This is a genomic window from Haemophilus parainfluenzae, assembly GCF_014931395.1.
GTDB lineage: Bacteria > Pseudomonadota > Gammaproteobacteria > Enterobacterales > Pasteurellaceae > Haemophilus_D.
This window is the reverse complement of sequence record NZ_CP063120.1, coordinates 172812-230482: the sequence shown is the minus strand read 5'-3', so window position 1 is coordinate 230482 and position 57671 is coordinate 172812. Positions and strand designations below refer to the sequence as shown.

At 38.8% G+C, this 57671-nt stretch carries 63 protein-coding genes (2 of these 63 cut by a window edge); 28 read left to right on the top strand and 35 right to left on the bottom strand.

The window, feature by feature from the left end; genetic code table 11:
- The 3 genes from fabG (INP94_RS01135) to INP94_RS01125 form a co-directional block, all read left to right on the top strand.
- Positions 1 to 77: the 3' portion of a 3-oxoacyl-ACP reductase FabG gene (fabG, locus tag INP94_RS01135; protein ID WP_005695317.1), read on the top strand. 652 nt of this gene lie to the left of the window's left edge; the window shows 77 of its 729 coding nt (coding positions 653-729); the start codon falls outside the window, past its left edge; it ends in the stop codon at positions 75 to 77.
- Positions 78 to 295: 218 nt separating this feature from the next.
- Entirely contained in the window at positions 296 to 526 is a 231-nt protein-coding gene (gene acpP, locus INP94_RS01130) for an acyl carrier protein (protein WP_005544465.1), read from the top strand.
- Positions 527 to 807: 281 nt separating this feature from the next.
- On the top strand, positions 808 to 2475 hold the full coding sequence (locus INP94_RS01125) for an anaerobic C4-dicarboxylate transporter (RefSeq protein ID WP_197543763.1): 1668 nt from the start codon (positions 808 to 810) through the stop codon (positions 2473 to 2475).
- Positions 2476 to 2521: 46 nt separating this feature from the next.
- Here INP94_RS01125 and INP94_RS01120 read toward each other — a convergent pair whose 3' ends face one another.
- Genes INP94_RS01120 through INP94_RS01035 form a run of 18 tightly spaced genes read right to left on the bottom strand, consistent with a single transcriptional unit; the run spans position 2522 to position 17709 of the window.
- Positions 2522 to 3766 carry a beta-ketoacyl-ACP synthase gene (locus INP94_RS01120; protein WP_197543762.1) on the bottom strand — a complete coding sequence of 415 codons (1245 nt, stop codon included), beginning with the start codon at positions 3764 to 3766 and terminating at the stop codon, positions 2522 to 2524.
- Between the two features lie 59 nt (positions 3767 to 3825).
- Positions 3826 to 4554, bottom strand: a complete 729-nt coding sequence (gene fabG / locus INP94_RS01115; protein WP_197543761.1) for a 3-oxoacyl-ACP reductase FabG — start codon at positions 4552 to 4554, stop codon at positions 3826 to 3828.
- 3 nt (positions 4555 to 4557) lie between these two features.
- Positions 4558 to 5010 (bottom strand): hotdog family protein, encoded by a 453-nt coding sequence (locus tag INP94_RS01110; protein ID WP_197543760.1) that lies wholly within the window; start codon positions 5008 to 5010, stop codon positions 4558 to 4560.
- Positions 5003 to 6223 (bottom strand): beta-ketoacyl-ACP synthase, encoded by a 1221-nt coding sequence (locus tag INP94_RS01105; RefSeq protein WP_197543759.1) that lies wholly within the window; start codon positions 6221 to 6223, stop codon positions 5003 to 5005. Before INP94_RS01105 ends, INP94_RS01110 begins: the two co-directional genes overlap by 8 nt.
- An 8-nt stretch (positions 6224 to 6231) precedes the next feature.
- A complete protein-coding gene (locus tag INP94_RS01100) occupies positions 6232 to 6732 on the bottom strand; it encodes a hypothetical protein (protein WP_197543758.1) in 501 nt (166 codons plus the stop codon).
- Positions 6733 to 6758: 26 nt separating this feature from the next.
- Entirely contained in the window at positions 6759 to 9035 is a 2277-nt protein-coding gene (locus INP94_RS01095; protein ID WP_197543757.1) for an MMPL family transporter, read from the bottom strand.
- Positions 9036 to 9048: 13 nt separating this feature from the next.
- The gene (locus INP94_RS01090; RefSeq protein WP_197543756.1) at positions 9049 to 9633 is read right to left on the bottom strand and encodes an outer membrane lipoprotein carrier protein LolA; all 585 of its coding nucleotides are present in this window, start codon (positions 9631 to 9633) and stop codon (positions 9049 to 9051) included.
- A gap of 2 nt (positions 9634 to 9635) precedes the next feature.
- A complete protein-coding gene (locus INP94_RS01085; protein ID WP_005695327.1) occupies positions 9636 to 10079 on the bottom strand; it encodes an acyl-CoA thioesterase in 444 nt (147 codons plus the stop codon).
- A complete protein-coding gene (locus tag INP94_RS01080; RefSeq protein ID WP_197543755.1) occupies positions 10076 to 11014 on the bottom strand; it encodes a lysophospholipid acyltransferase family protein in 939 nt (312 codons plus the stop codon). Before INP94_RS01080 ends, INP94_RS01085 begins: the two co-directional genes overlap by 4 nt.
- Complete coding sequence (locus tag INP94_RS01075) at positions 11011 to 11739, bottom strand: glycosyltransferase family 2 protein (RefSeq protein ID WP_005695329.1); 729 nt, start codon at positions 11737 to 11739, stop codon at positions 11011 to 11013. Before INP94_RS01075 ends, INP94_RS01080 begins: the two co-directional genes overlap by 4 nt.
- Before the next feature lie 6 nt (positions 11740 to 11745).
- Positions 11746 to 13053 carry an AMP-binding protein gene (locus INP94_RS01070; protein WP_005695330.1) on the bottom strand — a complete coding sequence of 436 codons (1308 nt, stop codon included), beginning with the start codon at positions 13051 to 13053 and terminating at the stop codon, positions 11746 to 11748.
- On the bottom strand, positions 13046 to 13603 hold the full coding sequence (locus INP94_RS01065; protein ID WP_080970228.1) for a COG4648 family protein: 558 nt from the start codon (positions 13601 to 13603) through the stop codon (positions 13046 to 13048). Before INP94_RS01065 ends, INP94_RS01070 begins: the two co-directional genes overlap by 8 nt.
- The gene (locus tag INP94_RS01060; protein WP_420026411.1) at positions 13578 to 15263 is read right to left on the bottom strand and encodes an ApeI family dehydratase; all 1686 of its coding nucleotides are present in this window, start codon (positions 15261 to 15263) and stop codon (positions 13578 to 13580) included. Before INP94_RS01060 ends, INP94_RS01065 begins: the two co-directional genes overlap by 26 nt.
- Complete coding sequence (locus INP94_RS01055) at positions 15260 to 15511, bottom strand: acyl carrier protein (RefSeq protein ID WP_005695334.1); 252 nt, start codon at positions 15509 to 15511, stop codon at positions 15260 to 15262. The genes INP94_RS01060 and INP94_RS01055 overlap by 4 nt, the downstream gene beginning before the upstream one ends.
- A 3-nt stretch (positions 15512 to 15514) precedes the next feature.
- Complete coding sequence (locus INP94_RS01050; protein WP_005695335.1) at positions 15515 to 15778, bottom strand: ApeE family acyl carrier protein; 264 nt, start codon at positions 15776 to 15778, stop codon at positions 15515 to 15517.
- Positions 15778 to 16551 carry a lysophospholipid acyltransferase family protein gene (locus INP94_RS01045; RefSeq protein ID WP_197543753.1) on the bottom strand — a complete coding sequence of 258 codons (774 nt, stop codon included), beginning with the start codon at positions 16549 to 16551 and terminating at the stop codon, positions 15778 to 15780. The genes INP94_RS01050 and INP94_RS01045 overlap by 1 nt, the downstream gene beginning before the upstream one ends.
- Positions 16536 to 17273 carry a beta-ketoacyl synthase chain length factor gene (locus INP94_RS01040; protein ID WP_197543752.1) on the bottom strand — a complete coding sequence of 246 codons (738 nt, stop codon included), beginning with the start codon at positions 17271 to 17273 and terminating at the stop codon, positions 16536 to 16538. The genes INP94_RS01045 and INP94_RS01040 overlap by 16 nt, the downstream gene beginning before the upstream one ends.
- A 16-nt stretch (positions 17274 to 17289) precedes the next feature.
- A complete protein-coding gene (locus tag INP94_RS01035; protein WP_005695338.1) occupies positions 17290 to 17709 on the bottom strand; it encodes a hypothetical protein in 420 nt (139 codons plus the stop codon).
- A 164-nt stretch (positions 17710 to 17873) separates the two neighbouring features.
- Between INP94_RS01035 and INP94_RS01030 the strand changes: the two genes are divergently transcribed.
- The gene (locus tag INP94_RS01030) at positions 17874 to 18299 is read left to right on the top strand and encodes a hypothetical protein (RefSeq protein ID WP_005695339.1); all 426 of its coding nucleotides are present in this window, start codon (positions 17874 to 17876) and stop codon (positions 18297 to 18299) included.
- 133 nt (positions 18300 to 18432) lie between these two features.
- On the opposite strand, the gene INP94_RS01025 is transcribed toward INP94_RS01030, so the two are convergent.
- From INP94_RS01025 to INP94_RS00985, 9 genes are read right to left on the bottom strand one after another with little or no spacing between them, the layout of a single operon-like run.
- Complete coding sequence (locus INP94_RS01025; RefSeq protein WP_232087406.1) at positions 18433 to 18930, bottom strand: hypothetical protein; 498 nt, start codon at positions 18928 to 18930, stop codon at positions 18433 to 18435.
- Complete coding sequence (locus INP94_RS01020; protein WP_197543751.1) at positions 18927 to 19913, bottom strand: beta-ketoacyl synthase N-terminal-like domain-containing protein; 987 nt, start codon at positions 19911 to 19913, stop codon at positions 18927 to 18929. The genes INP94_RS01025 and INP94_RS01020 overlap by 4 nt, the downstream gene beginning before the upstream one ends.
- Positions 19913 to 20203: an ApeE family acyl carrier protein gene (locus INP94_RS01015; protein WP_178198225.1), complete on the bottom strand. Its 291-nt coding sequence runs from the start codon at positions 20201 to 20203 to the stop codon at positions 19913 to 19915. Before INP94_RS01015 ends, INP94_RS01020 begins: the two co-directional genes overlap by 1 nt.
- Complete coding sequence (locus INP94_RS01010) at positions 20203 to 21444, bottom strand: ABC transporter permease (protein WP_197543750.1); 1242 nt, start codon at positions 21442 to 21444, stop codon at positions 20203 to 20205. The genes INP94_RS01015 and INP94_RS01010 overlap by 1 nt, the downstream gene beginning before the upstream one ends.
- Entirely contained in the window at positions 21438 to 22160 is a 723-nt protein-coding gene (locus INP94_RS01005; RefSeq protein WP_197543749.1) for an ABC transporter ATP-binding protein, read from the bottom strand. The genes INP94_RS01010 and INP94_RS01005 overlap by 7 nt, the downstream gene beginning before the upstream one ends.
- Positions 22157 to 23146 (bottom strand): BtrH-related acyltransferase DarH, encoded by a 990-nt coding sequence (gene darH / locus INP94_RS01000; RefSeq protein WP_197543748.1) that lies wholly within the window; start codon positions 23144 to 23146, stop codon positions 22157 to 22159. The genes INP94_RS01005 and darH overlap by 4 nt, the downstream gene beginning before the upstream one ends.
- Positions 23147 to 23172: 26 nt before the next feature.
- Positions 23173 to 23562, bottom strand: coding sequence for a DarG family dialkylresorcinol biosynthesis protein (locus INP94_RS00995; RefSeq protein WP_197543747.1), 390 nt, complete (start codon positions 23560 to 23562; stop codon positions 23173 to 23175).
- Positions 23552 to 24712, bottom strand: coding sequence for a beta-ketoacyl-ACP synthase III (locus INP94_RS00990; RefSeq protein ID WP_197543746.1), 1161 nt, complete (start codon positions 24710 to 24712; stop codon positions 23552 to 23554). Before INP94_RS00990 ends, INP94_RS00995 begins: the two co-directional genes overlap by 11 nt.
- A 2-nt stretch (positions 24713 to 24714) precedes the next feature.
- Positions 24715 to 25635 carry a dialkylrecorsinol condensing enzyme gene (locus tag INP94_RS00985; protein ID WP_178163653.1) on the bottom strand — a complete coding sequence of 307 codons (921 nt, stop codon included), beginning with the start codon at positions 25633 to 25635 and terminating at the stop codon, positions 24715 to 24717.
- Positions 25636 to 25999: 364 nt separating this feature from the next.
- Between INP94_RS00985 and aroK the strand changes: the two genes are divergently transcribed.
- The 3 genes from aroK to INP94_RS00970 are packed head-to-tail and all read left to right on the top strand — an operon-like array spanning position 26000 to position 28509.
- The gene (aroK, locus tag INP94_RS00980; protein ID WP_197543745.1) at positions 26000 to 26542 is read left to right on the top strand and encodes a shikimate kinase AroK; all 543 of its coding nucleotides are present in this window, start codon (positions 26000 to 26002) and stop codon (positions 26540 to 26542) included.
- A gap of 9 nt (positions 26543 to 26551) precedes the next feature.
- Positions 26552 to 27640, top strand: coding sequence for a 3-dehydroquinate synthase (gene aroB, locus INP94_RS00975; RefSeq protein WP_197543744.1), 1089 nt, complete (start codon positions 26552 to 26554; stop codon positions 27638 to 27640).
- Positions 27641 to 27654: 14 nt separating this feature from the next.
- The gene (locus INP94_RS00970) at positions 27655 to 28509 is read left to right on the top strand and encodes a Dam family site-specific DNA-(adenine-N6)-methyltransferase (RefSeq protein WP_070776158.1); all 855 of its coding nucleotides are present in this window, start codon (positions 27655 to 27657) and stop codon (positions 28507 to 28509) included.
- 2 nt (positions 28510 to 28511) lie between these two features.
- Here INP94_RS00970 and INP94_RS00965 read toward each other — a convergent pair whose 3' ends face one another.
- On the bottom strand, positions 28512 to 28832 hold the full coding sequence (locus INP94_RS00965; RefSeq protein ID WP_111304511.1) for a DciA family protein: 321 nt from the start codon (positions 28830 to 28832) through the stop codon (positions 28512 to 28514).
- Between the two features lie 72 nt (positions 28833 to 28904).
- Here INP94_RS00965 and secM point away from each other — a divergent pair, with 72 nt between their 5' ends.
- The 4 genes from secM to INP94_RS00945 all read left to right on the top strand — a co-directional run bounded on the left by secM (position 28905) and on the right by INP94_RS00945 (position 34170).
- Positions 28905 to 29222, top strand: a complete 318-nt coding sequence (secM, locus tag INP94_RS00960) for a secA translation cis-regulator SecM (protein ID WP_197543743.1) — start codon at positions 28905 to 28907, stop codon at positions 29220 to 29222.
- Between the two features lie 73 nt (positions 29223 to 29295).
- Positions 29296 to 31992: a preprotein translocase subunit SecA gene (secA, locus tag INP94_RS00955; protein WP_049383903.1), complete on the top strand. Its 2697-nt coding sequence runs from the start codon at positions 29296 to 29298 to the stop codon at positions 31990 to 31992.
- An 86-nt stretch (positions 31993 to 32078) separates the two neighbouring features.
- Positions 32079 to 32483 (top strand): 8-oxo-dGTP diphosphatase MutT, encoded by a 405-nt coding sequence (gene mutT / locus INP94_RS00950; RefSeq protein WP_005699596.1) that lies wholly within the window; start codon positions 32079 to 32081, stop codon positions 32481 to 32483.
- A 22-nt stretch (positions 32484 to 32505) separates the two neighbouring features.
- Positions 32506 to 34170, top strand: a complete 1665-nt coding sequence (locus INP94_RS00945) for a sulfatase-like hydrolase/transferase (RefSeq protein WP_197543742.1) — start codon at positions 32506 to 32508, stop codon at positions 34168 to 34170.
- A gap of 30 nt (positions 34171 to 34200) precedes the next feature.
- On the opposite strand, the gene holA is transcribed toward INP94_RS00945, so the two are convergent.
- From holA to INP94_RS00910, 7 genes are all read right to left on the bottom strand, one after another.
- Complete coding sequence (gene holA, locus INP94_RS00940) at positions 34201 to 35238, bottom strand: DNA polymerase III subunit delta (RefSeq protein ID WP_197543741.1); 1038 nt, start codon at positions 35236 to 35238, stop codon at positions 34201 to 34203.
- Positions 35238 to 35741: an LPS-assembly lipoprotein LptE gene (locus tag INP94_RS00935; RefSeq protein ID WP_049358012.1), complete on the bottom strand. Its 504-nt coding sequence runs from the start codon at positions 35739 to 35741 to the stop codon at positions 35238 to 35240. The genes holA and INP94_RS00935 overlap by 1 nt, the downstream gene beginning before the upstream one ends.
- Positions 35742 to 35828: 87 nt before the next feature.
- A complete protein-coding gene (gene leuS / locus INP94_RS00930; RefSeq protein ID WP_197543740.1) occupies positions 35829 to 38417 on the bottom strand; it encodes a leucine--tRNA ligase in 2589 nt (862 codons plus the stop codon).
- Positions 38418 to 38535: 118 nt separating this feature from the next.
- Entirely contained in the window at positions 38536 to 38823 is a 288-nt protein-coding gene (gene yggU, locus INP94_RS00925) for a DUF167 family protein YggU (protein WP_005695366.1), read from the bottom strand.
- Positions 38824 to 38901: 78 nt separating this feature from the next.
- Complete coding sequence (locus INP94_RS00920; protein WP_115912139.1) at positions 38902 to 39447, bottom strand: YggT family protein; 546 nt, start codon at positions 39445 to 39447, stop codon at positions 38902 to 38904.
- Positions 39447 to 40394: a magnesium/cobalt transporter CorA gene (corA, locus tag INP94_RS00915; protein ID WP_197543739.1), complete on the bottom strand. Its 948-nt coding sequence runs from the start codon at positions 40392 to 40394 to the stop codon at positions 39447 to 39449. Before corA ends, INP94_RS00920 begins: the two co-directional genes overlap by 1 nt.
- Before the next feature lie 313 nt (positions 40395 to 40707).
- Positions 40708 to 41307 carry a YajG family lipoprotein gene (locus INP94_RS00910; protein ID WP_070590260.1) on the bottom strand — a complete coding sequence of 200 codons (600 nt, stop codon included), beginning with the start codon at positions 41305 to 41307 and terminating at the stop codon, positions 40708 to 40710.
- A gap of 84 nt (positions 41308 to 41391) precedes the next feature.
- On the opposite strand from INP94_RS00910, the gene INP94_RS00905 reads away from it, so the two are divergent.
- The 17 genes from INP94_RS00905 to tatB form a co-directional block, all read left to right on the top strand.
- The gene (locus INP94_RS00905) at positions 41392 to 41703 is read left to right on the top strand and encodes a BolA family protein (protein ID WP_197543738.1); all 312 of its coding nucleotides are present in this window, start codon (positions 41392 to 41394) and stop codon (positions 41701 to 41703) included.
- Positions 41704 to 42106: 403 nt separating this feature from the next.
- On the top strand, positions 42107 to 43450 hold the full coding sequence (locus INP94_RS00900) for a Na(+)-translocating NADH-quinone reductase subunit A (RefSeq protein ID WP_005695371.1): 1344 nt from the start codon (positions 42107 to 42109) through the stop codon (positions 43448 to 43450).
- 2 nt (positions 43451 to 43452) lie between these two features.
- Complete coding sequence (locus tag INP94_RS00895; protein ID WP_197543737.1) at positions 43453 to 44688, top strand: NADH:ubiquinone reductase (Na(+)-transporting) subunit B; 1236 nt, start codon at positions 43453 to 43455, stop codon at positions 44686 to 44688.
- On the top strand, positions 44681 to 45472 hold the full coding sequence (locus INP94_RS00890; RefSeq protein ID WP_005695373.1) for a Na(+)-translocating NADH-quinone reductase subunit C: 792 nt from the start codon (positions 44681 to 44683) through the stop codon (positions 45470 to 45472). The genes INP94_RS00895 and INP94_RS00890 overlap by 8 nt, the downstream gene beginning before the upstream one ends.
- Positions 45472 to 46101 carry an NADH:ubiquinone reductase (Na(+)-transporting) subunit D gene (locus tag INP94_RS00885; protein ID WP_049379887.1) on the top strand — a complete coding sequence of 210 codons (630 nt, stop codon included), beginning with the start codon at positions 45472 to 45474 and terminating at the stop codon, positions 46099 to 46101. Before INP94_RS00890 ends, INP94_RS00885 begins: the two co-directional genes overlap by 1 nt.
- A 3-nt stretch (positions 46102 to 46104) precedes the next feature.
- A complete protein-coding gene (gene nqrE / locus INP94_RS00880; protein ID WP_049362633.1) occupies positions 46105 to 46701 on the top strand; it encodes an NADH:ubiquinone reductase (Na(+)-transporting) subunit E in 597 nt (198 codons plus the stop codon).
- Between the two features lie 10 nt (positions 46702 to 46711).
- Positions 46712 to 47947 (top strand): NADH:ubiquinone reductase (Na(+)-transporting) subunit F, encoded by a 1236-nt coding sequence (gene nqrF, locus INP94_RS00875; protein ID WP_049362635.1) that lies wholly within the window; start codon positions 46712 to 46714, stop codon positions 47945 to 47947.
- Positions 47948 to 48017: 70 nt separating this feature from the next.
- Positions 48018 to 48506, top strand: a complete 489-nt coding sequence (locus tag INP94_RS00870; protein WP_197543736.1) for a CC0125/CC1285 family lipoprotein — start codon at positions 48018 to 48020, stop codon at positions 48504 to 48506.
- A gap of 66 nt (positions 48507 to 48572) precedes the next feature.
- Positions 48573 to 49607 carry an FAD:protein FMN transferase gene (locus INP94_RS00865; protein ID WP_197543735.1) on the top strand — a complete coding sequence of 345 codons (1035 nt, stop codon included), beginning with the start codon at positions 48573 to 48575 and terminating at the stop codon, positions 49605 to 49607.
- Between the two features lie 2 nt (positions 49608 to 49609).
- Complete coding sequence (gene nqrM, locus INP94_RS00860) at positions 49610 to 49870, top strand: (Na+)-NQR maturation NqrM (protein ID WP_049379890.1); 261 nt, start codon at positions 49610 to 49612, stop codon at positions 49868 to 49870.
- A 4-nt stretch (positions 49871 to 49874) separates the two neighbouring features.
- Entirely contained in the window at positions 49875 to 50420 is a 546-nt protein-coding gene (locus INP94_RS00855; RefSeq protein WP_197543734.1) for a hypothetical protein, read from the top strand.
- 60 nt (positions 50421 to 50480) lie between these two features.
- A complete protein-coding gene (gene mnmA / locus INP94_RS00850; RefSeq protein WP_197543733.1) occupies positions 50481 to 51632 on the top strand; it encodes a tRNA 2-thiouridine(34) synthase MnmA in 1152 nt (383 codons plus the stop codon).
- Positions 51633 to 51701: 69 nt separating this feature from the next.
- Positions 51702 to 52535, top strand: a complete 834-nt coding sequence (locus tag INP94_RS00845) for a hypothetical protein (RefSeq protein ID WP_232087405.1) — start codon at positions 51702 to 51704, stop codon at positions 52533 to 52535.
- Between the two features lie 273 nt (positions 52536 to 52808).
- On the top strand, positions 52809 to 54836 hold the full coding sequence (locus tag INP94_RS00840) for a BCCT family transporter (protein WP_197543732.1): 2028 nt from the start codon (positions 52809 to 52811) through the stop codon (positions 54834 to 54836).
- A gap of 64 nt (positions 54837 to 54900) precedes the next feature.
- Positions 54901 to 56820 (top strand): BCCT family transporter, encoded by a 1920-nt coding sequence (locus INP94_RS00835; protein WP_197543731.1) that lies wholly within the window; start codon positions 54901 to 54903, stop codon positions 56818 to 56820.
- A gap of 165 nt (positions 56821 to 56985) precedes the next feature.
- Positions 56986 to 57216 carry a twin-arginine translocase TatA/TatE family subunit gene (gene tatA, locus INP94_RS00830; RefSeq protein WP_005695386.1) on the top strand — a complete coding sequence of 77 codons (231 nt, stop codon included), beginning with the start codon at positions 56986 to 56988 and terminating at the stop codon, positions 57214 to 57216.
- Positions 57217 to 57218: 2 nt separating this feature from the next.
- Positions 57219 to 57671, top strand: the 5' portion of a protein-coding gene (tatB, locus tag INP94_RS00825) for a Sec-independent protein translocase protein TatB (RefSeq protein WP_197543730.1). 153 nt of this gene lie beyond the right edge of the window; the window shows 453 of its 606 coding nt (coding positions 1-453); the start codon lies at positions 57219 to 57221; its stop codon lies beyond the right edge, outside the window.

The window sequence follows — 57671 nt, the reverse complement described above, 5'->3', positions numbered from 1 at the left end:
CGTTTTTAGCTTCTGATGATGCAGCTTATATTACCGGTACCACATTACATGTGAATGGCGGCTTATATATGAGCTAACCCTTTAGGGCATATATATCTGGGATTTTGTCTATAAAATATAGCAAAGCAGTTTAGTTAATGATAAAATCCCAATCGCAATGTAACTTTTTCTCTGTATGTGTTTTTACATTGCCTGTTTTTTTGTGGTGCGACCACCTAAGAAATAGTTGCAACTTTATCAAAAATGCATACACTAACCGCTCTTAAATGAGTTAAAACAACAATAGGAAAAACAAATGAGTATTGAAGAACGCGTGAAAAAAATCATCGTTGAACAATTAGGTGTTAAAGAAGAAGACGTAAAACCAGAAGCTTCTTTCGTTGAAGATTTAGGTGCGGACTCTTTAGATACAGTTGAATTAGTAATGGCTTTAGAAGAAGAATTCGATATCGAAATTCCTGATGAAGAAGCTGAAAAAATCACAACTGTTCAATCTGCGATTGACTACGTTCAAAACAATCAGTAATTTTTAAGTTGGGCGATCTTTTAGGTCGCCTAATTTTTTTCTTTAAATTTCTTTTCTAAATTCTTTATCTTTAAATAAAACAAAATATATCTAAATCTCTTAAATTTCTGACCGCACTTTCCTTTTTTAATCTTTCTCAGATTTGCTTTTATTATTTAGTCCCTTTATTTTTTGATTTAAAACAAGATTTACCTTAAAAGTACTTATTATGAGTTAATTTTGATGCTAGTATTCGATCAAAATTTTTTTCTAATTAACCATAAAATGATTCGGAGTATCTTATGGATTTTCTAATGAACCTAGGTGAAGGTAGCCAGTTTGCTATTCAGCTTGTTATTGTTCTTATCTGTTTGTTTTACGGGGCAAAAAAAGGTGGTATCGCACTGGGTATGCTCGGTGGGGTAGGCTTAATTGTTCTTGTTTTCGGCTTCGGTATTGAACCAGGTAAGCCAGCTATCGATGTAATGTTAACCATCCTTGCGGTGGTGGTCACATCGGCAACATTACAAGCCAGTGGTGGTTTAGATGTAATGTTACAAATTGCGGAGAAAATGCTTCGTCGTAATCCGAAATATGTCAGTATTTTGGCACCATTCGTCACTTGTTTCTTAACTATTTTATGTGGTACAGGTCACGTGGTTTATACCATGTTACCAATCATTTATGATATCGCGATCAAAAATGATATTCGCCCTGAACGTCCAATGGCGGCAAGTTCAATTGCTTCTCAAATGGGTATTATTGCGTCACCTGTTTCTGTGGCAGTAGTGACTTTAACCACATTCTTAGTGAATGCTAAAACACCATTAGCAGGTTTTGATGGTTATTTAGATTTATTAAAAATTACCGTTCCTTCAACCCTTTGTGGTGTATTAGCTATCGGTATTTTCAGCTGGTTCCGCGGTAAAGATTTAGATAAAGACCCAGAATTCCAAGAGAAATTAAAAGATCCAGAATTCAAAAAATATGTTTATGGTGATAGCACATCATTATTAGATAAAAAATTGCCACAATCTAGCTGGAATGCGATGTGGATCTTCTTTGGTGCAATTTTAGTAGTAGCGGTATTAGGTTACTTTAAAGATTTACGTCCAGCTTTCGAAAAATCAGCACCAGCTCAAGTGGTTGAAATTGTTTCTGCCGATAAAGCAGTGAAATCTTTCAATGTTAAAGACGGTAAAATTGTTGCATTAGCAAAAGATGGTACATTAGTACTTGATGTTAAAGACAGCAAGGCAAAAGCTCAAACAGCCTATAATAACGTTGCAATTTACAACGATAAAGGTGAAGTGGCTCAAACAATTACTGCTCAAGATAACGGTGTTGTAATTACAGCGGGAGATAAAATTGAAACGATTGATAACGCTGCAATCGTATTAAAAGACACTGCGAAGAAAAAAGTGAATTTAAGTATGGTTCACGTTATTCAAATCTTCATGTTATTAGCGGGCGCATTAATTGTTATCTTTACTAAAACTGATGCGGGTAAAATCAGTAAAAATGAAATTTTCCGTTCAGGTATGATTGCGTTAGTGGCGGTATTCGGTATTTCTTGGATGGCGGAAACCATGTTTACCGTTCACACACCAATGATGAAAGCGGCACTAGGTGATGTGGTAAAAGCGCATCCTTGGACTTACGCTGTGATGTTGTTATTAATCTCTAAATTCGTAAACTCACAAGCGGCAGCATTAGTTGCATTCGTTCCACTTGCTTTAGGTATCGGTGTTGATCCAGCTGTTATCTTGGCCTTTGCTTCGGCTTGTTACGGTTACTACATTTTACCTACTTACCCAAGTGACCTTGCGGCAATCCAATTCGACCGTTCAGGTACAACACATATCGGTAAGTTTGTAATTAACCACAGCTTTATCTTACCGGGCTTAATCGGTGTAATCACTTCATGTATCTTTGGTTACATTTTCACAAGTTTGTTTGGTTATCTATAAACTAACAGATAAAAGAAAAGGCTATTCGTTTGAATAGCCTTTTTTATTACGCTTCCCAGCGTTTAAAAATAAGCGAGGTATTAACGCCCCCAAAAGCAAAGTTATTATTCATAACATAGTTTGTTTGAATTTGTCGGCCATCACCTTGAATGTAATCTAATTTACCACAACGTTCATCAATATTGTCTAGGTTAATGGTTGGGGCAAACCAGCCATCACGCATCATTTCAATTGAGAACCATGACTCTAATGCACCACAAGCACCTAGGGTATGTCCTAAATAGCTTTTTTGTGAGCTAAGTGGTATTTTCCCAAATACGGCTTCCGTTGCGAGCGTTTCTGCGATATCGCCTTGCTCAGTAGCCGTGCCATGGCCATTTACATAACCTACTTGATCTGGAGATAACTGTGCATCTTTTAATGCTAACTCCATGCAGCGTTGCATAGTATCTTTTTGTGGACGAGTTACATGAGCACCATCACTATTGGCACCATAGCCAACAATTTCTGCAATGATATTGGCACCACGAGAAAGCGCATGTTCCAGCTCTTCTAATACAAAAATGCCCGCACCTTCACCAATCACTAATCCATCACGATCTTTATCATAAGGACGAGGTGTTTGTTTAGGGTGAGCATTGTTTCTACTTGCCGCATAAAGAGAGTCAAATACATAAACTTCAGATGGGCAAAATTCTTCAGCACCGCCAGCAAGCATCATTGGGATTAAACCATGTTTAATTGATTCATAAGCATAGCCAATACCTTGGCTACCAGAAGAACAAGCACTAGAAGTCGGAATGATGCGGCCAGTTAGGCCAAAGAAAATGCCAATATTTGCCGCAGTGGTATGAGGCATCATTCGTACATAGGTGTTAGCATTAAATCCATCTGATTTTCCCGTCATGAGAAGTTCTGCTGCATCTCTGACATCGTTTGTTGAGCCAGTGGAAGAACCACAGGCAACACCCATTATTCCTTCTTTTAAATAAGGTAAAATGACTCCATTTTCATCTAATAGATTGGCGTTTGCTAGAGCGAGTTCAGCGGCTTCAACAGCAAATTGAGAGACACGGCCTAAACTGCGAAGTTGTTTTCTATTCCAATGGGCAGGAGGGGTGTAATCATGGATTTCAGCACCGAGATTTGCACCTAACTCTGGATAACGTTCAGCCCATTCAGTTTTCGCTTGAACTGCATTTTGTTTGCGTTGAAAGGCAGCTTTTACGTCTTCCCATGTTTTTCCAAAGGCAGTGACCGCACCAATACCTGTAATGACAACTCGTTTCATTTTTTTATCTCAATTATTCATTATTAGACTAGTACAAACAATTTTGTACTGTAAATGTTTTAGCAAAGCCCGCCGTTTACAGCGATAACTTGGCGAGTAATATAAGCTGCTTTTTCGTCCATCAGAAAATCTACGGCATGCGCAACTTCTTCCGGGCTTCCCATTCTTGCCGCTGGAATCATTTTTAAAATTTCATCAATTGGAAGATTTTCATCTAAGATATCCGTATCAATAAGGCCTGGAGCCACACAGTTTACCGTGATCTTGCGTTTGGCGAGTTCGACGGCGAGTGCTTTTGCTGCACCAATAATACCGGCTTTAGAGGCACTATAGTTGACTTGACCCCTATTGCCAATTAACCCTGATACAGATGTGATACAGACGATTCGCCCCGCTTTACGGCGTCGGATCATTGGCATCATAATGGGATAGAGAACATTATAAAATCCATCTAAATTCGTGCGTAAAACAACATCCCAATCTTCATCAGTTAGAGCAGGGAATGCGTTATCTCGTGTTAATCCGGCATTGAGCACAACGCCATAATAAGCACCATGAGATTCAACATCCGCAAGTAGTTTTTCAGCTGTTTCGTTTCGATGACTAACATCAAATTGTAATACGCGAGCTTGACGACCTAATTCTCGAATTGATTGTGCGACCTCTTCAGCTTCTTCGATGCGACTGCGGCAATGAACCACAATATCAAAACCTGATTGTGCTAGGCGTAAGGCGATGGCTTTACCGATACCTCGGCTTGAGCCTGTAACTAAAATGGTTTCACTCATTTTTTATTCCTGTGATACTTGTGGTCTGAAAACGTTTAATGCACCTTCCACTAAAGGTTGCTGATTAGAAAGATCGATTAACGTACAGTCAAAAACACCAAATCCTGTTGCGTCTTCAATAGAACGTTTAATTTGAATTTGTAATAAACTTCCTACTGAAATATCTTGACGATGTAATGTCAGTTTTCTTGAGCCGATCCAATAGCCTAATCCAATAGGTTGACCCGCTTTTACACATTTACATCCCGCCCATGCAGCTACGCCTTGAGCTAAGATTTCAGCGCCCATATAAGTAGCCAATTTACCGTCTTTTAAGAGCAGACAGTCTGGTTTTACGACCATCTCCGCGATCAAATAATCTTCGCCAAATTCAGTGATTTTATCTAGCATGACCATTTCCCCACTATGAGGAATTAATGGTGAGATATCAGTAATAGGACAGGTTAAATCAATCATTCACTTCCCCTAAAATAAGTACTGAATTATTCCCACCAAAAGCGAAAGAGCTACTTGCACCAATGCGTCTCTCAGATGTCCAATGACTCATGTGATCGGTAATGGCAATTGGTGGCATTTTTTCATCGGCTTGTTTATCCCATAATTGTGCAGGGAGTTTACCTGTTGGATTAAAAGTGCGGTCAATCATCCCCCATAAAATAGCAGCTTCAATAGCGCCTGCAGCACCTAGTGTGTGTCCTGTATAAGGTTTTGTTGTTGTACAAGGAGTATCGTGACCAAAAATATGGTGAATAGCTAAGGCTTCCATCTGATCATTATGAATGGTGCCTGTACCATGTAAATTAACCCAATTGATGGCTTCTGGAGCAAGTTTTGCCAAGTTTAATGCGTCTTGGAAGGCTTTAATCGCACCTTCGCCTTCGGGATGTGGTGAGGACATATGATAGGCATCACTACTAGCACCATAGCCTAATAGCGCAACATTATGATCATCTAATTTTTCTTTACTCATCACGAATACAGCGGAACCTTCACCTAGATTGATACCTTGGCGATTGGCAGAAAAAGGATTAGTTTGTTCAGCAGATAAAACGGAGAGAGAGTTAAAACCAACTAAGGTTAATAGCGATAAAGTATCGACGCCGCCGCAAATTACCGCATCGCATAAATTCGCATTCAATAAGCGAGCAGCACTAATTAATGCTTTCGCACCTGATGTACAAGCAGTTGAAATGCCATAGATAAGATTGGTTAAGCCATATTGATGGGCAATAAAATCAGCCGGAGCAGAAAAATATTGTTGTTGTTGATTAAATTCAGCACCGGACCAATCTTCATGTTCTGCGGCATATTTAAATACAGGTAAATTTTCATCTACACCCGTGGTAGATGTGCCGATAACTACTGCAATACGGTGACGACCAAAACGTGAGATAGCTTGCTGAATCGTTGGTTCAATTTGTTCTAAGCTGTGCCAGAGTAATTGATTGTTTCGGCTGTGATGTTTTTTGGGTAAATCAGCCGGAAATGCACGCAAGGATCTGTTGACTTCACCCAGAGTATTATATTTACCCTGTAAGCCATTTTCTTGGAAATGCTTGTTAGAAAAAGTCAGTGGCGAGTCACTACCTTCTAATAAAGTTTGAACATGTTGAGATAGACTATCGCCAATGCTACTCAAAATGCCTGGTTGAGAAAGAAATAATTGCACAGAGATTCCTAATTGTTAAGTTCTTCAATTTGCCAACGACTGCCATCTGCTAGCTGAATAAAATATTGATTTGATTGTTTGCGAACGTTCCATAAAAAACGACCATTTTGCTGGTAAATCGCCGTGTTTTGTTGATGCGATACATCCACATTCATTAATATTAAGTGTTTTGCATCGGGTTGTTGTTCTGTAAATGCAGTTGCCAGTGCTAAGAACAAACCTTGTGCTTGTTTATTTGGCATCACAAAGCCGTCATTTTTCCAGCCTTGTTTCGTTAATAATAATCGAGCAATGGGTGAACCTAGCGGATCGGTTTGAACCCATCGCCATTGTTCAGGCTGGAACTGAACAGTCAGCAAGCTTGTTTGTTTAACTTGTTGTTCTGAAAGTTGCTCTACTTTAAAGGTTCGGCTATCTGTTTTTACTTCCGGTAATGCTTCAATATTAGGTAAAGTTGAGCAAGCTGTAAGTAATGTTAATGCCCATAATAAAAGGTATTTTTTTATCATAAAGTGCGGTCATTTTTATGCGTTTTTTAGCGCATGAGTTTTAATGTGGTTAAAAGACTTATTATAACACCAATACTGACACTTATACCAAATGTCGCCACTGCTGGTGTGGAGCTAATGGCGAGCAGCAAAAATGAGATTAATGTGGTACAAGCGGCCAATGTCAGTGTAATGCGTTTATGAGATGGCTCTTCATGTACGGTTTTCATATAAACGGCATAGTCAATACCAATAGCCGAAACCAGTAATAATCCAAACATTGAAAATAAACCAATAGGCAGGCCTATCCAACCAAAAATAGCGATCGTTCCTAAGATTGAGATACAAGGAATGAATAAGATTCGAATACTTGTTTTGGTTTCAAATACTTTCCATAAAAGCAATCCAGCAATAACAAAAGAAATAATTTTTAGCCAGGCAGCTTGCTCTTTTGCTTCTTTAAAAGCTTGATTTAAATAAGCGCGCTTATCTTGCCAGAAAATATCTCGATTATTTGCCAATGCTTGCATTGTTGCACTATCCGCTTGAGATATTTTTATGATACTTGCCACCTGGTTAGAGGCTAGTTCACCTAAATAAAGCATCTTCCACGCTTGTCCAAGTTGCGTATTAAGCGCTTCAGATAACGTCAAGGGTTTACCTTGAGAAAGTGCGGTCAAATTTTGCTGAATTTTTTCATTTGGCATGCCAATATCATTTAATACCGCATAATCATCAGCAGAAATATGTTGAAGGTATTCTGCTAATTGCTTTTGTTCTGCGAGAGGCGAAATCCACTGGCTTAATGATTTAAATGTGATGTTACGTTGAGCTAATTGCTTGCTTAACTTCGCATCCTTTTCAAGTAGTAATGCCTCATTTTCAGCCGTTAATAAAAAATATTGGCTTCCTAAATCAACCCCAGTGAGTTCACCGATAGTTTTCGCTTCATTTAACATGGATTGAGGCATGGAGACCCATTGTCGGATATCGTCATGCCATGAGGATTTAATCCCGCCTCCTAAAACTAAAAGAGAGATAATAAGGAGTGTACCTTTATTAAAGCGTTTGTTTGCAAAGGTATTTAATCCTTTTTGTATTAGATTAAATGTTTTTCTTTCGGGTAATAATGTTGTTGGCTGATACCGATAAAATAAATAGGGTAAGAATAACTGTGTCGCAAGTAATGCGGTAATCAAGGATACAGCCGAAAAAAGAGCAGTTTGCTGCAAGATAGGCAGATGGGTAAAGGCAAGTAGTCCATACCCAAGTAAGGTAACTAACAAGCTGATGAAAAACGTAAAACGCAATTTTTGCATCGCAAGAAGTGGTACCCATTTTCGGTCAAAAAGGGAGCCTGCAAGCCAGTGAAGAGGAAAGTCAATTAATACACCGACGAGACTGGTCCCAATAACAAGGGTGAGAATATGAATTTGACCAAATCCCCACACCGTTGCTACAACACCTGAAAGCATCCCAATTAGAATAGGCAAAAATAGCCATAAAATACGAGGAGTGCGAAAGACAATCAGTAATAATAATAACGTTAAGCTCACGCCGAGTACACTCATTAATGTACTTTCTTTTTCGGCTTTTTGTTTTGCATCAGCGGCAAACAATGCACTACCCGTAATTTTAAATTGGGCACCAGATTGAGTGAGATATTGGCGATTTTCTGTCAGAAGTGCGGTTAAATTTTCTGATGGATTGATGAAATCATTTTGTTGCAGTTCAGCACGTAATAAAACCCAAGTCATATTATCTTGGTTGACCGTGAGCATGCCATTTTCGGCGTGCCATTGCACATTACCTTGTTGTGTTTGCTGTGCAAAACGTCCAAAACCAAGCCAATCTTGTTCTAGTGAAAGTAAATTATTTCGCTTAAATGGGTTAACGATGTCCTCCGCATATTGCTGAAAATAGCCTTTAGGATCGTTAATCAACTGTTCACGAACAGTTTGTGGCAAAGTAGCAAATGCGACAAGCTGAATATCTTGTTGTAGCTCAGTAAGATTAGGCTGAATGCGATCGGTAATATGAGAGAAAAGTTTGCTACTACGCCACGTTTGCGCAATATGGTCGGTCAGCTGAAAAGCCTGTTTTTCATCAGGATGTCCGATAAGTGCAATAATTTGGCTGTTTAGCTGTTTTTCTTGCTGTTGATCAGCGAGAACTTGAACATCCGCCCATTCTTGTTGAGAGGGAAGTAATGTGTGTAAATCTGTTTGTAGCCAATTTCCTTGTTTGACAAAATAGCCAAACAAGAGGGAAACAAACAAGATAAACACAGCATATAACAAGGAAAGTGCGGTTGTTTTTTTCATCTTTTACAATCGTTTATTCCAGTGCTGAACGGGCAAACTGACTTAATGGCTGATTAAGCTGGATTTGCTTAAATTCAATTTGTGTGCGATCGCCTTGTTTTTCATTTAAGGTTAATTTTTTCACAGTTTGATCGCCTGAAATTTCAATGGTTGTGAAGATTTGCTGCATTAATAATGAATTAGGTGTTAAGGTCAGTTGCCATTGGTTAGCGTTACCGGATAATGCAAAATCAAACTGAGATTTAAGCCCATCAATATTGCCGGATAACAACCCTAAAAAGAGACCAATTTGCTCGTTTTGCCCAACATTACCGCTATTCACCCACAGAGTACCATTCCATTGTTGAATCCCGTTAGGCGTGACTCTTAAGCTGTTATTAAACGGTTTTTCAAGCTGCCATAATAGCCCTTTTTGAGCTAACAAGGCAAATTGACCTTGCATTTCAATTGGCTTGTTTAATGCCTTTAAATAGCGATGTTGGATAAAGTTTCCTTGAACACTTTGCGGTTGCTGGAGTTGTTTAACTAAATCAGCTTCAGAAAAAGCGAAGCTTACGCTGCTTAGGAACAAACCTAAGATGAAGATCATCAATCGCATTATTATTCCCCTTCAGATACAAAAGTAGGATGAGTTTTGACCGCACTTTGCCAACATGGTGGTGTTTGTAATTGCATTTCGCGTGTTTGCATACTAACGGCTACTTGGGTGGTACTTGCCGTGGTTAATTTTTGATTGGTTTTAGCATCAAAAATAACATAATCAATGCGCAAACAAGTTTCATATTCGACTACTTTTAATTCAATTCGGATTTTTTGACGAAATAATGCTGGGTTAACATATTTAATATTAAGTTGAACGATTGGCCAACCAAACCCTTGTTTTTTCATAACATCATAGGTATAGCCAATTTCCTCTAGGAATTGACAGCGTGCCATCTCAAGGTATTTGACGTAATGCCCATGCCACATAATATCCATCGAGTCGACATCAAAGAATTGCACTTCGAATTCAGAATTATGACGGCAAAAAACGTGTTTTTTCATTTTTTATCATTCCAAAAGTTATAAAAATTAAACCAAAGTAGAGGATTTTCTGCACATTCTTTGGCAAGTAAGTCCGCATATTGTTGCATGACCTGTTTAATATTTTCTTCTCGTGCTTTGCCACGCCCGCTAATTGGGGGAGAAAAACGGCGCAATTTCATTCGATATTGTCCTTTTTCTTTAAGACAGAAAATTGTATTTAAAGGCGCTTTTAAAATACTTGCAAGCAACCACGCTCCTTGAGGGAATTCAGCATAATGGCCAAGGAAGTTGACTGATTGTGTTTTATCGCCACGGATAGGTACGCGATCAGCCGCAATTGCAATCCATTCACCTCGCTCTAAGCGTTGAGAAAGCTCTAACATTTTTTGCGCATCTAAATCTTCAACTTGAATAAGGGGTAAGGCATCTGCACCGGCTTCAACTAATGCTTTATTAAAAGCTTCAGCATTTTTGCTATGTACTAATACATTCAAATGAAAGTTTTTGTGTTGTCCGCTATCGACTAATGCTCGACAAATCTCGATGTTACCAAAATGCGAGCAAACAAGAATCTGACCTCGTCCACCTTGATCTACATCGCCATATAAATTATCAGCATCATCGACAATTAAATCCGTGTAATGGATTTTCCGCTGCCAAACCGCAAAGTTGTCACAAATGATTTCACCAAAAAAGAGAAATTGACGAAATACAGGGAATGAAGGGAGATGACAATGCGGAAATTGTTGTTTAAGACGATATTGGTAAGCTTTAATGTTGTTTCGCGCTTTTCTGGCAGTCAGATAAAAATAACAAACCACCACAAATGTTGCGATTTTAATTAACCACAATGGGCAATATTTTACGATTAATCGTGTGAGATTTAAGAAAAAAGCATTTCCTCGCTCAGATTGTTTCGCCCAATGTTGGCTATTCTCAGTTGATTGATTCATAGCGGCTTTCCGGTTAATAAGCGTTTTAACATCCCAAAAAATAAATACATGTGCATTTTACTGATTAACACATTGTCTTTCCAAGCATTGAAATGTGAGACACCATTTTTATCGTAGGAAACGGGGGAGTCAACCCAAATTAATGGTATTTGGTACCAGTGAGCCTTGATGAGAATTTCGATATCAAAATCCATGCGGTTTCCGACATGTTCATTATCGAGAATTTCAATGGTGCGATTTAATGGATACAAGCGAAAGCCACACATGCCATCTTTAATATCGAGAGAAAGCGTGTGAATGGCATTCCAAAAATCTGTAATTTTTCTCCCATAAAGTCGGGATTTAGGCGCATCATCACCATAGATGGGTTTACCACAAATAAGTGCAGTCGGATTTTCAAGCATTTTTTGTTGCATTGAAAGGGCATCAATCAGATTGTGTTGGCCATCTGCATCCACTTGCAAGGCATGTGTAAATCCTTGCTCAAATGCTAATCTAAAACCTACTTTCATCGCGCCACCTTTACCTTGATTTTGTGGGCAATAATGAATATGTAGATTGTCTTTTTCTGAAAGAGAAGCTAATGATTTTTTATGCTGTTCAGATGATCCATCATCAACCACTAATACAGGTAAATTTAGCTTGTGTAATTGGTTAATTACATTGCCAATTTTGTCAGAATGATTGTAGTGCGGGATAATCGCAATAAGTTTCGGTTCCATCATAGCAAGTTAAAATTGTTCTTCTTTTTCATGTAAAAATATAGCATCAAAATCTGCTCGACTAATCTTGAATTGGCTATTACGTGGCAATTTGTTAGTAAATCGCCAAAAGCGTGGTAAGCCTGAATGTTCCTGGGTTTTACTTAAATGGAGCCGGAGTTGTTTTAATAATTCAGCCCGTCCTTTTTGTAGATAAAAGGAAATGCCTTCTTCCTTCAATTCAACCCAAGCAGCAGGGCGTAAATGATTAGGGTGTTGTGCAACATAGCAATCTCGAATATAAGGGTGTTTCAGTAGGTCTTGTTCAATTCGAACTAAAGAAATACGCTTATCGCCAAATTTAACGATGCGATCAATGCGTCCTAATAAGTTAAATTGATTACCGATGATTTCAACACCATCTGCTGTTTGCTCACGCTGTTCAAGCCAAGGTGATTCAACCCATAACGCATTTTCTTCATTGACCCCGATTTTAGTTACGGGTGTAGGGGTCCAAAGCCCGGCTTGTTCACGAAACGCAATGACGCCGGTTTCTGTACTACCATAGCCTTCAATGGTTTTAGTTTTAAGCTTGGCGCGCATGGCTGTTGCGGTTTCTTCTGGCAGCATCCCACCTGAAGATAGAATGCCTAAAATACGACATTGATGAAGTTGAGGTTCATCTAAATTTAAATGGGTCAGTAATGCAGGGCTACTAACCCAAATAGACTGTTTCGCAATAAGGCTTTCTGCAATCATATATTCTGGATAAGGGAGCTGTTTGCGGCCAATTGACCAGCCCATTGTCAGCGGTAACATGACTCGATAGGATAAACCATAGTGGTGCTGTGCAGAAACGCTTGAGACAATATGGATGCCATTTCCTTCCGGGAAAGGAAGTGACTGACTGATTGCTTCAGATTCTTGCCACATTTTTTCAGCTGTTTTCACCATGATTTTAGGTTGTCCACTACTTCCTGATGTTTTTAGCCAAATTTCAGTTTGACAATGTTTATCAATGAAGAAATCTTTTTTATCAACAACTTGTGAAATGCCGTAAGTGTTGAATTTATTGTCATCAAATAACATATCAGCATTATCACGAATCCATTCTTGATTTTCATCGAGAAGATTAGGTGGAAGCAAAATTCGGGTTTTAGCATCAAAACAGGCAAGCATTGCACAGGCATAGTTTGCGGCATCCTCAAACCAAAATGCTGCACTTTGAATATTATCTTGTTGGAGTTGTTGGCTGATTTGTTGACAACGATAAGTAAAATCTTGCCAGCGCCATTCTGGATTTAATGCAATAAGTGAGTTAGGTTGATGTTTATTCATAGTGATTCCGTTTTACGCGTTGACGAATGAGCCATTCAATACTCATAACTAGGCCCATAATAATGTAAGAAATAACCCCAGTATAAATTGCCCAATATTCTAATAAGTTAAATGCAATAAAGAGCGTTGAAAGCAAAATATTTAAACAAAATACACCGCACCAGACTTGGGTTACTCGGCGAGTATATTGAATAGCTTGAGTATTGAGATTAGGCGTTTGTAAACGAGCTAATCTTTCAACCAATGATTGAGATTGGAATAGACTTCCGCCAAATAACACCAACATAATGCCATTCATTAAAATAGGGTACCAATACATCATATCGAGTGAGCGTTGCCACCCCACAAGGAATAATAGGATAGCCATGCTTAATGCAAAAATTCTTTGCCCCTTATGCGGGTGTATTAGGCTTTTAATCAACCATAATAAACTCATCACATAAGGTAACGTATGCAAGAGTTGGTCTGCTTGAAAGAAAAGCCAAATAATCGGATAAGCGATGGCTGTTAGCGCAAGCAATATATTAACAATCAGTAGGATGATCTTCATGCTCTATGATGGCTAATCCAGTACAGCAAGTTTCATTATTGGCAAGTAATTGAAATGCCATTCTATTTTTTGATGAATCCCATTTTAATTGAATATCAAAGCGATCATTCGGCCGTAAGAATGTTTGATACTTCAGCTTATCGAATGAATGAATAATGACTTCTTTACCAAAAAATGCCTTTATTTTTTCCGAAATCCATTGTAATTCAATGACGCCAGGGACTAATGGAAATTCAGCAAAGTGATCTTTTAGATACACTAAATCAAGCGGCACAATACCGGTTGAGATTTGTGAATTTTCATTTTTGCTTTGTTCAAGCCAAATTGCATCCTTACAGGTTTCTAAACAAGTGCGGTTAAATTCCAGCTTATTTATTTTTGACTGACTATTACGTGGTAATTGATAAGTGAATCGCCAGAAACGAGGGATGGCTGCTTTTTCTTGAGAATGCCCTAAGAAAAGTTTTAGCTTATGAATAAGCGCTCTTCGACCTTTCTCTCTGAAAAATTGAATGCCTTGCTCAGTTAAACCAATCCAGGCGGCAAGACGAGATTTCTCAGGATGTTGAGCAATATAACAATCCTCAATAAATTCGTGTTTATTCAATGCCGTTTCTACGCCTAATAAGGAAATTCGTTTATCCCCTATTTTGACAATGCGATCTGCTCGTCCTAATAAACGGAAACCGTTTTCTTCAAACTCAACCACATCTGCGGTTTGTTCTCGTTTGGCAAGCCAAACTCCTTCAATCCATAACTCGCCTTGCTCATTGCTGCCAAGTTGGCTATTAGGTAATCGTCGCCAAAGGGAAATATCATCCCGAATAGCAATTGGGCCCGTCTCCGTGCTGCCATAAATTTCGATAACAGGATGGTGGATTTTTGCTCTAATTTGCTCAGATAGTTCTTCAGCTAGTGCACCACCAGAAGAAATAATCCCCATAATATTTTCAGAAATTTTCATTTGCTGCCAATCTATGCCTGAAAGCATCGCTGGACTGCTCACAATAACTGCTGATTGTGATTTATTGGCTTCTTGCATGATGCATTCAGGGTAGAAAAGTTGTTTTCGACCAATTTGCCAGCCGTTAACCAGTGACATCATAATATGTACGGTTAAGCCGTAAATATGCTGAATACTCACCGTGCTAATTGCCGTAATGTTATTTCCGGCAGGGAATGGTAAACCTTTGGCTAATACTTCTCCGCCTAACCACATTTGTTCTGCTGTTTTAATGATGGTTTTGGCTTCACCTGTGCTACCTGAAGTTTTCAACCAGATTTCACTTTGGTTACTAAAGTCAAAGAGCGGTCGATTTTTAGCAACATTTTCCCAATCTTGTGTGATGCCAAATTGAGAGATTTGCTCGCATTTTTCGAGTTCAATATCTCGATCAGTAAGCCAAAGTTCAGAATGCTCATTTGCCCACTGAATACTTTCTTCAGTGAAATTAGGTGGGAAAAGAACACGAACATTAGCATGCCAAGCACCTAGCAGTAGGCATGCCAATGTTGCACCATCTTCTAGCCATACCGTAACGGATCGAAGTTGACGCTGTTGCAATTCAGCTGAAATTTGAAACGCTCGGCACTCAAAATCAGCATAGAGCCAACTTGGGTGCTGAGCAATAAGATAAGTCGGTAAGTAAGGTGTCATTATTGTGCGTTTTGACTAAGTTTTAGAACCGCCTGAACCACGTCATCTACAGTACGCACATTGCGGAAATCTTCCGCTTGAAGTTTATGCCCTGTTTTACGTTTAATATGATCGATTAAGTCAATAGCATCAATACTATCGATCTCTAGATCTTCATAAAGATTTGTTTCCGGCTTAATTCTTTCTGGTTCAATCTCAAATAAAGATTCCAGAGCTTCCGTTAATAAATCTCTGATTTCCTGTTCAGTCATGAATTATGCCTCACCTTTTTGTGTGCGAATGAAGTGAGCAAGTGTTGCTACGCTTTCAAAGTGATCTCTTAATTGAGTTTGTTCACCGTCTAATTGTAGACCAAATGTTTTTTGAACAGCTAAGCCTAATTCTAAGGCATCAACTGAATCTAAACCTAGCCCTTCAGATGAAAAAAGAGGCATATCAGTTTCAATATCGTCGATACTGATGTCTTCTAATGCCAGGCTGTCAATGATAAGTTGTTTTAATTGTTGTTCAAGTTGCATTATTGCGATCCTTTTTGTGAGGTTTGAGAATTAAAATAATCTTCTAAATATTTTGTTAAACGACGAGATGCCATCGGGATAGATTGATTTTCTATCCATTCTTGTGGATTAATATCATCGCCAACGAATAATTCATAATGAATTTGTTTGTCTGGTATTTTATACCATGGATGACCTTTTTTTAGGCTTAATGGATTCATCCTGATCGTGACAGGGGTAATGACTTTTGCACTACGTAAACCAATTGAAACAGCACCGCGATTTAATTTTACGATGCCATCCCAGCCAGTTCTTGTTCCTTCTGGAAACAATAAGAGACTCTCTTGTTGCAATACACGCTCACAATGTTCCAAGAGTTCTAGAGACTCGGTATTGGGGATAAAACCACAAGCGAGAATTTGATTCCTCATCGTGGGATTGTGTAAAAGATCTTTTTTCACAATACAGTTAAGTGAAGGCGCTTTACTGAGAATCAGTACTACATCAAGTAGAGATGGGTGATTGACCACAACTAATTGACCTGGACGTCCCAATTTTTCAAACCCTTGATAAGTCACTTTTAAAGCACCCGCACAAGACAGGTAACGAATAAAATAATACCAAATTCCGCCAACAAAACGACGAACTTTTAACTGGGTAGATAAATTAGCGTGCTTTCCTTTTTGGGCAAAAGGAAGTAAAACGAATTGTAATAGTGTGCCTGCCACAGCCCAAAATAAAAAGGCAATGGCGGTAGCCAGCCAACGTTTAAGAAAATCTAATTTTTCTGCCATAGCCAAGTTCCATTTGAACTACTCGGTGTGTGCCAAGTGCGACTTTCAAGATATTGGTGAGAAACCCAAGTTAGTGCATTATCGGTAACATCATGATTAAAAGGGGAATCTGTAAGCGTTAATTGATATTGCTCTCCTTGAGTGACGACTAAAGCCAAAGCATAACCTAAAGGTGTACGAATGACTGGTTGAGCATTATATTTTGCTTCAAGCGGCGATTCAGCAATAACAACAAGCACTTTTTCATGCCCTTCATTAAGCAATAATGTCGCTTCTAATAGTGCGGTTTCAAGGTTGTCCACTCGAGCCATAATCGAAGTGGTTTCTGATTTAACTTGACGTAATTCAGACCATTGTCCAATTAATGCATTATGAACTGAGAGACTAAAAGAGGTGGGAGAAACCTCCCCCTCTTTTAATAAGGAATGCCACAACGCAAAATTACGATTCATTTCACTGTTTGATGAGGCATAAACCACAGGCATATCTGCATTTTCTCCTACCAAATCCCACGCAGCCTCAAAAAAAAGACGGGCTGAGTCACTTAAACGACGGCGTTTTAGCGGGGGTAAAAAGGCTAATTTAGGTGCAAAGTCTTCAAATGTTTCACATTGATTTCGCAAATAAGCATAGCCTTGTTTCCAATCATCTGCGGTTAGCGATTTATTGCAAACAATATTCCACCCTTGAAGTGAGAAAGAGAAATTACAGATTTCAGTCATGTTATATGGTTAAAAATTAATTGTTTTTGAATAATTCATTAATCATTAAATCTGTTTGGCCTTGTAAACCAACTTGTTTTACACGATCGGCTTCGTCACCGCGATGTTTATAAGAAACAGATCCAAGAGAAAGTTTATTTGAATCTCTTAAATCTAATCTTGCTCTTGCAATAATTTTAGAGTTACCTTTTACGCTGAAGTGTAAAATATGGCTACAGCCCTCATCTTTTTTAACAAGTCTTGCTGTGATACGTTTTTGTTTTAAGCTTTTTGTTAAAGCCTCAACAATTTCATCTGGTGCTTTGCGAATAGAACCTTTTAAACATACTTCTTTAATATTTTTGCTTTCCACAGGTTTTACATCGTTGACACCTGAAGAACATGCGGAAAGAACAAATGAGCTAAATAAAAGTGAGGAAAGTAATAATTTCTTCATAAAATTGAAACCTTATTAATATTATAAATTATAATTTAAAGGTGGGATTTTACACTACTTCTATTCACAATAAAATAGTCACAGGACTGTTAAAATCTGGTATATTGTTTACCTCTATGTAATAAGAGAAATTATTTATTTCATTCAAATCACAAGGAGTCAAAATGAAATTAGTATCTAAATTGAGTATTGTTGCTGCGGCTATGCTTATGGCTGCTTGTGCGCCAAGAGATACAACGCATTACTATTCTATCCAGGATGCGTTAAATTCCCCTGAAGCAAAAGAAATCGTTGATCCATCGGTTAAGCTTTACTTTGGTAAATCTGCACCTGGTAAAGTAGTGAAAGCTGGTGTGGTAAGCAATAAGAAAACAAATGCGGCAAATAAAACAGATGAAAAATCTTGCCAGTGGGCGTTCCTTTCTACAGTGAAACAATTCCAAGATAGAGCAAAATCACAAGGTGCGAGCAAAGTGGGTAATATCGTCAGCTATTACAAAAAGAACACTTTCCAAAGTACAACGCAATATGAATGCCATGCGGGTAACTTAATGAGTGGTGTGGCATTAAAAGGCGATATTGTTAAGTAATTTTCTACCAAATAACACCTTAATTTATATAAATTAAGGTGTTATTTTTTTGATTTGCGGGAGAAAGTCTAAGTTTTTAGACATTGAATTCTCAAGAGATAAGAGATTAAACTCTATTTCTGCATCTTCCTTATTATTTAGAAATAAGCCAAAATACGGCCCCTTCAGTTTGCTCAGAATGTTCACTTTTTTCTAGCGTCCAACCGATTAAGGCGGATGATATTTCATCATTTTCAAGATCCAATAAGGCGAGTTTTAGTGGTTGCCAAATGGTTTGGTGGTTAATCGCTAAAAATACGGAGTTGGCAGAGGTTTGCAAGGTTTGAGTGAGTTGAAATGTCGCCGCGTTATTAATATTCGCCATAAAATCTAAAGGACTAGGCAAATTTTGTTCCATCAGTTGATGAAACATTTTATCGAACTTGCTCGGCGAATTAAAAAACGATCCTAAGTAAATTCCTGTATTTTCATTAATATAGGGTTTTAATGGTATCGCACCAAGTAAAGCGAGTTGAGTGAAACGGCTTAAACGACGAGCATCGAGACCTTGTTCTTTGAGTCTCAGACGTAACGTTTTATCATCTACGCCATTGGCGATGAACTGATTAGTTTGTTTTATATAAAATGTCATTCACCCACCTTTAAAATCCATGCAATATTGCTACCGCCAAAACCTAGAAAATAATTTAAAAAGTGACCGCACTTCACATCAGTTTTTTGTAAGTATTCGATTAAAAATGCGGTTTCTAATGCACCACTAGCACCAAGTGTATGTCCCATATAGGGTTTAACTAAAATGGTTTCGGTATTCGGGAAGCGTTCCTGTAAAACAGATTGTTCCATCTCATCGCTATTTCCCCCCACGCCATGCACTTTAATGCCTTGAATGTTTTCTATTTTTAGATTTGTTTTAGCTAGACAGGTGGTGAGTAATTGACGTAATGCCGTTTCGCTACTGTTTGTCAGATTTTCATTATCTGTGACCGTTGTTATCCCAAATATTTCACATGGGAATGACTCGTTTTTTTCTGTTGATAATGCAACACACCCAACGCCTTCGCCTAATACAATGCCTGTAGAGTTGATGAAAGGCTGATATTCATTGGCTTGTGATAATAGGTTCATGGATTGGAAATGTTCAAAAGTAAGACGATTAAACATCTCAAAACCAATGACTAAAGCCTTTTTATACATGCCAGCTTTCAGCATTTTGTATGCATAACCAATGGCTTGTGCTGAAGAGGTACAAGAAGTGGCAAAACTAAATACTTCTGTCTGATAGCGATTTCCTAAATCCTCGGCGATAGCAGTAAGGTTATATTCTTTCGGTAATGCTTGATGATGAGCAATGCGAATTTCACAGTCACTGATCATATAAGCGGTAGAACCAAGTAGAATAGGAATGTTTTTTAGCTCAGATTTATCCCAACCCGCACGTTGTAAAGTGCGGTCGATTTCAAGATCAATATAGTGATAGAGTTGCTCTAATGACAACAGCGGTTCCTTAAATGCGTTGAAATAAGGAAAACTAAGCGGTTGGCCTAGCATATTAGAGGTTCTTAATCCGAGCTTTTCTGCAAATCGAGCAGAAACAGCGTTGATATAAACGTTCATTAGATTTTACTATGCTGTTCGCGGATAAATGCTGCAAGATCACGTACGTTCATCATATGTTTACGCACCATGCGATCACCCTGTAAACGTACACCAAAATGAGCCTGTAGTGCTACCACAACTTGCAACGCATCTAATGAATCTAATTGAATACGGCTTTGTTCACCAAATAGCCATTCATCATCACTAATTTCGGCAGGATCAAATTCATCTTTTTCTGTTTCTTGCACGATGAGTTTTTTGAGTTCCAGCTCAAGTGCCGGTGCTTCCAGTGTAAAAGTATAAGCCATTAGAATCTCGCTTGTTTAGTTAATTGTCGTTGATAAATGAAAGTCGCTAAAAGTAATGTGATGGTCCCAAATCCACTTAATAAATAGAGCGGTTGTTGTATTTGGTTAAGGTGATAGTGATTTAATAATAAATTTTGGAAACCACTTAATGCCCAGCCCATAGGCGAAAATTGTGAAATAGTTTGCATGATTTCTGGCATTACATAAACAGGCACCATAATACCGCCAATGGCTGCCATGATAATGATGCCGCCTCCGCCTAACACGACCGCATGTTCAGTGGTTCTCGCTACCACGCTAATTAACAAACCATATCCTAGTGCTGCAAGGCTTACTGCACTGGATAATACGATGTAAGGTAACCAACTTTCTGAAAGCGTAAATGCGGGCATATCAAGTGCAGGGAGGACAAAATAACCCAGCGCGACCATGCCGACAAATTGTAATTGGTTAATCAAAAAATAAGGAATTAATTTGGCAATAATCAAACTCAATGCAGAAGCCCGCGCCATGCGTAAACGAGTTAGCGTATTGGTCTGACGTTCCATTGCCATCACGTTAGATAGAGGAATCATAATAAAGAACATGCCAAAAATCAGCCAAGCCGGTACACTATGTTGTACGGAGCTTGGTTTGCTCACTTCCTTACCATGACGATTGACATAAATTTCTTGCCACAAATCTTTCGCGAGATAATCATTAATTTGAGCAAATTTGCTATCTAACTCTTTATTGACTTTATTCTGAATGTCTTTGATTGGTTTGCGTTTATTATTTTCTAACGTGATGTGATTATCAGCTAAATAGTCATTTAAACGCAGTTGAGAGTAATGTTTTTGCAATACACCTTTCACACCTAGTAGCCAACTGCGATCTACGCTAGGATTCAACCAAAGTTGTAAAGCCTGTTCTTCTGAAAGTGTGGTCTGTTTTTGATTAGGATTTAAAATTAGCAAGTCAAATTTACCCGCTTGTAAATCCGCTTGATATTGAGCTAATTCAGACAACGGAGCTTGTTTAACCGCAAGATTTTCCTTCTTGAGTTGAGTGAGAAAATCATCATTTAGCTGATTTTTTTCACTTAATAGCACAATCTCTGAACGATTGCTTAATGCATTGTCGTTACTCAATGCTGCCGACATAATCAACATAAACAGAATTGGCATAATGAATAATACAGCGACACCATGTAGATCGCGGCTTAATAGGCGCATTTCTTTAAAAATCGATGCAATTAACATGTTTTTCCCGACTGATTTAAAAAATCTAAATAAAAACGTTCCAAACTTTGTCCTTCTTCTAAAATGCCTTGCACAGTGCCTTGATAAATGAGATTACCTTCATTTAACAGCACTAATTTGTCACATAATTGCTCAATTTCTTGCAAATAATGAGAGGTATAAATCACTGTCACACCTTGCTGTTTCAACGCCGCTACGCTATCTAAAATAAATTGACGGGACTGAGGGTCAATACCCACCGTTATCTCATCTAGAAAAATCACTTTCGGACGGTTAATTAAGCCAATAGCAAAATTAAGACGTCGTTTTAATCCGCCTGATAAATGTTTCGCGAGCTTATTTTTATGAGAGGTTAAATCAACTTTAGCGAGTAGTTCTAATAAATAACCTTTATCTCGAACATCATACAATGACGCAAAAAATTTCAGATTCTCCCAAACCGTGAGCAAGGGATAAAATGCAAAATCTTGTGGTACTAACGAAATCTGATGGCGCTGTTTTTTACTTAATTTTGCAAAAGGTACACCGTCAAAATAAATTTCGCCTTGTTGCACAGATTGTAAGCCAGCAAGTAGAGACATTAAGGTCGTTTTACCTGCACCATTCGGACCTAAAAGTCCAATCGTGGAGGCTGATTCAATATCAAAATTGACCGCACTTAATGCATTTTTTTCTGCGTTAGGGTAGAGATGGCTAAGATTATTTATTTGAATCATAAATTACGTAATGTCTGCCAAATTTGTTGTTCTTTATTTGCAATGTCACGCAAATATTCCGCTACGGTATGATAACCTTCGATTGTAGGCTTCTTACATTGTTTCACGCATAATCCTGCAAATTGACGCCACATATCGCCAATTTCCGTCATGTGTTCTGAGGCAAGTTTGTATTTGGGTTCTTGGCAGATATCAGCGGCTTGTTCAAGGAAATAGGCGTATAAATAGCGGAAACCTGCACCGCCAGTGCCGATTTCTTCTTGCATACGCACGATGTGACCCAGATATAAGCGTTTGTATTTGTCTGAAGGGTGATTCGCTAACTTTTCAATTCGTTTTGCAACAGTACGAATGCCTTTTACACCGACGAAAAAGAGCGGTGCCAACATCTGCTTGGCATTTTTTCGAATCGCTTTACGGGTAATACTTGGTAAATCAATCTTCGTTAAGTCAGGTTGGCTTTCAAAGTAATACATCAACCCTTTTGGCGCCAGTACGCCTTTCACAAAACGCGCGCGTTGTAAATCTTCAGTAGCACAACGCTGTACCGTTTCAAAGACAGGATCGCTAATTAAGTAGTCATTTTGCTCTTTGCCGTACACAATTAAATTGTGAGCATTAAAATGGAAACGCATTTCTGGTGGGAAATAAGGCAACCAGAAGACAGAAGTTTGTAAACCAACTAATTTATTTTCGGCTAATGCGAGATCGAGTGCTTCTTGTCCAGCTTGTGGTGCACGAAACTTTTGTATTTTTAACCGCACTTTTAAACGTTTTGCCACATTTTTAATGATAGATTTTGGGGGCATGCGGTAGGATATAAGTGGCATTCCATTGACTTTGACTAATGGAATATAAACAAAGGTCAATGCTGAGGCTAATCCAAAAACCATCGCTTCGTTAAAATCGACACCTTGTGCTTTCAACATAGTGGACATGACACCACTTTCGCAGTGAGCCGTGTGCTGGTGCTGGAAATTGTTCATAAGAATTAATATATAATAGTAATTTTTTAGATCGTTTTTAATGTTGAAGTTGATACGCCAAATGCTTCGGCATATTTAGCTAATACATTATCCGAGAGTTTATCAAAGATGCTTGGTTTAAAATGTCGCTTAATTTGCCACTGCCAAAACCCTGTGGTTTGAGCGAGCGTTTGAAGATCAAAACGATAACGATACATATAATAAAAGAGCGGTGATTTTTCACCGCGTTTTACCGCATCTAAGGCTTCATTGGTCAGTTGATTAAATTCTTCAACCGCTTGTTCGGTGACAAATGCTTCCGTATCCCAACCTGTCGTGGTGCCAGGTTTATAATGACCATTTTGAGTGGCATAAATGACTTTCTTTTGCCCACGAAAAATTTTACTGTCATCTTGTGGGATTTCGTTAATGTCCATTCACGACCTCTAGTAGCATAAAACAAGAGGAGAAACGACCGCTCTCTGGAATATAGCACAATACTTTTTGCCCATTTTGGAGCGGAAATTTCTCTAGAAACTCTTGCAAAATGATGTAAATCGATGCTGAGCCTGTATTACCTTTGCTTTCAAGATTAGTGAACCATTTTTCTTGTGGAATCTCGAAATTAATATTTTTCAGACCATCTAATAATTTATCTCGGAAAAAGCCTGAAGAATAATGAGGTAAGAAATAATCAATTTTATCCGCTTTTAAATCATATTTATCAATTAAGCGTAATAGCGCATTTTCAACCGTGCAACGCACAATATTTTCATTGAGTAATTTGACATCTTGTTTAACAGCCATCATGCTGCGCGCTTCACGCTCTTCTTTAGTGACGTTTTTCCAACTCACAAATTGTTCATTGCGAATTTCTGCGCCCGCATACATACAAACAGGCATTTCGTTGGCGTAAGAAATGAGATCAATCCATTGGATCTTTAAGCTGAGACCATGTTGGTTGGGGTGGTTACTTAATTGTACAGCGCCAGCACCGTCAGAAAGCATCCAGCGTAGGAAATCTTTTTCAAAACCAATTTCCGGTTTAGCTTCATCTAACAGTCTTTGTTCAATTTCGGCTTGAAAATGTTCACCACGCATGATGGCAGATGCCGCTTCAGATGCCACGGCAATTGAACTTTGATGTTCACCAGTTCGAACGGCATTATAAGCATGCTTCATTGCAGCCATACCGGCTACACAAACTCCCGCAGTTGTCAGCACTTCATAAGGTGGGGCATTAGGAATCAAACCATGTACCATGACACCTTGCCCAGGCATAATTTGATCGGGATAAGAGGTACCGCATGCCAAGCAACTCACCTCATTGACATTCATCCCTTGGCGAATTAAATCATTAATGGCTTCTACTGCAAGCTCAGTGCTAGTATGTGTCGTTTCTCGGGTTTCCGGATTAATTGCATAATGACGCGTTTTTATCGCATTCGAACGTAAGATCATTTTACGTACACGGGATGGTGTATTACCAATCATACCGAGTACTTGTTCCATTTGATCATTTGTTACAGGTTCATTTGGTAAAAATGCAGCAACTCGATTAATATAAACATCATGTAGTGAAGTCAAAATTATTCCCCTGACGGTTCAGCAAAATAGCGCTTTTGGCGCGCCAGTTTTTCTTTTAATAATGGTTTTAATAAGCGTTTTACCACGGCTGAAAGTGGTACAACAGTGAGAATTAGTATAATCAAAAATACGATGTAAAAATAGAGCACGGCTTGACGAAAAACAGGCGAAATTTGACCGCACTTTAACAGCAATTTTCCCCAGATATAAAAACTGCGGTGACCGACCTTTTCGCTCATCATTAATTTTTCATCAATTTTGACAGCCCCCATGTTTTGGAAAAGTGATTTATCTAAAGGTCGATTTTCGTTCAGAACTTCAACTAAACGACATCCAAAACGTTGCATATCTTGCATATCTGCATCACTAATTCCTGCGCTCGGTAGCCATGAAAAATAACGTTTTTTTCCACTGAACATCCATGCTGGAGTCGTAATAAAGCTTGCCCAAGCATTGGATTGATCCGTTTTAACCACATTGCCAATTAAATTAGCATCAAGTGCGGTCAGCATTTTTTTCATTTTTTCTTGTGCCATCAACCACATATTACGGCAGCCAATCAGGGTAATGACAGGCGTGTTTTTTAAGATTTTAGCTTGTTCAGATTGCAAAAATGCAGTGATAGGTTGTGAAGGTGATAGAAACCACACGCTGTAAGTGATGACGATTAAATCATATTTTTCACGTTGTAATAATGGTGTTTCAATTGGTGCAGGTTTGAGATGAACCGATTCTGGAAACTGATTAAAAAAGGGAATAAATTTCCAAGGAAAAGAATAGGGCTGAATTGGTTTAATTTGACATTCTTCAATGACAATATTTTCTTGTTGCTTTAACGGTTTAAGAAAATGTTGCGTCAGTTCATTTAACTGACCTGTTTGTGAATAAGAAATAACTAAAATGTGCTTTTTCGATTGAGACATAATTAAACGTAGAATGTAATTTAACGTGGCATTATATATTATTTAATGTTTGATTTATAGCCTATTCAAAGGCTCGATCTAAGCGATATTTTAGCTGAAAAACGAGGCATTAAACTCACTCTTTAAGTGTGGTCTTTCTATCATTTTAGAAAATGAGATTTAGTCTGAACATAAAAATCCCCCAAAACTGACCGCACTTTTGCGTTTCTTAAAATAAATTCCTGCTAAAGGTTGAAACGTAGGGGGATTTATTGCGATAATTCCCATTATTTTTTGGGTGATCTTTCGGGCTACCATTTTTTCAGGTGGCCAGTTTTTATTAGGAAAGATTAATTTGGACATTATTTAAGTTAGAAGAATAACAATGGCTGAAAAACGTAATATTTTTTTAGTAGGACCGATGGGCGCAGGTAAAAGCACCATTGGCCGTCAGCTTGCGCAACAATTGAATATGGATTTTGTCGATTCGGATACAGTAATTGAGGAACGTGCGGGCGCAGACATTAGCTGGATTTTTGATTTAGAAGGCGAAGAAGGTTTTCGTAAGCGTGAAGAACGTATTATCAATGAATTAACCCAATTACAAGGCGTTGTGCTTTCCACGGGTGGTGGAGCAGTGATGTCAAAAGAAAATCGTAATTATCTTTCTGCTCGTGGTATTGTGATTTATTTAGAAACCTCAGTAGATAAACAATATCAACGTACGCAACGTGATAAAAAACGTCCTTTATTACAAGGAACAGATAACCCACGCCAAGTGTTGGAAGATTTAGCTAAAGTGCGTAATCCGTTATACGAAGAAATTGCTGATATTACCTTACCAACAGACGAGCAAAATGCCAAAGTAATGGTTAATCAAATTGTTGATTTAATTGATAATCTAAACGGCTTAAACAGTTCACTCTAAGGATTTAAAATGTTGTGCGTAAATGTTGAATTAAAAGAACGTCGTTATCCTATTTATATTGGCGAACGGTTGCTTAAAGATGAAAGCTGCTATCCGCTGAAGAAAGGGGATAAAGTGATGATTGTGACTAATCCAACTGTTGCACAATATTATCTTGAGCCCGTTACAGAAACGTTAGAAAAAATAGGTTGTCAGGTTGAGTCAGTATTATTGCCTGATGGTGAAAAATACAAAACGCTCGATTCTTTAAACCTCATTTTTACCGCACTTTTAAAGCATAATCATGGGCGAGATACCACCATTATTGCATTAGGTGGTGGCGTGATTGGTGATGTGGCAGGTTTTGCCGCAGCAAGCTATCAGCGTGGCGTGCGTTTTATTCAAATTCCTACCACATTATTAGCTCAAGTGGATTCTTCTGTTGGTGGTAAAACCGCTGTTAATCATGAGTTAGGCAAAAATATGATTGGGGCGTTTTATCAACCTTCTACGGTGATCATTGATACCCTTACACTCAATACCTTGCCAAAACGTGAAGTGAATGCGGGACTGGCGGAAGTCATTAAATATGGGGCGATTTTAGATTATGCCTTTTTTGAGTGGCTTGAAGCTCATATTGATGAATTAGTCGCATTAAATCAACAGTCACTTCAACATTGCATTGCTCGTTGTTGCCAAATCAAAGCTGATGTTGTTGCACGTGATGAGACTGAAAAAGGCGATCGTGCATTGTTAAATCTCGGTCATACTTTTGGTCATGCGATCGAAACACATTTAGGCTACGGAAACTGGCTACATGGTGAGGCTGTTGCAGCTGGAACCATGATGGCAGCCGTGTTATCTGAACAATTAGGCGATCTTTCTTTTGAAGATGTTGCACGTTTAGAAAAACTTTTAGCGCGCGCTAATTTACCAACCGTTTCGCCTGATACCATGCAACCAGACGATTATTTACCGCATATGATGCGTGATAAAAAAGTGCTGGCAGGTAAATTGCGTCTTGTATTACTAAAAGCACTAGGTCAAGCCTATGTGGCGACTGATACTGACAAATCTCTTGTGCTAAACGCCATTGAGCGTTGCACACAACATGACTAACTGTCATTGCTCTCATGTTGCGTCCGAAAAATAATAAAACGAAACCCCGAATTAAACACCGCCCGTTTTTAAAATGGGCGGGTGGTAAATTTCGTTTAACGGACGATCTCAATCGCGTCTTTCCTAAAAGAAAACAGTGTTTGATCGAACCTTTTGTGGGAGCGGGGGCTGTTTTTCTTAATTCTCATTTTGAGCGTTATATTTTGGCAGATATTAATCCGGATTTGATTAACTTGTTTAATATCGTCAAAGAAAATGTGGATGCCTATATTGAGGCTTGTAAGCCAATTTTCTTCGCCGAAAATGCCAATACAGCCGGTTATTATTACGCCCAGCGTGATGCCTTTAATCAATCAAGCGATCCTTTCGAGCGTTCGGTGTTGTTCCTTTATTTGAACCGTTTTGGATTTAATGGATTGTGCCGTTATAACAGTAAAAATGAGTTTAATGTGCCCTTTGGCGCGTATAAAACCCATTATTTCCCTGAAGATGAGTTGCGCTATTTCGCCCATAAAGCACAAAGTGCGGTCTTTTTATGTGCTGATTTTCAACAAACGTTTGAATTAGCGGATAAACACAGCGTGATCTATTGTGATCCGCCTTATGCACCGCTTCCGCAAGATACCAATTTTACTGGATATGCAGGGAATGCTTTTGGACTTGAACATCAAAAGAATTTAGCGGAATGCGCCAAAAAAGCGCAAAAAGAAAAGCAAATTTCTGTTGTGATTTCTAACCACGATACGAAATTTACGCGTGAGATTTATAAAGGGGCAAAATTCAAACGCGTTAAAGTACAGCGCTCGATTAGCCAATCTTCAGAAAAACGAGTTAAAGTAAAAGAATTAATCGCTATCTTTAAAGGTTAAGTTTAGCAGGTTAATTCAGGATTAATTTTAATCTCAAAACCTTTTACTTCGGGATAGGTGGGTTGAATTGCGGCGAGTAATTCTCTTTGGCGAAATAAAATCCCTTGGCGAACGACCGCACTTTTAACTTCGATAAAGAGTTTTCCATTCGTAATGGAGCCTAACCGAAAGAGCCCTTTGAATTCTTGAGGGAAAAGGCGGCTGATGTTTTGGTTCAGTTCATTCAACATTAACCCTTTCTGCATGATTTTGGCAAATTGAGATCCTTCCAGCACATCAATAATATTCATGGCTTTTTGATAACGCTCATGCTTGTTTTCCACAAAAATACCCCAATAATGACTTTACGTTGAATTTCCGATACAATACACACAAATTTTGTCAGAGACAATAAGATGATAAAATCAAACAAAGGTAAAACAAATTTCTGGTCGCAGTTGCTGTTAAGCATGATTGCGATTTTTGCTTTACCTGTTGCTCAGGGATTGGAGGCACCGCCTTCATCCAATATGAGTGGCGAAAATTACCAAACATCATCTGAACAACATATGTTGATTGCAGTGCGTGAAATTCGTCAAGCATTGCAGGTTCAACCTCAACCAACAAATCATAAAACTCATTCCAATCAAAAACACGAAAAAATTCAACCGCACTTTATCGCGGCGGAATTTCCTGTTTTTGCCCCTATTCGTGCCGGCCCAGCCATCATTTAATTTTCTTTTATCTTTGAACGAGCCGATTTTTTAATCGGATGATCCTTTTTATTTTTTATTTGAAAGAGAAATTATGAGTTTTTTAACAAAAATTTTTGGCAGCCGTAACGAACGTATTTTACGCAGATTAAGAAAACAAGTTGCGAAAATCAACAAAATGGAGCCGGCTTTTGAAGCATTAAGTGATGATGAATTAAGAGCAAAAACAGAAGAATTCCGTAGCCGTTTAGCTAATGGTGAAACCTTACAACAACTTTTACCAGAAGCCTTTGCAACCGTGCGTGAAGCGGGTAAACGTGTACTCGGTATGCGTCATTTCGATGTGCAATTAATCGGTGGTATGGTGCTCACTAATCGTTGTATCGCAGAGATGCGTACAGGTGAAGGTAAAACCTTAACCGCAACCTTGCCTTGCTATTTGATGGCGTTGGAAGGTAAAGGTGTGCACGTTGTGACCGTGAATGATTACTTAGCACGTCGAGATGCGGAGACTAACCGCCCATTATTTGAATTCTTAGGTATGACTGTAGGGGTGAATATCCCAGGTTTACCGCCTGAAGCAAAACGTGAAGCTTATGCGGCTGATATTACATACGCGACGAACAGCGAATTAGGTTTTGATTACCTTCGTGATAACTTGGCGCATTCCAAAGAAGAACGTTTCCAACGTCATTTAGGCTATGCCTTAGTGGATGAAGTGGACTCTATCTTAATTGATGAAGCACGTACGCCGTTGATTATTTCTGGTCAAGCGGAAGACAGTTCTGAGCTTTATATTGCGGTAAATAAATTAATTCCGAATTTAATTAAGCAAGAAAAAGAAGATACGGAAGAATATACCGGTGAAGGCGATTACACCTTAGATCTTAAAACCAAACAAGCGTATTTGACTGAACGTGGTCAAGAAAAAGTTGAAAATTGGTTAATCGAACAAGGTTTAATGCCTGAAGGTGATTCTCTTTATTCGCCTGCACGTATTGTGTTGTTACACCATGTTATGGCAGCGTTACGTGCAAACACCTTATTTGAGCGCGATGTAGACTATATCGTGAAAGATGGTGAGATCGTGATCGTCGATGAGCACACTGGTCGTACTATGGCGGGTCGTCGTTGGTCTGATGGTTTACACCAAGCGATCGAAGCGAAAGAAGGCGTAGAAATTAAGAGCGAAAACCAAACTGTTGCGTCGATTTCTTACCAAAACTACTTCCGTCTTTATGACAAATTAGCGGGCATGACAGGTACAGCTGATACCGAAGCCTTTGAATTCCAACAAATTTATGGTTTGGAAACTGTTGTTATCCCAACCAATCGACCAATGATTCGTGATGATCGTACGGACGTCATGTTTGAAAATGAAGAATACAAATTCAATGCGATTATTGAAGATATCAAAGACTGTGTCGCACGCAATCAACCGGTTCTTGTGGGTACCGTATCCGTTGAAAAATCTGAAATGCTTTCTCAAGCGTTAGATAAAGCGGGCATCAAACACAATGTATTGAATGCAAAATTCCACGCGCAAGAAGCGGAAATCGTTGCGGAAGCTGGGGCACCTGGTGCGGTAACCATTGCAACCAACATGGCGGGTCGTGGTACCGATATTATCCTCGGTGGTAACTGGAAAGCAAAAGCTGCAAAATTAGAGAACCCAACACCAGAGCAAATTGAGGCGCTTAAAGCTGAGTGGGAGAAAAATCACGAGATCGTGATGCAAGCCGGTGGCTTACACATTATCGGGACAGAACGTCACGAATCACGTCGTATTGATAACCAGTTGCGTGGTCGTTCAGGTCGTCAAGGTGACCCAGGTTCTTCACGTTTCTACCTTTCTTTGGAAGATGGCTTAATGCGTATTTATCTGAATGAAGGTAAATTAAATATGATGCGCAAAGCCTTCACTCAACCAGGTGAAGCGATGGAATCTAAGCTTCTTGCTAAAGTGATTGCATCGGCGCAAGCGAAAGTAGAAGCCTTCCACTTTGATGGTCGTAAAAACTTGCTTGAATATGATGATGTGGCGAACGACCAACGTCATGCAATTTATGAACAACGTAATTACTTGCTCGATAACGATGATATTTCAGAAACTATCAAAGCAATTCGCAGCGATGTATTTAATGATGTGATTGACCAATATATTCCACCACAATCGTTGGAAGAACAATGGGATATTAAAGGCTTAGAAGAGCGTTTAGCGCAAGAGTTTGGTCTTGAGTTACCAATTGAACATTGGTTGGAAGAAAATAACAACCTTCATGAAGAAAACTTGCGTGAGCGTATTATTCAAGAAGCCGAAGATGAATACAAAGCGAAAGAAGCGCTTGCGGGTGAAGAAACCATGCGTCATTTCGAAAAAGGTGTGATGTTACAAACTCTTGATGAGCTTTGGAAAGAGCACTTGGCGGCAATGGACTATTTACGTCAAGGTATCCATTTACGTGGTTATGCGCAAAAAGATCCAAAACAAGAGTACAAAAAAGAATCTTTCCGTATGTTTACTGAAATGTTGGATTCTTTAAAACATCATGTGATTACGACACTTACTCGAGTGAAAGTCCGTACACAGGAAGAGATTGAAGAAGCAGAACGTGCACGTCAAGAAATGGCCGAACGTGAAGCATTAACACATCAACCTGTAGATGAAAATACAGAGCAAGCTCAAAATGAGGACTATTCTGATCGCCATATTGGACGTAATGAACCTTGTCCTTGTGGGTCAGGTAAAAAATACAAGCATTGTCACGGCAGTAAAGCCCGATATGCTTAGTTAAGGTAAAGAGCGGTTAAATTTTTGCGTGTTTAAAACACCGCTAAAAATGACCGCTCTTTCTACTTTTGAGATAAGGAAAAACGATGAGTAAGCCTATCATTCAAGTTGCGGCAGGGATTATTCGTAATGAATTTGGGCAGCTATATTTGACCCAGCGTTTAGAAGGGCAAGATTTTGCGCAAGCATTAGAATTTCCAGGTGGCAAAGTTGATGCAGGTGAAACACCTGAAGAAGCGTTAAAAAGAGAATTGGAAGAAGAGATTGGCATTCACATTTTAAATGCTGAGCTGTACGAACGTTTTCAATTTGAATATCCAACCAAAATTTTAGATTTTAGTTTTTATCTGGTCACTGAATGGATTGGCGAGCCGTTTGGTCGAGAAGGCCAGGAAGGTTTTTGGCTTGAACAAAGTGAGCTTGATGCAGGGCAATTCCCACCAGCCAATTTAAAGCTGATTCAGCGTTTAGTAGCTGAAAGTGTCAAATAACATTTAATCAAATTTATTTATTATGATTCCAAGTATTTTTCTGAGTTTATTTTTTATTGCGACGGTGATTTTTATCGTCAATTCGCACTATCGTTGGACATATTTTTTTGCGATTGCATTATTCTTCTTATTGTTTAGTTCAATGTTTGCGATAACAGGTCAATGGCAACGCGGATTGAATTTTGCGTCCGTACTTTTTGTGGTATTGATGTTATTCCATCGAATGAAAATTCATTACTACAAACAACCTTTACTCATTTCAGATTTTTGGCTTGTTACAGACTGGCGAAATTGGGAAACTCTTTTACATTATAAAGGGGCGATTTTCGGTGTATTAGGGCTATTAGGTCTATTAGGTTATGCTGTCTTCGGTTGGTCAGATGTAGAAAGTGCCTCAACTGGATTTCGTGTATTTGCAGCAATACTCGCTGCAACGAGCTTTGGTTTAATGTGGCATTATTCTAAAGATCCGGATGCGACAAAAGTCTGGTTAGACTCATTGCCGGATGATGGTCGAGATGTTTTCTTAAACCTGCCTATGTCTTGTCGTGGCGTATTCTTTAAAGTGCCAGAATTTGAAGGTAATAGTCAAAAATTTAAAGAAAAAATGACCGCACTTTTAAATGAAAAGGCTGAGAGTAAAACTGAAAGTGCGGAAAAGCCCGACATTGTGGTTTGTTTACAAGAATCAACCTTGAATCCTCATCAATTTGATTTTGATGCAGAAACCATCCCGCCATTTTCGATGTTTAATAAGCAGGAAGATACCGCATTTGTAAGTCCATTGCGTGTACATACGCTGGGTGGCGCAACGTGGAAATCTGAATTTGCTTTCCTTGCAGGGGTGCCTTCAACCGATTTTGGTGCTTTAGCAAGTGGGGTGTTTTATTCGGTTGTGCCACACTTACAGACGGGTTTTATTAAAAACCTTCGTGAGCAAGGCTATTTTTGCGTGGCGTTATCGCCTTTTACGAAAGGTAACTACAACGCCAAACCTGCTTATGACCACTTTGGTTTTGATTTGATGTTGCAACCACAAGATTTAGGCTATCCGGCATCAATCAGCAAAAATCTCTGGCATATTAGCAGTGAAGAGATGATGTATTACACCAAACTGATTCTGCAGAAACAGCATCCATCATTGGAAAATGTGAAACAGCCTATGTTTGTCTATGTGCTCACGATGAAAGAGCACGGCCCTTACAACACAAATATGCCAAACCATTTTAATTTGGCGAGTAAGCGTTTAGGGGGAAAAGCGATTTCCTGCCTAAATGATTATATTGATCGCATTGCTAGCCTCAATGAGGCAATCGAAGGTTTAAATGATTATTTAAAATCACGTGAAACGCCTTATGTATTCGGTTATTTTGGTGATCACCAAGTCGCTTTTGATAATCAGCTTCCACCGAAAAAAGGTAACTTTGCGAACCCGGATTATGTGACTCAATTTGTCGTTAGAACTAATCGTAAGACTGACTTTGTTCAACAGCAAGATTTCTTAGATTTAGCCTTTGTTGGTGGCATATTACTTGATGTGGCAGGTTTATCACCGAAAGATGACTTTATGCGAGCGAATATCGCGATGCGTCAGCTAAGCCAAGGTAAGCTCGAAGATGCAGAGGATGTGGATTTAGTGAATAGCTATCGAAATTATCTGTATCAAGATTTAAAAATTGCGCAATAATAAAAAATCTCGGTTAACGCCGAGATTTTTTTATAAACAAATTTTAACCGATAAGTCGGCCAATTTTACCCACACGTCTTGACCATATTCTTGTTTGGTGATGCGCTCAATATCTGCTAATTCTTGCAATATTTCAAAGAGCTTTTGATAGGTAAATCGTTGTATCGCTGCCGTATAAAGATGACGACGATTCTGCCAAATTTTGAGACGGTCAAAATCCGCTTTGAGTGTCTGTGTAGGCAAACTCGTGTTAAGAGAGGGATTACGCAGCTGTGGCTTGGTTAATTCTAACAACGTGAGCAGTTCACGCTGTAAAGTACGCAATAAAATGACAGGTTGCACATCTTCAGCTTGTAAACCTCGCAAAATTCGCTTTGAGCGGTTTGCTTTGCCTGATAACAATGCATCAATCCATTGGAAAGGGGTAAATACAGAAGATTGCTCTACCACTGATTTAACGCGGTTATACGTGAGTTTGTGATCAGGATAAAGCAAATCTAAAAGCTGTAACGCTTGTTTCAATGCCAGTAGATTATTTTCATAGCTGTAACAAAGGAGTTGAATGGCTTCCTCATCCGCTGATAATCCCATGTTTTTTGTACGATGCTTCACCCAACGAGAAAGTTGTTCTGAGTTCGGTGTTTGGCAGTTCACGATAACAGCTTGTGGCTCAAGTTGATTCGCCTGAATAAACCACTCTTGTTTTTCGGCTGCTTTAGACAATTTAGGCAAGGTGAGGACAAGCAAGCTATCTTCATTTAATCCGCTGATAAATTGCTGAAGGTTTTTCTGCAAAAGTGCGGTCAAATTTTCGGGTAAATTGAGAATGAAAATTTGTTTATTAAAGAAGAGCCCCATAGATTGGCTGGCCTCGATTAATGTAGGCCAGTCAGTATTAGTATCTATGGTGATTTGATTCTTTTCATCAAAACCTTGAAGAAGGGCAGCTTGATGAATGAGATCTTCACTTTCACTGAGCAATAGGGGATCTGTCCCAACCAAAAAATAGACTTTCGCTAAATGGCTGTTCAGGTTAGAGGCTAGTTGCTCAGGAAAAATGCGGTTCATTATTTCCCTTGAACTTGATGTTGCAAGGCCGCCATTTTATTAATTAATTGGCGAGCCGCTTGTTCGCGCATATCATTCCAAATCACATCGCGCTCAGCTGATTTTGCTAATGCAGCGCGTGAGTTATCAAAGAAAGTGCGGTTGATTTTTGCAGAGATTGGATAGGTTTCTCCGTTAGCCAAGCGTACACTTGCTTCAACATCAAGAGTCAATACTTTTTCTGCTTCACGGCCTTGTTTAAAGACAGATGCGACTTTGTCGCTTGAAGTCTGTTTATTTAAACGCAACACTGGCACACCTTGTTTTGCAGGAACAAGGTTTACATTGTTGCTAAGCAGTTGCTTACGCATTGCCATAGACATTTCACTGTATGGGTCGCTACTTTCAAGGGCCATTGTTTTTAATTCCGCAGGAACAGCCGCACCATTATCGAAGTGCCAACCACAAGCAGTTAAAAAGGCTGTTGCCCCAACAAAGCAGATCGTTTTGATTGATTTCATCATAAAAATTACCTGTAAAATTCACCGCACTTTATTTTGTTTAAGAGCTGTTTATGCAACACTTAGAATAAAATGCGGTTATTTTATGGATTATTGCGGTTTAACCACCACATTTAACAATTTACCTGGTACATAAATCACTTTCACGATTTGTGTATTGTCAGTAAATTTCTTCACATTTTCATCTGCAAATGCAACCGTTTTCACGGTTTCTTCATCCGCATCAGCTGCAACGGTGACTTTACCACGAACTTTACCGTTGACTTGAACCACAATAAGTTTTTCATCTTCGACCATCGCCGCTTCATCAGCTTTCACCCATTCTGCATGGTCGATGTTGCTTTCGTTACCTAAAGCTTTCCATAACTCAAAGCAGATATGTGGTGTGATTGGGTAAAGCATACGCACGACTGCGCTTAATGCTTCTGCCATCACAGCACGATCTTGCTCGCTTTCTAATGGCGCACGGGTTAATTTATTCATTAACTCCATCACTGCCGCGATAGCAGTATTGAACGTTTGACGGCGGCCAATATCATCGCTCACTTTGGCGATCGTTTTATGCACATCACGGCGAAGTGCTTTTTGGTCTGCAGAAAGTGCGGTTACATCTAAAGCGGTTTTTGCAGGATTTTGACTGTATTCATACACCAAATTCCATACACGACCTAAGAAACGTTTTGCCCCTTCTACGCCAGATTCTTGCCATTCAAGCGTCATTTCCGCAGGAGATGCGAACATCATAAAGAGACGCACAGTATCAGCACCGTATTTTTCCACCATCTCTTGTGGGTCGATACCATTATTTTTCGATTTCGACATTTTGGTCATACCGGTATGCACTAATTCACGGCCTTCCGGATCGGTTGCTTTGATGATACGGCCTTTTTCATCACGCTCAAGAGTGACTTGCGTTGGGCTTACCCAAATACGCTCGTTAGTCGGGCTGGTGTAGTAGAACGCATCAGCTAATACCATGCCTTGGCATAATAATTTTTGTGCTGGCTCATCGCTCGTTACGAAACCTGCATCACGCAATAATTTGTGGAAGAAACGGAAGTAGAGCAAGTGCATTGTCGCGTGCTCAATACCGCCGATATATTGATCCACCGGTAACCAGTAGTTCGCTTCATCTTTATCCAACATGCCTTCAGCATAGCTTGGTGAGGTGTAACGCGCGTAGTACCAAGACGATTCCATAAAGGTATCAAAGGTATCGGTTTCTTTTAATGCAGGTTCACCGTTGAAGGTGGTTTTTGCCCAGTTTGGATCCGCTTTAATTGGGCTTTTCACACCATCCATGACCACATCTTCCGGCAGAATAATCGGTAAATCTTCGATTGGTGCCGGTACGGTTTCACCGTTTGCTAAGGTGAGCATTGGAATTGGTGCACCCCAATAACGTTGACGGGAAACGCCCCAGTCACGTAAACGATAGTTAATTTGGCGTTTACCTACGCCTAATTTTTCTAATTTATCCGCGATACCGTTGAATGCGCCATTAAAGTCTAAACCATCAAACTCAGCTGAGTTAACTAATTTACCGTGTTCAACAAAAGCTTGTTTAGTTAAATCAATTTCTTCATCGGCAAGCGGTGCGATTACTTGTTTAATTGGCAAACCATATTTTTGAGCAAATTCAAAGTCACGTTGGTCATGTGCTGGAACTGCCATTACCGCGCCAGTACCGTAGTGCATTAACACAAAGTTAGCGACCCAAATCGGTAATTTTTCACCGGTTAATGGATGAATGGCGAATAATCCGGTTGCCATCCCTTTTTTCTCCATAGTGGCAAGGTCTGCTTCTGCCACTTTGGCATTTTTTGCTTCACGGATGAATTCAGCCAATTGAGGATTTTTTTCTGCTGCCAATTCTGCTAATGGGTGAGCAGCTGCGATACCTAAATAGCTTACGCCATAGAAGGTATCCGGACGGGTGGTATAAACCGCGACTTTTTCTGCGGTATCTGCTACGTCAAACGTAATTTCTACCCCTTCAGAACGGCCAATCCAGTTACGTTGCATGGTTTTTACCATGTCTGGCCATTGTGGCAGTTGATCTAATCCACCTAATAATTGTTCAGCGTAATCAGTAATTTTAATGAACCATTGTGGGATTTCTTTTTGTTCGACCGGAGTGTCACAACGCCAGCAGCAACCTTCGTGCACCTGTTCGTTAGCCAATACGGTTTCATCGTTCGGACACCAGTTTACAGTGGAGGTTTTTTTGTATACTAAGCCTTTTTTGTAAAGCTCGGTGAAGAACCATTGTTCCCATTTATAGTATTCCGGACGGCAAGTCGCAATTTCGCGATCCCAGTCATAACCAAAGCCCAACATTTTGAGCTGGTTTTTCATGTATTCGATGTTTTCGTAAGTCCATTTTGCCGGTGCGGTTTTATTTTTAATCGCAGCACCTTCTGCTGGCAAACCGAATGCATCCCAACCAATTGGCTGTAATACGTTTTTGCCATTCATACGTTGATAACGAGAAACTACATCACCGATGGTGTAGTTACGTACATGACCCATATGTAAACGACCAGATGGGTAAGGGAACATTGAAAGACAGTAATATTTTTCTTTAGATGTATCTTTGATGGCTTTGAAGACTTTATTTTCAGCCCAATATTGTTGAACAGCGGGTTCAATCAAATCAGGACGGTAATGTTGTTGCATAGAAAATCACCTTAAATTTTGACCGCACTTTGCGGCATATTTTGCTTTATAAAATGTGGTATAGGATAGCGTAAAACGGGGAAAATTGGTAGAAAGTGCGGTGATTTTTTTACTGATTTTATAAGAGATTTTGAATTTCAGATGGAATTAATTTAGGCGAAGGAATCCAAACTTGTTTATGTCGGTTTAATTCACCTTTTTCAAGAACTATTGAGCTCTTAGGTACCTTGAATGTTTTACTCAAAAATTTCAGCAAGTGAGCATTTGCTTGACCATCAACAGGTGGTGCGGTGATCGTGATTTTGAGTTCATCATCATGTAATCCCACAATTTGATCTTTACTGGCTTTGGGTTGCAGAATGATTTTAAGACGTAGTCCTTCAGGTGTTTGTTCGATTGCTGACATAACTAAATTTACTTATCACATTTACAATAAGGGCTGGAAAATCCAGCCCGAAAAAATAATATTATTTTTGACCGCAATTTAAGCGGCAATTGCCCATAAAAGTTTAAAGTAATCGTAAAAGAGATTATTCAAAAATAATAGGATAATGGCGATCACCATTGGTGAAAAATCAATCATGCCTATAGTTGGTAAAATGCGTTTAATGGGTTTCAATAATGGTTCGGTAAGTTGATATAACGCATAGAATGCAGGATTATTGCCACGATTAAACCAACTTAAAATTGCACTGGCGATTAACACATAGAAAATTGCCACACCGATATTTTTAATTAGTCCTAATATGCCCAATAGTAAGAAGAAACTGAGATTTAATCCTCCAAAGAGAATCGATTTTAGTCCGCAAAGCAAGAAGACTAAAAACAGTGCCGCCGTTTCCACTTTTTTCACCACAGGAAAAACTTTACGTAATGGTGCAATAACCGGTTGGGTAAATTTCAGCGTAAATTGAGAAATAGGATTGTAATAATCCACGTTCGCTAAGGGGAGCCATACGCGTAAAATTAACACTAAACAATACAGATCGATAATCGATCCTAAAAATAATGCAGTTTGGGAAATTTCCATTATAACCAACCTTTCCGTTTAAAATAGATATAAGGCGTAAGCGCCGCACCAATCATTAATCCAATAGCCATTGGGTAACCATATTTAAAATGGAGTTCCGGCATAAATTCAAAGTTCATCCCGTAAGTAGATGCGACAAGTGTTGCCGGTAGGAACATAACCGATACGACCGAGAAGAATTTCATGATTTTATTCTGCTCGATATTAATGTAACCCATTGCCGCCTGCATTAAAAAGTTTACTTTTTGGAACAAAGACTCATTATGCGGTTGCAAGGATTCAATATCTCGTAAGATTTCTCGTGCTTGTTCTAACTGGTTTGGCGGCAAGCGAGTTTTACGTACCAAGAAACCCAATGCACGTTGTGTATCCATCAAACACAAACGCACTTTAGAACTGGTATCTTCTTGTTCTGTTAGGGTATTTAAAGCTTCATCGAAAGCTTCATCTTGCGTACCGTTTAAAATTACGCGACTTAATTTTTCCAAATCCGCATAAACGTTTTCGATAACATCGGCCAATTGCTCAATTTTGGTTTCAAATAAGTCGAGTAAGACTTCATATGCATTACATTCGAATAAGCGCTGGCTACGAGAACGCATACGATATAAACGGAATGCCGGCAATTCACGATCACGCAGGGTAAATAGACGGCCATCACGAATAGTAAACGCCACACTTGCGAGGTCGGCGTAGTTTTCTTCGTCTTCACAATAGAAGAATGAGTGCAAGTGCAAGCCGTCTTCGTCTTCAAAGAAACGTGCGGATGCTTCGATGTCTTCCAATTCGAGGAATGAGGCGAGACTTTGTCCTAAGCCTTCTTGCAACATTTCACGTTCTTCCCCTGTCGGCTCCAGCAAATCTAACCAAATGGCAGAGCTGAGATCGGTTGGTTCGTCATCAATACGAACCAAGCGGGAATCGTTAATGGCAAAAGCGTTAATCATTGGTCATACTCCTTTTGGGATTATGAAGATCCAACTGTGAACAAAAAAAGATCAAACGAAATTGGCACTAGAGAAAAGTGCGGTCAAATTTTTGAATGTTTTAAAATGGGTTTCGTTCGATAAAAGATGCCGAAGAAAGGTAAGTTGATTACCAGCGAACTCTCGCTGATAAGAGGCGAGAGTCTAAAGCGATATTCGGTATCGACTATGACTGTCCAAAGTGTGTGTCCTTCTCGTTAAAAAATCGGTCGAATGTTACGCTTGAAAGGCGTATTCGTCAAGTGATTATTGAAAAGGACACGGCACTTTTTAATTAATTGGTATATTGATTAATTGCGTTAGTAACTTCTTGATCTTGATAAATATTATTAACAATATCTTTGAAGGTTTCGCCTAACACTTTTTGAATTTCATCATTGCTCGCATTAAATGCGCCAGATTGTGAACGGGTTGCATTAAAGGTTTTGTTGTATTGTCCGCGTGGACCTTGTACATAAACAACTGCTTGGATTTTACTGTTTAAGGTATAACGTAAATTACCTTGCTCTACTTTAGCGTTAAATTCTTTTACATCAACAGTTACGCCAGCATTCGCATTATTCGCTTGTCCAATACGGAAACCTTTACTAACCAAATTTTGTTGCATCACCTGTTGGAAAAGTTGAGTAACGCTTGGTGAGGCGTTTAATTTAATCAGCTCACCTGATTTAGTATAAGTTGCAATTTCTTGTTGTGGACGAGAATCGCGAGTATTAACTGTTACCACTGCTGATTGGTTAATATTCATTGATGCAGTCGGAGATTGAGGCGCAAAAGTTAAGGTATTAGATTGCGCTTGGCAACCCGCTAAAAATAATGTCGCTGCCGCCAACGTTATTGTTGATAATGCTTTGATTTTGTTTGTTACTTTCATAATTTCCTCATTGAATTAGGTTAATTTGTGTTATTCTTACAAACTTAACGCTGAATGTATAGCAAAAAGTTAGGGAGTTTATTTATGTCAAAACAACAAGAATTATTAGAGAGAATTCAAGCTGAATTTCAACCGCACTTTGTTACTGTAGAAAATGAAAGCCATATGCACAGTTCAGGTCGAGGAGCCGATTCTCATTTTAAATTAGTGATTGTTAGCGATGCTTTTGAAGGCATGCGAAAAGTGCAACGTCACCAAAAACTTTACCAACTTTTTGCTGATGATTTAAAAAATGGCATTCATGCATTAGCCCTTCATCTCTATACAAAAAATGAATGGGAAAGCCTGGGTAAAGCATTTCCAAAATCACCGAACTGTTTAGGTATTGGACAGTAAGTATTTCCTTACGTTCCATCTATTCTATTTTCATCTCTACAAAAAGGGAGAAGTCGAGTGCCCTTCTCTCTTTTTATTTTAAAATCATTTGTCCGTATTCTTGATAAACGTTGGTTTAGAAATATTCACAAATATTTCACAAAAAGTAAGGGTATAAAGTGGCATAAAAGCCCAATTTTCGATAGAATGGGGCGCTTTTAATTTTCGAATTTCAATTTCTTGATGTGTAAGTAATTCCTTACTCGTCGAGAAATAAAACAGATTTGAGTTTTTAAATTTATGTGTCAGTTAATAATGCTTTGATATCAAAGTATTTTCTGTCACGCTCAATCGCGAGATTGCTTTTAAAGCATATGCTTTGATTGCAATCGTGTTTTTAACCTAGAAAAGTAGTGCAAACAGTATGATTACAATCAAAAAAGGCTTGGATCTTCCTATTGCAGGAAAGCCAGCACAAGTAATCCATAGCGGTAACGCTGTGAATCAGGTTGCGATTCTTGGTGAAGAGTATGTGGGTATGCGTCCTTCTATGAAGGTACGCGAAGGCGATGTTGTTAAAAAAGGCCAAGTGCTTTTTGAAGACAAGAAAAACCCTGGAGTGGTTTTCACAGCCCCTGCGAGTGGTACTATCACTGTAATTAATCGTGGCGAAAAACGTGTATTACAATCTGTGGTCATTGATGTGCAAGGTAACGATCAAGTTACTTTCGCTAAATATAACGCAGGTGAGCTCAATACGCTTTCTTCTGAACAAGTTAAACAAAACCTCGTTGAATCCGGTTTGTGGACAGCGTTCCGCACTCGTCCGTTCAGCAAAGTGCCTGCCTTAGATGCAGAACCTTCTTCTCTGTTTGTAAATGCGATGGATACCAATCCTTTGGCTGCAAATCCAGAGGTGGTATTAAAAGAGCATTGGCAAGATTTTATTGACGGTTTAACGGTATTAAGTCGTCTATTCCCAAATAAACCATTAAATCTATGTAAAGCGGGTGATAGCAATATCCCAACCGTGGATTTACCTAACCTAAAAGTACATGATTTTGGCGGTGTCCATCCTGCTGGTTTAGTGGGTACTCATATTCACTTTATCGATCCAGTCGGTGTGAATAAAACGGTATGGCATATCAATTACCAAGATGTGATTGCTGTAGGTAAATTATTCACCACGGGCGAACTTTATGTAGAACGTATTATTTCTCTTGCTGGTCCGCAAGTGAAAGAGCCTCGTTTAGTTCGTACCGTAATCGGTGCTAACCTTTCTCAATTAACCGCAGGTGAATTAAAAGACGGTAATAACCGTGTGATTTCTGGTTCAGTACTTTGTGGTCAAACAGCAAAAGATGCTCACGACTATTTGGGTCGTTATGCATTACAAGTTTCTGTGATTGCAGAAGGTAATGAGAAAGAGTTCTTAGGTTGGATCACACCACAATCGAACAAATATTCGATTACCCGTACCGTATTAGGTCACTTTGGTAAGAAATTATTCAATTTCACTACTGCAGAAAATGGTGGTGAGCGTGCAATGGTACCAATCGGTAGCTATGAGCGCGTAATGCCGTTGGATATTTTACCGACATTATTATTACGTGATTTAATCGTGGGCGATACCGATGGTGCACAAGCGTTAGGTTGTCTTGAATTGGATGAAGAAGACTTAGCATTATGTTCTTTCGTTTGCCCGGGCAAATATGAATACGGTTCAATCTTGCGTCAAGTATTAGATAAGATTGAGAAGGAAGGTTAAAAATGGGTTTAAAAAATCTTTTTGAAAAAATGGAACCCGCGTTTTTACCAGGTGGTAAATACAGCAAGCTTTATCCGGTCTTTGAATCGATTTATACCTTGCTTTATACACCAGGTACGGTAACGCACAAAAACACACACGTTCGTGATGCGTTAGACTCAAAACGTATGATGATTACGGTTTTCCTTGCGTTGTTCCCAGCGATTTTCTACGGGATGTACAATGTGGGTAACCAAGCGATCCCTGCTTTAAATCAATTAGGCAATTTAGAGCAATTAATTGCTAACGATTGGCACTATGCGCTTGCAAGTTCATTAGGTTTAGATTTAACCAATAATGCAACTTGGGGCTCAAAAATGGCGTTAGGGGCGATCTTCTTCTTACCAATTTACTTAGTGGTATTTACCGTTTGTACAATTTGGGAATTATTGTTCTCAGTGGTGCGTGGTCATGAAGTAAATGAAGGGATGTTCGTTTCAACCATTTTATTTGCGTTAATCGTTCCACCAACATTGCCATTATGGCAAGCGGCGCTTGGTATCAGCTTTGGTATCGTGGTAGCGAAAGAAATCTTCGGTGGTGTAGGTCGTAACTTTATGAACCCTGCACTTGCTGGTCGTGCATTCTTATTCTTTGCTTATCCGGCTCAAATTTCCGGTGACTTAGTATGGACTGCAGCAGATGGTTTCTCAGGTGCAACCGCACTTTCACAATGGTCTCAAGGTGGTCAAGCAGCATTACAACACACTGTAACCGGTCAACCTATTACTTGGATGGATGCATTCATCGGTAATATCCCTGGTTCAATGGGGGAGGTTTCAACGCTTGCGTTATTAATCGGTGGTGCAGTGATTGTATTCACTCGAATTGCTTCTTGGCGCATTATGGCTGGTGTCATGATCGGTATGATTGGTACTGCAACCTTATTCAACTTAATCGGTTCTGATTCTAACCAAATGTTCTCCATGCCTTGGCATTGGCACTTTGTATTAGGTGGTTTTGCACTTGGTATGATCTTCATGGCTACAGACCCTGTATCAGCTTCATTTACCAACACAGGTAAATGGTGGTACGGTGCGTTAATTGGCGTGATGGCTGTATTAATTCGTACAGTGAACCCAGCTTATCCAGAAGGGATGATGTTAGCGATTTTATTTGCAAACTTATTTGCACCAATTTTCGACTACATCGTGGTTCAAGCAAATATCAAACGTCGGAGAGCAAGAACAAATGGCTAAATTTAATAAAGATAGCGTTAGCGGTACAGTTACCGTTGTTGTGTTGCTAAGTTTAGTGTGTTCTATCGTGGTTTCTGGTGCTGCAGTAGCATTAAAATCCAAACAAGATGAACAAAAAGCACTCGACGTTCAACGTAACATTTTAACTGTTGCTGGCTTAATGAAAGAAGATAATGCATCAGTAATTAAAGACACTTACAGCAAATTTATTGAACCACGTTTAGTTGATTTGCAAAGTGGTGATTACGTTCAAGCTTCAGCAGAAGAAATTAATAAATTTGAACCTAAAGATGCCGTTAAAGATCCAGCTAAAAGCCAAGCTATCCCAGCTGAGGCTGATAAAGCTGGAATTAAGGTTCGTGCAAACCAAGCGCGTGTTTATCTTGTAAAAGATGAACAAGGCAATGTAACCCAAGTTGTATTACCAATGTATGGCCGTGGTTTATGGTCAACCATGTATGGTTTTGTTTCTGTTGCACCAGATGCGAATACCATCAAAGGTATTACTTACTATGATCAAGGTGAAACAGCTGGTCTTGGTGGTGAAATTGCGAACCCGCGTTGGCAAGCACAGTTCGTTGATAAAAAATTATTCGATGAACAAGGTAACCAAAAATTCAAAATCTACAAAGGTAGCTCTGCTGCAGATAAAGAGCACGGTGTAGATGGTTTATCAGGTGCAACTTTAACCAGTAACGGTGTTCAAGGTTCATTTGATTATTGGTTCAGCCAAAATGGCTTTGGTCCATTCTTAGCGAAATTTAAAGCAGGAGAAATCAAATAATGGCTGATGCAAAAGTAAATTTAAAAGGTCTTTTATTAGATCCTATTGCTAAAAATAACCCGATTGCCTTGCAAATTTTGGGTATCTGTTCTGCATTAGCGGTAACAACCCAATTACAAACCGCGATCGTTATGGCGATTGCGGTAAGTTTGGTAACCGGTTTCTCCAGTTTGTTCATTTCATTGATTCGTAACTATATTCCAAATAGTATCCGTATCATTGTGCAACTGGCGATTATCGCATCTTTAGTAATCTTGGTTGACCAAGTATTAAAAGCTTATGCTTATGGTTTATCTAAACAGCTCTCTGTATTCGTCGGTCTTATCATTACAAACTGTATCGTAATGGGACGCGCAGAAGCGTTTGCGATGAAATCACCACCGTTAGAAAGCTTTGTTGATGGTATCGGTAACGGTTTAGGTTATGGTGCGATCTTATTAATTGTTGCAACATTACGTGAATTAATCGGTTCTGGTCGTTTATTTGGTTTCCCTGTATTCCAAACTATTCAAGACGGTGGTTGGTATCAACCAAACGGTTTATTCCTTCTTGCACCAAGTGCGTTCTTTATTATCGGCTTCGTTATTTGGGGCTTAAGAACGTGGAAACCTGAGCAACAGGAGAAATAATCAATGGAACATTATATTAGCCTATTCGTGAAGGCGATCTTCATTGAAAACATGGCGCTCTCTTTCTTCTTAGGGATGTGTACTTTCCTTGCGGTTTCTAAGAAAGTTTCTACGGCATTTGGCCTTGGTGTTGCGGTAACAGTGGTACTTGGTATTGCGGTACCGGCTAACCAATTTGTATACGAACATGTATTAAAAGATGGCGCATTGGTAGAAGGTGTAAGCCTTGAGTTTTTAAACTTTATTACCTTTATCGGGATTATTGCGGGTCTTGTTCAATTACTTGAAATGACTTTAGATAAATTCTTCCCAGCACTTTATAACGCATTAGGTATTTTCCTTCCACTTATCGCCGTAAACTGTGCGATCTTTGGTGGTGTATCTTTTGCGGTACAACGTGAATACACTTTTGCAGAATCTGCAGTTTATGGTGTGGGTGCAGGGTTAGGTTGGATGTTAGCAATCGTTGCGCTTGCAGGCTTAACCGAAAAAATGAAATATGCCGATGTACCGGCAGGCTTAAAAGGATTAGGGATTACCTTTATTACTGCAGGCTTGATGGCGCTTGGCTTTATGTCATTCTCTGGAATTCAGTTATAAGGAGGCATAAATGAGCGAATCTTCAATTTTATTATTAGGTGTTGCGGCATTTACGGTTATCCTTTTAGTGCTCGTTGCGATTATTTTATTCGCTAAATCAAAATTAGTGGATTCTGGTGATATCACCATTTCTATTAATGACGATCCTGAAAAAGCGATTACTTTACCAGCTGGTGGCAAATTACTTGGTGCGTTAGCAAGTAAAGGTATCTTCGTTTCTTCTGCTTGTGGTGGCGGTGGCTCTTGTGGCCAATGTATTGTGAAAGTGAAAAGTGGCGGTGGTGAAATTCTACCAACCGAGCTTTCTCATATTAATAAACGTGAAGCAAAAGAAGGTTATCGTTTAGCTTGCCAAGTGAATGTAAAAGGCAATATGGACGTTGAACTTCCAGAAGAAATTTTCGGCGTGAAAAAATGGGAATGTACTGTTATTTCTAACGATAACAAAGCAACCTTCATCAAAGAGCTTAAATTGGCTATTCCTGAAGGCGAAGAAGTACCTTTCCGTGCTGGTGGTTATATCCAAATCGAAGCTGATCCACATACGGTTTACTATAAAGATTTTGATATTCCAGAAGAATACCACGAAGATTGGGACAAATACGATTTATGGCGTTATGTGTCTAAAGTGGATGAGCATATTATCCGTGCTTACTCAATGGCTTCATATCCAGAAGAGAAAGGCATCATTATGCTTAACGTGCGTATTGCAACGCCTCCACCACGTCAACCTGATGCGCCTCCAGGTCAAATGTCTTCTTACATTTGGTCATTAAAACCAGGTGATAAAGTGACAATTTCTGGTCCATTCGGTGAATTCTTCGCGAAAGAAACCGATAATGAGATGGTATTCATCGGTGGTGGTGCGGGTATGGCACCAATGCGTTCTCATATCTTTGACCAATTAAAACGTTTACACTCTAAACGTAAAATGTCATTCTGGTATGGTGCACGCTCTAAACGTGAAATGTTCTATGTAGAAGATTTTGATCAGCTTCAAGCAGAAAACCCTAACTTTACATGGCACGTGGCATTATCTGATCCGTTACCAGAAGATAACTGGACAGGTTACACCGGCTTTATTCACAACGTACTTTATGAAAACTACTTGAAAAATCATGAAGCACCAGAAGATTGTGAATACTACATGTGTGGACCTCCGGTGATGAACGCGGCGGTAATCAAAATGTTGAAAGACCTCGGTGTTGAAGATGAAAACATCTTATTAGATGACTTCGGTGGTTGATTTTAAATATGGGTCAAATTTATGGAAATTCCGTAAATTTGACCATTTTATATACCTAAAGGAAAATAAAATGAAAAAATTAATTCTAAGTTTAATTATGACTACTATATTAACATTAACAGCCTGTTCAACTCCTTATCAAGAAAGAGGATTGCGAGGGGGCGTTACAGGTATTAGATTGGATGATACTATCTTTGAAGTTACATCTTCAGGAAATGGGTTTACTGGCAGGGGTGCTATTTATCGATATGGGCTAAGAAAGGCTGCAGAGATGAGTTTATCAGCTGGATGTAAATATTTTGTTGCGATAGATAACCAGTCTCAAAGTTTTAACGTTGGAATTTCTGGTAAAAATATAGTTAATCAAGAGCTGAGTCTTATGAATGGTAATCTTGTATATATGATGAATGGTACGGCTTATAATGTAATTAAACCTAGAACATATAAGAATACTTTTGCATGCTTTAATAACAAACCAAATGCACTAATTCCTGGATTAATCTTTAATGCAAAATATGTAATTGAAGATGTATCTAAAGTTAATGAAACACTTCAATAATTTTAAATCAACAGCCAATATCTATTAATACAATATAGATATTGGCTGAAATATATCAAATATAATATGAAAGCTAAATCACTGTTTTTCCTGGCGTTATTTACCCTGTTGACGGCCTGTCAAAAAGATCCAGAAATTATTTCACTTAGTGGCAAAACCATGGGGACCACTTACCATATCCGCTACATTGATGACGGTTCAGTTAAAGAAAATGCTGAAAAAACACATGAGCAGATTGAAGTGGTTTTAAAAGATGTGAATCAGAAAATGTCCACTTACATTAAAGATTCCGAATTGAGCCGTTTTAATCAAAATACGCAAGTGAATACGCCAATTGAAATCTCTGCGGACTTTGCCAAAGTATTACAAGAAGCGATCCGTTTAAATAAGGTTACTGAGGGTTCATTGGATGTGACTGTAGGGCCTGTAGTGAATTTATGGGGTTTTGGGCCAGAAAGACGCCCAGAACGTAAGCCAACCCCTGAGCAACTTGCTGAACGTCAAAGTTGGGTGGGAATTGATAAAATTCACCTTGATATGAGCGGTAAAACCCCAACTTTAAGTAAAGCAGTACCGCAAGTTTATATTGATTTATCATCTATCGCTAAAGGTTTTGGTGTGGATCAAGTTGCGAATGTATTAGAGCAAAATCACGTACAAAACTATATGGTGGAAATTGGCGGAGAAATCCGTGCAAAAGGTAAAAATGCCGAAAATAAAGCTTGGCAAATCGCTATTGAAAAACCGAATAATACAGGTGAAAGATCAGTTCAAGAAGTAATTGGTTTAAATAATATGGCGATGGCTACTTCAGGCGATTACCGTATTTATTTCGAGGAAAATGGCCAACGTTTTGCACATGAAATTGACCCGAAAACCGGCTATCCAATTCAGCATCATTTAGCCTCAATTACCGTGCTTGCACCAAGCTCAATGACTGCTGATGGCTTATCTACAGGCCTATTTGTACTTGGTGAAGATAAAGCATTGGAAGTGGCAGAGAAAGAAAATATTCCGGTTTATTTAATTATGAAAACGGAACAAGGCTTTGAAACAAAAATGTCTTCAGCCTTCCAAAAGTTACTCGCAAATAAGGAATAATCATGCAAACGTTATTTTTTACCCTAATCGCTTTTGTGGCCATTATTGTGTTAATGTCCGTGGGCTTTATCTTTAAAAAACAAAGTTTAAAGGGCAGCTGTGGCGGACTTTCATCACTCGGTATCGCCAAAGCCTGTGACTGTGATAAACCTTGCGACACTTTACAAGAAAAATTAGATGCTGGCGATGAAAATGCCAAAGCTGAGTACGAACAAAAATTTGCGAAGAAAGACGATGATTCGCAATTTTATGAAGTGAAATAAATTAATGAAATTATTAAAATTTGTTTATACATTAATTTTATTTACGGTTTCATCTTTTACCTTTGCAGGATATTATCCAGCAAAGGTAAATGCAGATCTTAATTTATATACAGATTCTGAATTTAATAAACCGGTTATTCTTGTAAAAGCGGGGGCATGGTTGAATACAATGCCGATGTTTTCTGCTACCGAGATTCGTTATGGAACAGGCTCAATTTATATTGCTGAACAGGATAAAATAAAATTAGGTGATAAAAAATCGTTAGTGCTTGAAAAAGGTATTTTTGATGATGAGGAACCCGATACCTCTAATTCTTATCCTGATGTGCTTATCCAAAAAGATACACCTATTTATAGTAAATCGGTATTGAGTAAAACAGAGGCTGAAATTGAAAATATGCCGACTTTATTTACATTAAAAGCAACCGATGTTCCTTGTCAAACTTTCAGGGAGATTGTTGGAAAATCGGGGAAAACGTTTTATAAAATTTCTTTTAATGATGAGCCTTCTTATATTTTAAAAGAAGATACATCGATTATTCAGCAATAAAGTAGCTATCATTTATCTACAACCAATGTGCTTCGCCTTAACCGAAGTTACGGGAGACTTATGTTAATTTCAAATACTTATAATCAACATTTCGCACCATTGAGTGCAGAACAACTTGTCGAAAATTCCACTAAAAAAGTCATTTGCGGTATGTCCGGCGGGGTAGATTCTTCGGTGTCTGCCTTTATTCTTCAACAACAAGGCTACCAAGTGGAAGGCCTGTTTATGAAAAACTGGGAAGAAGATGACGATACCGATTATTGTACAGCCGCAGCAGATCTTGCTGATGCACAAGCAGTATGTGACAAGCTAGGTATTAAGCTACATAAAATCAATTTTGCGGCGGAATATTGGGATAACGTATTTGAGCATTTCTTAACCGAGTACAAAGCCGGCCGTACACCAAACCCCGATATTCTTTGTAACAAAGAAATTAAATTTAAAGCTTTCTTGGAATATGCAGCGGAAGATTTGGGTGCTAACTATATTGCTACCGGCCATTATGTACGTCGTCGTGGTGCAGATGATCAAGCAGAGCTATTGCGCGGCTTAGATAGCAATAAAGACCAAAGCTATTTCCTTTACACGTTGAGTAAAAATCAGGTAGGCCAAAGCCTTTTCCCTGTTGGTGAAATTGAAAAGCCGATCGTACGTGCTATTGCAGAAGATTTAGGTTTAATTACCGCGAAGAAAAAAGACTCTACCGGTATTTGTTTTATCGGCGAGCGTAAGTTTAAGGATTTCTTAGCACGTTATTTGCCTGCTCAACCAGGTGATATCCGTACCGTAGATGGCGAGATTATTGGTCGTCATGAAGGATTGATGTACCACACCCTGGGGCAGCGTAAAGGGCTAGGTATCGGTGGATTAAAAAATGCCGGTGATGAAGCCTGGTATGTGGTGGATAAAGATGTCGAAAACAATGAATTGATTGTGGCACAAGGCCATGATCATCCACGTTTGTTTTCCAAAGGCTTAATTACCAAACAGCTCCACTGGGTAAATCGCGAACCCGTGCGTGAGGCGTTCCGTTGTACGGTGAAAACTCGTTATCGTCAAACGGATATTGCTTGTTTGGTTGAGCCGATTGATGACGATTGCATTCGAGTTCTTTTTGACGAGCCGCAAGCCGCGGTCACACCAGGTCAATCAGCGGTATTTTATCTTGATGAAGTCTGCTTAGGTGGCGGCATTATCGAAGAACGAATTTAATCAACACCTAACAAAGTGCGGTCAGAAATTTAACGGTTTTTCTGACCGCACTTTTTAATTATTTACCTAATGGAGCTTTTTATGCGTCACATCGTATTGGGATGTCTGTTAGCTTTGTTTTCCACTACACTTTTTGCCCAGTTAAAAACAGATTTAGCCTTATTAAATTTGAAAGGACCAGTAAAAAAGTGGGAAATGAAAGTAACAGATCTACGCAATTCTTCTGTTTTGGAACATAAGATTACTCACTTTAATCCACAGGGATTTAAAATCAAAGAAGAAACGTTAGATTCTTCTGCCCAAACAAAAAACTTTGTGTATGACGAACAAGGACGATTGATTAAAGTTTTTTGGAATGGTGATGACGCTGTTCTCGAATATAGCTATCGTACTAATTCAGATGGTACTTTGACAGTTATAGAGAAACAGAAATTTAAAGATAGCGAATCTCGAGTTATATCTGAAAATACTTATGATAAAAATGGATTATTAATCATTAAAAAAGAAGCAGATGACTCTTGTGAGAATGAGTGCGAGAAACTTGAAAATGGCATGAACAAATATAGCTACCATTATGATGAACATGGCAATGTTGTAGAATTTAAGAATGAGCTTTTTACTGTTGAGCCTGTAAAATATACTAATAAATACTCTGATGGAAAACTAATTGAACAGACAGAATTCAGTTATGGTGGAAAAGAGTTGAAGACTTTTGATGCTAATGGACATCAAATTCAATTTGAAGAATTCCCACCTTTGGGATTTGGAGATGGTTCAAAATCTTCTTTAAAACGTTGGAAAAAGACTGTTGATAACTATGGCAACGTGTTGAAGGATGAAGAGTTTGATGAGGCTAATGAACCTAGCAGCACTATTGTTGAACATTCATATGAGTATTATTAAGTTAAAGTGCGGTCAAAAATTTAACGATTTTTCTGAACGCACTTTTTCTTTATCGTATTTTAATTTTCGTTAATTTGAAAAAATATTGATGTTTTGATAATATATATTTCGTATTTGGAAACAATCCACTCAAATCCTACTGAGCGTTTCCTTCAAAATCGCACTTCTCCGTGCTATCATTTGCGATGGTTCCATCTCACCATTTAGGGCTTAAGGCCTTATTTTGTTTAATCTGATTTTATTTTTATTCACTTAATTTTTAAGGGGGAAGCGTTGTCTTTATCTAAATTTATGGAAAAGCAAACGTCGTTCAATCCTTTAGTGATTGGTGCAACGTTATTTTTTGTGGTGTTACTCGTTGCGATGATTTTAATCGCTCCGGAACAAACGCAAACTTTATTAAATACCGCCAAATCGGGCATTTTTGCCAACTTTAGTTGGTTTTACGTATTAGCATTCTCAGTATTTTTGGGCTTTTTAGTCATTTTATCAGTCAGTAGCCTAGGTAATATCAAATTAGGCAATGATGAAGAAGAGCCTGAATTTGGTTTTCTGTCTTGGTTGGCGATGTTATTTGCTGCCGGTATGGGGGTAGGGTTGATGTTCTTTGGTGTAGCAGAGCCATTGACGCATTACTTATCTGATATTACCACAGGCAGCGCAGAGCATAAGCAACAAGAAGCCTTGTTACACACCTTATTCCACTGGGGAATTCATGCCTGGGCGGTGTATGGCACGATTGCGTTGGCATTGGCTTACTTTGGATTCCGTTACAAATTACCTTTGGCATTACGTTCTTGTTTCTATCCGTTATTGAAAGAGCGTATTAATGGCAAGTTAGGCGATCTTATCGACATTATGGCGTTACTTGCCACCTTATTTGGTGTTATCACAACATTAGGTTTTGGTGCATCACAATTGGGTGCAGGCTTACATCAATTAGGCTGGATTAGCGAAAATAGCTTCAGCTTGCAAGTTGTCGTAATTGCCGTGGTAATGAGTTTAGCGATATTTTCCGCGATTTCTGGTGTAGGGAAAGGGGTAAAAATCTTAAGTGAGCTGAATTTAACATTAGCTTTCTGTTTGTTGATTTTCGTCTTAGTGGCGGGACCGACACTTTATTTGTTATCCGCTTTTAGCGACAACATCGGAACGTATCTTAGCAACTTAGTAAAATTAAGTTTCAAAACCTATGTTTATGAACAAGAACATACTAGTTGGTTTAGCGGTTGGACAATTCTGTATTGGGCATGGTGGTGTTCTTGGGCGCCATTTGTCGGTTTATTTATTGCTCGTATTTCGAAAGGGCGTACCATTCGCGAATTTATTTTCGGCGTGTTGGTGATTCCTAGCATGTTCGGTATCTTGTGGTTTACCGTATTTGGTAATACAGCCATTTGGTTGAATGATGGTGAAGCTGCAGGTGCGTTAGGACAAATGATTTCTTCGCCTGAAACGTTGCTCTTTAAGTTCTTAGATTATTTACCGCTTTCTGGTGTGACGGGTTTAGTGAGTTTGGTGGTGATTTCTTTATTTTTTATCACTTCTGCGGATTCGGGCATTTATGTATTAAATAACATTGCATCACGCGATAAAAGTCTTGCTGCACCACGTTGGCAAGCGGTGATGTGGGGCGTATTAATGTCAACTGTCGCCATTGTTTTGATGCAATCAGGCGGCTTGGCTAATCTACAGACAATGACGCTATTAGTGGCATTACCTTTCGCGATGTTGATGTTATTGATGTGCTTTAGTTTATGGAAAGGTTTGAATGCGGATAAAAAATATTTTGATACCAAAGTTAATCCAACCAGTATTTTCTGGACGGGGGATAAATGGAAAGAACGTTTGGAACAAATGATGAACCAAACGCAAGAAAAAGATATTTTACGTTTCCTTAAACATACGGTATTGCCGGCAATGCGTGAGCTACGCCAAGAATTGATTGGTAAATATGAATTGAGTGTGCAAATTAACACGTTATTTGATCAAGATGAGCCTGCAGTCGAGTTAGTCATTCAGAAAGATTTGATGAGAGACTTTATGTACGGGGTGAAATCTATCGGTCGTGAGGTGTCAGAGCAATTAATTAATGACGATAACTTGCCACATATCCAGCATAGTATGACTTATGAGCCATACACTTATTTCTTTGATGGTCGAGTGGGTTATGATGTGCAATATATGGATCAAGATGAATTAATTGCTGATATGTTGAAACATTATGAACGTTATTTAAGTTTGCTAGACGATGTTGGTCAAGAATTGATGGCACACGAGCAAACAGAATTGGCTGAATAATAAGACTAAAGTGCGGTTGAAAATCCTCTAAGTTTTTAACCGCACTTTTTATCTTAAAACAAATATGAAGATAAAAAATACTTTCAAAGCAAATGTTATTTGGGGCAGTTTAGGTTTTAGTTTAGCGATTATTGCAGGCCTTTTATTTGATACGCAGCAAACGATATCTTATCTTGCTGCGGCGAAAGCCTTTATTTTCTCTCAATTTAGCTGGTTTTATATTTTACTGAGTGCATTTTTTCTATTCTTTTTACTTTTCTTGGCGTTAGGACGATACGGCGATATTAAACTTGGGAGTGATGAGGAAGAACCAGAGTTTAAATTAGGCTCTTGGATTGCATTACTCTTTACCTCTGGAATTGGTATTGGTATTGTTTTTCTTGGTGTTGCTGAACCGCTTTCACATTTTCTTTCACCAATAGGTGAATATGAGAAAGTTCGAACGGCATTATTTTTTAGTATTTTTCATTGGAGTATCAGTGCTTGGGCTATTTATGGATTAATTGCACTTACGATTGCTTATTTCGGATTTCGCTATAAATTACCCTTTTCTTTACGTTCTTGTTTTTATCCCTTACTGAAGGAAAAGATTAATGGAAGAGTCGGGGATGTCATTGATATTCTCGGGATTTGTACCACCTTATTTGGCGTAGTCGCAACCTTAGGTTACAGTGCGATTCGGTTGGCTGCAGCATTCCACTCAATGCATTTATTGGATAACTCACCGTATTTGGTTCCCCTTATTTTAGTGAGTGTTTTTATCATTGCTATCTTAATTTCACTGCAAGGGATTGCCAACGGGTTCCGTATTCTTAGTGAGCTAAATCTAGGCGTTACCTTTCTCTTTATGTTATTGGTTTTGCTATTCGGTCCGACAATATATTTAATTTCTGCTTTTACGGAAAATATTGGTACCTATTTAAGCGGTTTAATTAGAGTCGGCTTCAAGGCTTATGCCTATGATGTAGAACATCTAGATTGGTTTATGGATTGGACGGTTTTTTACTGGGCATGGTGGTTTTCATGGGCGCCAGGCTTTGGGATTTTTATCGCACGGATTTCTCGCGGACGAACTTTGCGGGAGTTTATTTTCGGCGTATTGATGGTGCCAAGTTTATTCTTCGTTTTATGGTTCACTGTATTTGGTAATGGGGCCATTTGGGTCAATGAACATCTTGCTAAGGGAGCATTAGGTCAAGCTGTAAATAATGTGGGGTCACTCCTTTTTGATTTTCTGAGTTATTTACCCTATTCCGGCTTAACTAAAACGTTAGCTTTATTTATTATCACACTCTTTTTTATTGTAACCATTAACTTTGGTATTTATACGCTTAATAATATCGCAATTGAAGACAAAAGCCAGGTTTCACCTCGTTGGCAATCTATGTTTTGGGGTGGTTTATTGTCAGCTGTTACATTTGTTCTTTATCTTTTTGGCGGTATTGAAATACTACAATCAACGATGTTGTTTTTCTCTTTACCTTTTGCTCTGTTGATGTCAGTGATGGCATGGAGTTTGTTAAAAGGTTTACGATTTGAACGACAATATTATTCCACAGAGGTTTCAGATTTGTGGACAGGTGCAAACTGGCGTAGTCGTTTAAGACAGCTAGTGATTGAACCTAAGCGAGATGACGCCATTTTCCATTTAAAAACAACGGCACTTTTAGCAATGAGAGAGTTACGCCAGTTATTCATTGGTACCTATGGTTTAAATGTGATATTACAGCAACATTTTGACCGCGATAATAATCAACTGGTTCTTTCTATTGAAAATGGATTAGCAGAAGATTTTTTTTACCAAATTACCTTGTTTGAGAAGCCCGCATCTGAAACAGCACAAGTTCATCATGCATTAATGGTTTCAACCAATATTCAATTGGAAGGTTATCCTTTGAATATCACGAAGGAAGAGGATTTGATCGTGGACATCTTGCAATGTTATGAGCGATACATGAGAGAGCTGGATTTTGTTATTTCATAATTCCTGTCTCATGAGCAAACAGAACTGGCTGAATAATAAGAATAAAGTGCGGTTGAAAATAACATTATTTTTTGACCGCACTTTTAAAATTACCTCTTGAGACAAATGCATAAAAAGAGTATATTCAAGCCCAAATTTTCAATTTAATTCTAACGGAGTTTTTCTATGTTTGGTTTATCCCCAGCACAAATGATTATTTTATTAGTCGTGATTTTATTAGTATTCGGTACCAAAAAATTACGCAATGCGGGATCTGATCTTGGCGCAGCAGTAAAAGGCTTTAAAAAAGCGATGTCTGATGACGAGCCGAAAAAGGATGCTGAGTTTACTCAAATTAAAGACGGTACAACAACCGCTGAAAAAACTGAAACTGTAAAAGATAAAGAACAGGCATAACCGTGTTTGATATTGGTTTTTCCGAACTTGTTTTATTGATGCTTGTGGGCTTGGTGGTGCTAGGCCCTAAGCGTTTACCTGTGGCTATTCGCACGGTAATGGGCTGGGTGAAAACAATCCGTGGGTTGGCAGCTAATGTTCAAAATGAATTAAAACAAGAGCTTAAATTGCAAGAGTTGCAAGATAGTATTAAGAAAGCGGAACAACTTAATCTCAAACAGCTTTCCCCAGATTTAAGTAAAACCGTTGAAGAGCTGAAAGAGCAAGCTCAAAAAATGCGTGCAGAGTTAGAAGAAAAAGCGGCTGCAGCAGGAACAACGGTGGAAGAGCAAATTAAAGAAATTAAAAGTGCGGCTGAAAATCCGGCTGATTCTGCGGAAAAACTTGAGGTAAGCGCACAAGAAACAGCAGAGAAACCGGTTGAAACAGCATCCACAGAACATGCAGAGAATGAA

Bases quoted from the DNA above. Each gene is read 5' to 3' on its own strand.
- darH (WP_197543748.1), bottom strand. From the start codon at position 23,146: ATGAACAATTTCCAGCACCAGCACACGGCTCACTGCGAAAGTGGTGTC.
- INP94_RS01095 (WP_197543757.1), bottom strand. From the start codon at position 9,035: ATGAAAAAAACAACCGCACTTTCCTTGTTATATGCTGTGTTTATCTTG.
- INP94_RS00920 (WP_115912139.1), bottom strand. From the start codon at position 39,447: ATGGAAATTTCCCAAACTGCATTATTTTTAGGATCGATTATCGATCTG.
- INP94_RS00905 (WP_197543738.1), top strand. From the start codon at position 41,392: ATGTCAAAACAACAAGAATTATTAGAGAGAATTCAAGCTGAATTTCAA.
- INP94_RS01120 (WP_197543762.1), bottom strand. From the start codon at position 3,766: ATGAAACGAGTTGTCATTACAGGTATTGGTGCGGTCACTGCCTTTGGA.
- INP94_RS00910 (WP_070590260.1), bottom strand. From the start codon at position 41,307: ATGAAAGTAACAAACAAAATCAAAGCATTATCAACAATAACGTTGGCG.
- INP94_RS01020 (WP_197543751.1), bottom strand. From the start codon at position 19,913: ATGAACGTTTATATCAACGCTGTTTCTGCTCGATTTGCAGAAAAGCTC.
- acpP (WP_005544465.1), top strand. From the start codon at position 296: ATGAGTATTGAAGAACGCGTGAAAAAAATCATCGTTGAACAATTAGGT.
- INP94_RS00970 (WP_070776158.1), top strand. From the start codon at position 27,655: ATGTTGCGTCCGAAAAATAATAAAACGAAACCCCGAATTAAACACCGC.
- INP94_RS01025 (WP_232087406.1), bottom strand. From the start codon at position 18,930: ATGACATTTTATATAAAACAAACTAATCAGTTCATCGCCAATGGCGTA.
- INP94_RS00865 (WP_197543735.1), top strand. From the start codon at position 48,573: ATGAAAGCTAAATCACTGTTTTTCCTGGCGTTATTTACCCTGTTGACG.
- INP94_RS00855 (WP_197543734.1), top strand. From the start codon at position 49,875: ATGAAATTATTAAAATTTGTTTATACATTAATTTTATTTACGGTTTCA.
- INP94_RS01055 (WP_005695334.1), bottom strand. From the start codon at position 15,511: ATGACTGAACAGGAAATCAGAGATTTATTAACGGAAGCTCTGGAATCT.
- nqrF (WP_049362635.1), top strand. From the start codon at position 46,712: ATGAGCGAATCTTCAATTTTATTATTAGGTGTTGCGGCATTTACGGTT.
- leuS (WP_197543740.1), bottom strand. From the start codon at position 38,417: ATGCAACAACATTACCGTCCTGATTTGATTGAACCCGCTGTTCAACAA.
- INP94_RS00985 (WP_178163653.1), bottom strand. From the start codon at position 25,635: ATGTCTCAATCGAAAAAGCACATTTTAGTTATTTCTTATTCACAAACA.
- holA (WP_197543741.1), bottom strand. From the start codon at position 35,238: ATGAACCGCATTTTTCCTGAGCAACTAGCCTCTAACCTGAACAGCCAT.
- INP94_RS01125 (WP_197543763.1), top strand. From the start codon at position 808: ATGGATTTTCTAATGAACCTAGGTGAAGGTAGCCAGTTTGCTATTCAG.
- secM (WP_197543743.1), top strand. From the start codon at position 28,905: ATGATAAAATCAAACAAAGGTAAAACAAATTTCTGGTCGCAGTTGCTG.
- INP94_RS01100 (WP_197543758.1), bottom strand. From the start codon at position 6,732: ATGATAAAAAAATACCTTTTATTATGGGCATTAACATTACTTACAGCT.
- aroB (WP_197543744.1), top strand. From the start codon at position 26,552: ATGTTGTGCGTAAATGTTGAATTAAAAGAACGTCGTTATCCTATTTAT.
- mnmA (WP_197543733.1), top strand. From the start codon at position 50,481: ATGTTAATTTCAAATACTTATAATCAACATTTCGCACCATTGAGTGCA.
- INP94_RS00935 (WP_049358012.1), bottom strand. From the start codon at position 35,741: ATGATGAAATCAATCAAAACGATCTGCTTTGTTGGGGCAACAGCCTTT.
- INP94_RS01030 (WP_005695339.1), top strand. From the start codon at position 17,874: ATGAAATTAGTATCTAAATTGAGTATTGTTGCTGCGGCTATGCTTATG.
- INP94_RS01085 (WP_005695327.1), bottom strand. From the start codon at position 10,079: ATGAAAAAACACGTTTTTTGCCGTCATAATTCTGAATTCGAAGTGCAA.
- corA (WP_197543739.1), bottom strand. From the start codon at position 40,394: ATGATTAACGCTTTTGCCATTAACGATTCCCGCTTGGTTCGTATTGAT.
- INP94_RS00895 (WP_197543737.1), top strand. From the start codon at position 43,453: ATGGGTTTAAAAAATCTTTTTGAAAAAATGGAACCCGCGTTTTTACCA.
- yggU (WP_005695366.1), bottom strand. From the start codon at position 38,823: ATGTCAGCAATCGAACAAACACCTGAAGGACTACGTCTTAAAATCATT.
- INP94_RS01045 (WP_197543753.1), bottom strand. From the start codon at position 16,551: ATGGCAGAAAAATTAGATTTTCTTAAACGTTGGCTGGCTACCGCCATT.
- INP94_RS01090 (WP_197543756.1), bottom strand. From the start codon at position 9,633: ATGCGATTGATGATCTTCATCTTAGGTTTGTTCCTAAGCAGCGTAAGC.
- nqrM (WP_049379890.1), top strand. From the start codon at position 49,610: ATGCAAACGTTATTTTTTACCCTAATCGCTTTTGTGGCCATTATTGTG.
- INP94_RS01075 (WP_005695329.1), bottom strand. From the start codon at position 11,739: ATGATGGAACCGAAACTTATTGCGATTATCCCGCACTACAATCATTCT.
- INP94_RS01080 (WP_197543755.1), bottom strand. From the start codon at position 11,014: ATGAATCAATCAACTGAGAATAGCCAACATTGGGCGAAACAATCTGAG.
- mutT (WP_005699596.1), top strand. From the start codon at position 32,079: ATGAGTAAGCCTATCATTCAAGTTGCGGCAGGGATTATTCGTAATGAA.
- INP94_RS01050 (WP_005695335.1), bottom strand. From the start codon at position 15,778: ATGCAACTTGAACAACAATTAAAACAACTTATCATTGACAGCCTGGCA.
- INP94_RS01005 (WP_197543749.1), bottom strand. From the start codon at position 22,160: ATGATTCAAATAAATAATCTTAGCCATCTCTACCCTAACGCAGAAAAA.
- fabG (WP_197543761.1), bottom strand. From the start codon at position 4,554: ATGAGTGAAACCATTTTAGTTACAGGCTCAAGCCGAGGTATCGGTAAA.
- INP94_RS00845 (WP_232087405.1), top strand. From the start codon at position 51,702: ATGGAGCTTTTTATGCGTCACATCGTATTGGGATGTCTGTTAGCTTTG.
- INP94_RS00835 (WP_197543731.1), top strand. From the start codon at position 54,901: ATGAAGATAAAAAATACTTTCAAAGCAAATGTTATTTGGGGCAGTTTA.
- INP94_RS00885 (WP_049379887.1), top strand. From the start codon at position 45,472: ATGGCTGATGCAAAAGTAAATTTAAAAGGTCTTTTATTAGATCCTATT.
- INP94_RS01015 (WP_178198225.1), bottom strand. From the start codon at position 20,203: ATGGCTTATACTTTTACACTGGAAGCACCGGCACTTGAGCTGGAACTC.
- INP94_RS01010 (WP_197543750.1), bottom strand. From the start codon at position 21,444: ATGTTAATTGCATCGATTTTTAAAGAAATGCGCCTATTAAGCCGCGAT.
- INP94_RS01070 (WP_005695330.1), bottom strand. From the start codon at position 13,053: ATGAATAAACATCAACCTAACTCACTTATTGCATTAAATCCAGAATGG.
- INP94_RS01110 (WP_197543760.1), bottom strand. From the start codon at position 5,010: ATGATTGATTTAACCTGTCCTATTACTGATATCTCACCATTAATTCCT.
- tatA (WP_005695386.1), top strand. From the start codon at position 56,986: ATGTTTGGTTTATCCCCAGCACAAATGATTATTTTATTAGTCGTGATT.
- INP94_RS00945 (WP_197543742.1), top strand. From the start codon at position 32,506: ATGATTCCAAGTATTTTTCTGAGTTTATTTTTTATTGCGACGGTGATT.
- INP94_RS00870 (WP_197543736.1), top strand. From the start codon at position 48,018: ATGAAAAAATTAATTCTAAGTTTAATTATGACTACTATATTAACATTA.
- INP94_RS00890 (WP_005695373.1), top strand. From the start codon at position 44,681: ATGGCTAAATTTAATAAAGATAGCGTTAGCGGTACAGTTACCGTTGTT.
- INP94_RS00995 (WP_197543747.1), bottom strand. From the start codon at position 23,562: ATGGACATTAACGAAATCCCACAAGATGACAGTAAAATTTTTCGTGGG.
- INP94_RS00900 (WP_005695371.1), top strand. From the start codon at position 42,107: ATGATTACAATCAAAAAAGGCTTGGATCTTCCTATTGCAGGAAAGCCA.
- INP94_RS01040 (WP_197543752.1), bottom strand. From the start codon at position 17,273: ATGACTGAAATCTGTAATTTCTCTTTCTCACTTCAAGGGTGGAATATT.
- nqrE (WP_049362633.1), top strand. From the start codon at position 46,105: ATGGAACATTATATTAGCCTATTCGTGAAGGCGATCTTCATTGAAAAC.
- INP94_RS01035 (WP_005695338.1), bottom strand. From the start codon at position 17,709: ATGAAGAAATTATTACTTTCCTCACTTTTATTTAGCTCATTTGTTCTT.
- aroK (WP_197543745.1), top strand. From the start codon at position 26,000: ATGGCTGAAAAACGTAATATTTTTTTAGTAGGACCGATGGGCGCAGGT.
- secA (WP_049383903.1), top strand. From the start codon at position 29,296: ATGAGTTTTTTAACAAAAATTTTTGGCAGCCGTAACGAACGTATTTTA.
- INP94_RS01065 (WP_080970228.1), bottom strand. From the start codon at position 13,603: ATGAAGATCATCCTACTGATTGTTAATATATTGCTTGCGCTAACAGCC.